Source organism: Desulfuromonas soudanensis, assembly GCF_001278055.1.
GTDB lineage: Bacteria > Desulfobacterota > Desulfuromonadia > Desulfuromonadales > WTL > Deferrimonas > Deferrimonas soudanensis.
In genome coordinates this window covers 453,764-511,434 of the sequence record NZ_CP010802.1, presented here as the reverse complement: position 1 = coordinate 511,434, position 57,671 = coordinate 453,764, and the positions used below count along the sequence as shown (strand labels likewise).

Sequence of the window (57,671 nt, the reverse complement as noted above, 5' to 3'; positions counted from 1 at the left end):
CGCCAAATGCAGCGGCATCTAGGAGGGGGAGGAGGAACTCTCCTTTACACCACCGACCCGATCTCCTGGGCGAATTTTTCCCTTAAGCCGGATCACCCCGCTCGTCGGCTTGCTTTCCGAAATTCATCTGACATACTTATCAGCATCTTCAGCGCGCTTGTGCAAGATTTACGGCTCCCACCTATATCGATAGGTCCCCTTCCGGGGACAATCCACCGAGACGTCCAAGGCCCGGCGGATTTTGGGGCATCGCCTTGAACTTGCACAGCAAAAAGGTTCTAAAAAGGAGCGACGAACATGGCAGAGGGTAAGGTCAAGTGGTTCAACGACGCGAAAGGTTTCGGTTTCATCGAGCAGGACAATGGACCGGATGTTTTTGTTCATTTTTCTGAAGTGCAGGGCGAGGGTTTCAAATCTCTGGTCGAAGGTGACCGCGTGACCTTTGAGGTCACCCAGGGTCAAAAAGGACCCCAGGCGTCCAACGTCCGGAAAATATAGTCAAAGCGCCAAACCTTCACGGCTAAAAAAAAGCTAAAGGCCCCTAAGTCTTGGAACTTAGGGGCCTTTGGCTTTTTTAAACGACCGGAGGGAGTTTGTCCTAAAGCAAGGCAGCGGAGACGCCGGCAGGGAGAATCGCCGGGAAAATCCGATTTGCCGTACTCATTCCATCCCCCCGGATTGGAGGCCGCAATAGCCATCCGATCCCCCAGACATCAGGGGAGAACTCCAATTCATTCGATGAAATCGGCGGGGCCGGCAGCGCCGGGCTCGGTCTGGGCCACAGCGGCATCGAAGGTCGGAGTCAGGCGCAGCGTGAATTGGGCATTGCCGTTGCCATCGCTGGTCGGCCAGTTGTTGGCGTTTCCGATGACGATGAACTCGTTGATGTTGACGTTGGCCAGATCGTCGATGTCGGCGGGAGCCCAGAGGGGATCGGCTTCCCAGGCGGCCAGAGTGGCGGCGTCGACGGGAATCGGCTGGCGGATGTCGGTACCCACCGAGGGGGGGATGGTCCAGGTGCCGTCGGCGTTGAGGGTGGGAACGAGCGACTCGCGATAGGTCACCCAGGTGCCGTTGCAGCCGGCATTGGGCGCACCGGCGAGAGCGGCTTCTTCACTGAAGGCTCCGTCGCAGCTGGCCATCAGAGCGTTGTCGGTGTAGATGATTCCATCCATATCGAAGTAGTAGCCGCCCTTCATGTGTCCGACAGGGAGCCACTCGCCGAAGAGGTCGCGGTGGACCTGGCTCAGGCCTGTGGTGACGATATGGGTTTCGCCGGCGGAAAGACCGAAGGTGGCGCGGACGTAGGGGTTGAAGTAACCGGCCGTGGGGTGATGCTTGTCAGGAGCGCCGAAGAGACCGTGAGCCATCAGCGAGTCGAGTTCTCCCTGGTTGGCCAGGGAGCTGAGGGTCGGGGTGACGTTGGAGAACTTTTTGCCGTTTTTAAGGCTGAAGGCCAGCCCCTGGCCGGGAAGGGCCTCGGTGAAATTCCCCCCGGCGTCGACGAAGCCGAGCTGGGTGGTGTAGCCGGTGATGCGCTGGCCGGTCTGGTTGCCGTATTTCTGCAGGATGCGATAAATGTCTTCCTGGCCATTGTCGGTGACGTTGAAGGTCAGGTTGACCGGACCGTCAAGGACGGTGCTGACCACCTTGAACCGCTTGCTGGACTGGAAGGGGTCGGAACACTGCTTGAGGTCGACTCCCCACCAGTCGCTCATGGTGGTGGCGTAGGGGGTCGAGTCGGGATTCCAGCCGGCAGACATGATGCAGTTTTCGCCGGTGATGTCGTCGTCGTTGACGATGCTCAGGCCCGGACCCTGGGTGTCGCGCTCCTTCCAGGTCATGGCCCCGTTGGTGAAGTACTGGGCACCGCCGGCGTACAGGGCATAGCCGCTCGGCATGAACCCGCCGGTGGCCACGGCCCCGGTGTTGGGATCGACGAGAGATCCTTCCGGAATGTAGTTGTACTGGTCGAAGACAAAGGCCGGGTTCGCCACGTTGGTCGGAATCCCCGGGGTGACCGCAGAAGTGTCCCAGCTAGTAACCACCGCCGCCTGGGAGAGTCCGGCGGATGCAGCGACGGCCACCAGGGCCCAGACAACAGCAGTCCATCTCATCCTTTTTCTCATTTGTGTGCCTCCTTGACATGTTTCTTGCTCAGTGAAGAACCGCAAATGCTGCGGCCGGGCTGCCTGTCAGCCCCTGACCGTCGCATCCGTTCTTCAGAATGCGACTTTTGTTTGGCAGGTACAGGCTTAGGACTAGAGCAATACGGATGCCAACGTGGCAATCTTCAGTCAAGGGTCCGGAATTGTTGACGATATCAGATTCAGGCGGGATTCTGGCACCGGGGGATTGCGCAACCGGGGTTGCGGATGAAAAGGGAAAACGGACGATTCTTGGGGCAGGGAGGGGGGAGGAGGCCTTTGCAACTTCGGTTGACAGGAGCAACCGGGGTTGCGCCCCTTCAGGGGGCTTGACCTTCCGAACTGTATTTTTTTATTCGTTTACTCAGACCCTGGCGGGTGATGCCGAGAAGATCGGCGGCCGCGGAGATATTTCCTTCAGCACGCCGCAGCGCTTCGGCGACGACTTGCCTCCCGACCTCTTCGAGGGTCGGCAGCCTGTCCGGAAAGGTGAGAAAATGGCTGGAGGGATTTCCCGAAGATTTTCCCTCCCCCTCCGGAGCAACGAGGCGCTTAAAAAGTTCAAGGGAGAGACTGCTGGACTTATGCTGACCGATGGCATTAAACACCATCGCCCTTAACTCCCGCACATTCCCGGGGAAATGGTAGCCGGCCAGGAGTCCTGGCAACTCCTTCGGTACGGCAGGTTGCGGTTTCCCGAAATTTTTGGCCCCTTCGGCAAGGAACGTTTCGAGCAACAGCGGCAGATCCTCCTTGCGCTCCCGCAGGGGGGGGATTTCAAGGTGATGGGCCTTGAGACGATAATAAAGATCCTTGCGAAAGGTCCCCTGCTGCTGATTGATTTCGAGATTTTGATTTGTGGCGAAGATGAATGAACACCTGGCCTTCCGCGGCGTGTCGCTGCCGAGTGCGAAATACTCCCCTTCCTGGAGGAGGCGCAACAGTTTGACCTGGGACGACGGGTTGAGATCGCCGATTTCATCGAGGAACAGGCTCCCCCCGGCCGCCTTTTCGATCATCCCGGGGCGGTCCTTCTCGGCGTTGGTAAAGGCGCCGCGCAGGTGGCCGAAGAGGGTGTCGCTGAAATGGGCGTCATCGAGTCCGGCCACGTTCACGGCAACCAGGGGGCCATCGGGGCAGTGGGTTTGATGGATGGCGTCGGCGAACAACTCCTTGCCGACGCCACTTTCGCCGGTGATCAGCACCGGCTCGCTGGTTCGGGCAATCGCTTCGACATATTGAAAGAGGGCGCGCATCTTGTGGCTGCGGGTCTGGAAACGATGAAATACTTCAGGTTTTTCCAGGGGGTCGAGAAACCGGCGTTTGAGACGCAGATTTTCATCCTGCAGTTCCCGCAGGGTAAACGCCCGTTGAATCGCGGTGAGCAGGCGTTCCTTTTCGACTGTTTTCACATAATAATCGAAAGCCCCCTGATGCATGCAGCGCACCGCCGTCTCGACCTGGTTCATGCCGCTGAGAATAATGACCGGAATGTGGGGGTAATCCTGATGGATCATCGGCAACAGGTCCTCACCCGAGAGGTGGGGCATGGTCAGGTCCAGCAATATCATGCTGACATCCTGACGGGCCAGCAGGGCCATGACGTCTCTGCTTTCGTGGCACTTGATCACATTGCTGATCCCGGCCATCTCCTTGAGTGTCAGGCTCAGGCTGCGCAGCCAGGGCTGCTCGTCGTCAATCAGCAGCAGGGGCAGAGCCGGATAGAGCGGTTCGCAAGTCATGCTCCCTCCTGTGGCCGTACCGGGAGGGCCAGAAGGACGGTCGTTCCCCCTCCCTGAGGTGAATGGAAGTCGAGGGTGCCTCCATGATCCTGGACGATCCGGGCCGTAACCGACAGGCCGAGCCCCGTCCCCCCCTGGTCCCGCTTGGTGGTGAAGAACGGCTCGGTAATGTGAGGGAGGATATCGGGTTTAATGCCGACCCCCTCATCGCGGATCCGCAGGCAGTTGACGTTTTTTTCGCTGTCGTAATAGGTGCGCAGATGCACCCCGGCCTCTTTGCCGGCCAAGGATTGACAGGCGTTGACGACCAGGTTGATCACAACCTGTTCGATGCGTTGAAAGCTCCCCCGCAGCACCGGCATCCCCTCGCCGTAATCGGCGCTAAAATTGTGGGTCGCATTCCTGATCGTGTTGCCGACCAGACGCAGGGAGGCCTGGACGACTTCATTGAGATCGACCCCGTCATCGAGTCCGGCGGTCTCGTGACGGGCGAAATCCTTGAGATCGTGGACAATGTTTTTGATGCGGCCGGCGCTTTCGAGCATCTCGCTGAAGAGGTGGGGGAGTTCATGGTGCATCTCCGAATAGCTCAGCGCGCCGAGGGGAAAATCTCCGTTGCGCCGGAAGTGCTCCTGGAGTATCGGCGCGGCAGCGGCACAGGACTTCTGAACCAGTTCGGCGTTGAGGATGATCAGAGCGGTGGGATTGTTGATTTCGTGGGCAATCCCCGCCGCCAGTTCCCCCAGCGAAGCCAGGCGACTGTTGAGTATCGCCTCCCCCCTCAGGCGGCTCTTTTCGGTGATGTCGCTGGCCAGCATAATGACGTTGATCACTTCGCCGGTCTCGTCGTGAACCGGGAAGGCCTTGACCTCGAGACTTCTGTTGTCCGGCGTGGTGATCGTCGCCTCTTCGGCCTGACCGCTTTGGAACGACTGTATCGCCGGACAGTTGTCGCATAGGGCGGCGCGATTATAGAGGAGCTTGCAGCAGTATTCTCCCGGGACGGAGCCGAGACGCTTGTTGAAATAGCTTGATCCGGCCCCCTTGTTGGACCAGAGAACCTTCATCTCCCGCGAGATCAGGGTCAGGCCGTCGGGGATGCCATCGAGAATGATCTGGAATTGTTGATTGAGATTTTTGTATTGCTCCTCGCTTTTCCGCAGGCGGCGCTCCGCCTTGCGTCTCTGCAGAATATTGTTGACCAAAAAGAGGATGACGGCCAGGGCGGCGGCAAAACCGCCGAGGATGGTGCCGATGATTTTTGCCGGCAGGGTTTCGAAACCGAGGGGCCCGTTGATGAGCCTCGACCCCTTCGGCAAGCGCGACTGGGGAATGTTAAACTTTTCCAGCTGCTGGTAATCGAAAACAGGGACCGCCTTCTCCGGAATCAGGACATATCCCGGCGGGGGGGGATTCCCGGCCAGGATTTGCAGGGCGAGACCGGCGGCAAGCTGACCCTGCTGCCGGGGGCTGCCGAGTTGCCCGCCGATGATCCCGTGGCCGAGGCAGATATCCCAGGGGCTGTAAATTGCCACCGGACTGTTCGCGGTCAGAACCCTGTTTTTGGCGGCAAAGGAGAGGAGCTTGCCGGATCCGTCAATCAGCGGACCGTTGATAAAGACGACCTGTCCGTCTTTGAGTTTCCTGAGTCTTACCGCAAGTTCTTCCGCCGGGATATTGCTCCAGGTGGTGAACTCCAGCATCCCGGCAAAAGGGAGAGCCGCCTCCTGAAGCATCTCGGCTTCGAGGCGCCCGGTCAGATCGCGATGGCTGCTTATCACCACAACTTCACGGGTCTGCGGCTGAAGGGTGACGATCGTTTCCAGCAGCGCCGGGTAGTCCGGTTGTTCGACAACGCCGGTGACGACGGCGCCATCACCAGGAACTTCGGGAAGCTTTTTCTCGATGCCGCAGAAGACGACCGGTGTTTTTGGGAAAAGGTCCGTCTTATGGTCGATGACAAAATTCAACGCCTCGTTGTCGGAAACGAGCACCAGGTCAAAATAACTGTTTTCCAGTTTGTAGTGCAGGATGGCGTCGAGGACGTGGGTAAAATATTCGGGATCCGGCTGACGTTTGGTGTCGAGATATTCCACATGGAAATTGATCGATTCCTCGGAATTGGCGAGCACCTCCTGCATCCCCTGCATGACCTCATCGGTCCAGGGGAAGCCGGGGTGATAGGAATGCAGGATCAGGATTTCCCTGCTTTTTGGCGTCACAGCGGCCGCCGACGGCCCGGGATGGAACAGGGATGCCAATAAAAGGAGGAGAACGAACCGGAGTGGCGCTACGAGAACGGGCATGGATCCCCCCCACAGCAAAAGACAAGCGACGACCGGATTGTACGATTGATTAACCCATAAATAAATAACTTTTTCTAACGCTCCCTTCTGCGGTGCATCTCATGAGAAGGAAAAGGAAAAAGAGAACGGGCCGGGACGGCCGATAAAGGGCCGGAAATCACCTCCTCATTGACCGGGCGGATGGGAATGCCTATGATTGAGGCAATTCAGCCTGAATCAATTTAATTCCAGGAGACTACCCATTCCATGAAAAATACCCTCGCGAAGCTCCGGGAATTGCCCCCGCTGCAGAAAGCCGCTCTCTGGCTCGGAATCGCCGTCCTTGTCTACACCCTCATCGGCTTTCTGGTTGCCCCCCTCATCCTGAAGGCGGTCCTGGAGAAGAAACTCCCCCAGGCCCTGAACCGGCCGGTGACCATCGAGACGGTCCGCCTGAACCCCTTTGCCCTCTCGCTCACCATCGAGGGGTTCGCCCTGGCCGAGAAGGACGGACCGGACCCCTTCGTGTTTTTCGACCGGCTCTACGTCAACCTTGAGAGCTTTTCCCTTTTCAAAAAAGGGTTGATCCTCCAGTCGATCTCGCTGAAGGGCCCGGCGATCCATGTCCGGCGCCTGGACGAGAAGACCTTCAGCTTCTCCGATCTTCTCGCCGGTCCGGCCGGCGAAGAGCCTGCGGAGGAGAAGTCGGGACCATTCCTCTTTTCCATCAACAATATCGAGATAGAAAACGGCAGCATCCGATATGAGGACCTCCCCAAGGGGGCGAGCCACACCATCGATGCCTTCACTCTGGCCATCCCTTCGATTTCCAACCTGCCGAGCAGGGTCCAGGCCTCTGTTCAACCGCATTTTTCGGCGGTCATCAACGGCACGCCGATTTCCCTGGCCGGTGGAAGCAAACCCTTTGCCGAAACGAGGGCCACCGAGGTCGACCTGAAGATGAGCGGAATCAACATCCCGGAGTACCTGGCCTACATCCCCAACCCGACGGGGTTGACCGTCAAATCGGCGCTGCTCGATATCGACACCCGCCTCTCCTACCTCCTGATGCCTGACGAGGCGGCCCGGCTGGCGCTGACAGGAACCCTCACCCTGCGCGCCGTGGAGGTGATCGACGGCAAGGGGGAGAGTTATCTGCGCTTCCCCTCCCTCACGGTGGTGCTGGCCGATTCCGACCTTTTGAAAAAGGAAATCCGCCTGGCCGAGCTCACCCTCGATTCCCCGCAGCTCGACCTGACCCGACTCCCGGACGGATCGATCCTCCCCCTGGCTCTCCTCTCTCCTTCCGACGGCGGTGCCCCAGAAGCTCCGGCCGACAGGGAGGAAGCGCCATCCCCCTCCGACGACCCCGTCAGTGTGACCATCGACCGCTTCCGCCTCGACAACGGCGCCGTCACCTGGACCGACCAGGCCCTGGAAAACCCTGCCAGGGTCCGCCTCGACGCCATCGCCCTCACCGCCGCCCCCCTCTCCACGGTCCCCGGAACCGAGAACGCCGTCACCGGGTCGCTGCGGCTGAATCAGACGGGAAGCCTCAAGACTGACGGCATCCTGGTTCTCGACCCCCTGGCCCTGAATACCTCGGTGACGGTCGAGGGCGTGCAGCTCAAGGATTTTCAGCCCTACCTGTCGGAGGAGGCGCGCATCGTCCTCGCCGGCGGCACCCTGGGCCTCCAGGGTGATCTCGCTGTCAAGGAAGATGCCGCCGGCCAGCCTGGCCTCCATTTTGCCGGTCAAAGCTCCGTCGCCGGATTGGCCACAACCGATACTTTATCCGGAGAGGATCTGGTGAAATGGAAGGATCTCCAGGTCAGGGAGATCGCCTTTTCTTCCAGCCCATTTGAACTCACCATCGCCGAAATCCGTCTGGAAAACCCTTACGTCAAGGTCCTGATCAACGACGACGGCACCGTCAACATCTCCCATATCGCCCGCACCGACGGCAGGAAGGACGCTCCGTCAACGGCTCCCCTCGGAAAGGAGACGCCTCCTGGGGCAGAGGCAAAGATCGCCATCCAAAAGGTGACCCTCCGCAACGGCAAGGTCCTGTTTCTCGATCGCAGCATCAAGCCGGCGTACGGTGCCAACCTCGACCAGTTGAACGGCGCGATTACCGGTCTCTCCTCCAGGGCTGGAACCCTGGCGACCGTCAAGGTCGACGCCCGGATCGACAAGCAGGCGCCGCTGGCAATCTCCGGAGAGGTCAACCCCTTGAGCGAGGTGCCGTTTGCCGACATCAAGATCGATTTCAAGGATTTCAACCTCAGCCCCCTTTCCCCATACACCGGCAAATATGTCGGCTACAAGACGGACAAGGGAAAGTTGAATCTCGATCTGCGCTACCAGCTCAAGGGGAACAGACTGGAGAGCAGCAATAATGTTTTCCTCGATCAATTCACCCTCGGCGAAGGGGTGGAGAGCCCCGACGCCACCTCCCTGCCCGTGAGCCTGGCCCTGGCGCTATTGAAAAACCGTCAGGGGGAGATCTCCCTCGATATCCCGGTCACCGGCGACCTCAACGACCCCGAGTTCAGCGTCGGCGGCGTGGTGATTCAGGTCCTGGTCAACCTCGTCACCAAGGCGGCGACCTCCCCCTTCGCCCTTCTCGGCAGCCTGATCCCGGAAGGAGAAGACCTGCAGCATATCCCCTTCGAACCGGGTCGGGCCCAATTGACGGCGGAGACGACGGGGAAACTCTCCGCGGTGGCCAACGTGCTCCATGAGCGCCCCGGATTGCGGATGGATATCTCCGGCGGCGCCGCAAGCGTTCTCGACCGCCGGGCCCTGGCCCGCATCCGGATGGATAAACTCGTCAAGCTGGAAAAACTCAAGGGAACCGGAGGGAAGAAGGGAGAGGATGTCGACCTCCAGGGGATCGAGGTCAACGTCGAAGAGTATCCCCGGTATCTGAAGCAGGCCTACAGCAAGGCGCTGAAGGCGGCTGAAGATGAGGGCAGGAAAGAGCCTCTGCCGGGGAGCCCGGAGAACGAAGGGGAGGCGGTGTCGCGGATGGAGGCGTTCCTTCTCCAAGGGATAAAAATCGAAGAAGAGGAGCTGAGGCTGCTGGCTCTCGACCGGGCGAACACGGTCCTCGGTTATCTCATCGAGCCGGGAAAAGTCGAACCGGGGCGGCTCTTCGTGATCGAGCCGCACCTGGCCCGTCCCGAGGAGGAAGGGGCGCAGGAGAGCCAGACCCAGGTCGAGCTGCTGCTCAAATAGTTTTTTTCACCGACAAAAAAAAGCCCCGGGAGCGACAACGCTCCCGGGGCTTTTTTTATGGGTCCGGTTCGCTCGGGACCGTCAATCTCCCGGCAACAGCAGATCCTGCCGGAACTGGTCGGGATGAATCTCTTTTTTCGGTGCCAATCCCTGGTGAGCAACGGCGAGGAGAGTCAGGTTGCTGCACCATCCCTGGTCTATCGCCATCGATGTCGGAGTCGGGAAATCGGCGAAGAAGGTGCCTAAGTCCACGCCGGGGAGGAGTGCGGCGGCAACAAATTCCGCCCGCGGCTTAACGACCGGGTCGCCGAGACGGTTTCTCACCCCCCACCGGACGCGATAGTCGTCGCATGTTGGCGTAATCGTCAACGGCAAATCGGTGAAGGCGATGTCCCGGTCGATGTCGAAATGATATTTCATCATCGCCTCTTCAAAGAGCATGGCAACGTCTTCGTATTTGGATGAGTAACTGTAGGTTTCGTTGGCGACATCGCTGGCAAAAGAATCTCCGACAACATCTGCGGAATAGTCGATCTGCTCCGGGGTCGCCGGTACGCCCCGGTAAAGAACCTGGGCGAGGCTGAGCCAGAGCTCCGAGGTCAGAGGGGAGGCAGCATGGAGGCGCTCGGCGATCGTCACGTCGGCCAGGGAAAGGATCGCCTGGTAGGGGGTCATCTGCAGGTCGAGTGCCGGCTGGGATCCCGGCGGCAGCAGGTCGTTGGCGTGCGCCAGTTCATGGTAGAGGAGGCGGGCGAGCGGAAAGGTGAGGTCGCTGAGCTGCCGGGTTTCCGTGCCGGTGAGCGAGTACGAGGCATAGGCGTAGTCGTTGCCCTTGACGTACCGCCAGAGGTCGATGAATTGCAGGTCGGCGCCGAAATTACTGCGATAGTCGGCGGCCCTGGAGATGGTCGCCTTCTCTTCGTTAGTCAGCCAGAGGCTGGCCGGGTCGAGATAGATGGCGGCCGTCCCGGCGGAGTAGAAGGACGGACGGATGTCACTGTCGATGACGATTGCAGTCACCCCCTTGAACAGGGTCAGCATATCGGGGGGAAGGTTATTCAGGACCTCTTCAAAGCGGACGGCCATCCATGGATGGGATACAAGGACCCGGCTCATCACGTCGGGAATCGTCGGGGTGGGGGACTCGTCGCCGATCAGCGGCAGGGTGCCCAGGGTGCATAAACCCGCCATATCAGCGGTCGAGCAGGCCTTGAGAACCTCGGCATAAGAGCCGTCGGAGACATAAACCGAAATATCCGAAAGATCCGGGTCTGACCCGCCTGGCCCGAGGTCGTAGGCAGTCGTGTCGCCGCCACTGCAGGCACAGAGAAAGAACAGAGCAGCAAAACTACAGATTCGAGACATACAAGCTCCTTTCATCCCACAGGGAATCGCTAATCTATGGCATCTTTTCCCGGATGTCCAATGATTGTTCGGCCAGTAGAATCCGGCAAAAAAACAAGAGAATCCTGCTCCCTGTCAATCCTGTTTCCCGGGCAATCCGTTTGCGCGTCCCTTTCGGCCTCACGGCCCCGGACGGAGAGAGAAGGGGTGTAACTTTGGTTGTCCGGGCCGTGCCGGCGACACGGTTCTCCCTTCCCCGTCTCCAGCGAACATTTCAGGAAGACCTTCCCCTTTGGCGGTTTTGGGGTTACACCCCCAGCGACCTTTGCTTTCCTGCCTGTCAGTAAAAAATACCACTTAAATCGGCTACTTACCGAAATCATCCGCCCTTGGCACCCCCCTTGCTCAATAGAGAGGGCAAGAGACCGCTCACCTTGAAGGGGCGGATCGTGCGCGGCCGGTTGCGAGGACGGGAAGAAAGGAGGGGACGATGAGAGTCAGGGGACAGGGGAGAGCCCGGGAGGGGAGGATCATTTCTCTCGACGATTACCGGAAGGAGGAACAGCTCCCCCTTTTCGAGGGGCTTCGTCTCCGGTTGCGGCGCGGCCGCCCCGAACTGGACGAGGGCGCCATCGAGCGGCTCTGCAGCCGCATGGTCGCCGATCTCCTCTTGCAGTTCGTCGACCGGGAGGGGCTCATCGACTATGTCGAGGCACGTCTGATCGAAGGGGCGGGGGCGGCGCCGCCGGCACTCTTTGCCCCGTCCGCAGACCGGCACTGAAGGGAGGAGATGGATCATGGAAATCCGCTACTTTGTTTTTTCCGATCAGAACCGCCCCGAACCTCTCCCAACGGAGCTCTTCTGGAAGATCTACGACCGCCGCGTCCCTCTCCCGGGGGAGGCCCGGCGCCGGGTGCGCTTCGCCAGCGTCGAGGTACGCAGGGATGAAGAGGTGGTGGGCGGCGCTCCCCTGACCGCCGTGCGTTTCCGTTTTGACCGCCGGGGATTCATCCGCAGCGGCGAAACAAAAAAATACACCTTATGCTCGGCCCTGACCACCGCCCTGACCGACCTGGCCCGGGTGACTTCCGACCAGGACCTCCTCGACACCCACCGCCTCTTCCGGAAGAAGACCCGCAACCCCTTCGAGTGGGCGCCGACCCCGGAAGAGATTGCGGCCATGAATCTCTTGGTTGCGGCCGGGGAGAGGTGATGAGAACCCAAAAGGCATCTATCCGCCGATGACGCAGATGGGCGCAGATGAAGGCCTTAAACAAAAAGCATCAAAGGGTTGATCCTGTTTTATCTGCGTTCATCTGCGTAATCTGCGGACAAAAAGGTTTTCCCCCCTTTTTCAATTTGCCTCCGGCTACCCGGCAGGGAGGAAGTCGATCGGGTAGAGGATGGTCGTTTTCGGCACCCCGTCCTTCGGGCCGAAGTTGAACTTCTCGACGCGGTCGACAATCTGGGCCACCAGCTCGGGGGAAGCGAGGTCGGTGGACTCCACTTTGCACAGGGAGACCTCCCCTCCCGGTTCGATGGTGATCTTGAGCAGGATCTTTCCGCGCAAGGTCGGGTCCTTGCGCAACTCCTTGTTGTAGATCCGATAGAGCGTCGCCTTGTAGCGGTCGAAAACGATCTGGATTTCCTCGTCGGTGCGCGACGCGCCCGGTCCGTCGCTCACCCGGCGCCCTCCCTCTTCGGCGAGCCCGGCCACGGAGCTTTCAACCCGGGCAAAGCCGACGCCGCCGATCCGGTCGCCCGTCCCCCCGCCGCCGACGTTGCGGCTGACGGTGGCATTGCCTATCCCGCCGCTGGACCCCTTCCCCTGCATGGCCACCAGCGAACGCTGGGGACGGGCCTGTCCCGCCGCTCTCGGCGCATCCTTGCTCAGACGGGCCTGGCTTCCGAGCTTGGCGACGGGGGTTTCGTCCATCAGCTCGGAAAAGGTGTTTTTGAAGGCGAGGACACCCGTGCTTTCGGCCTTTTTCCGTGCAGCCTTGGTCTCGGCGACGGCGGAAGGGACCTTGGGCGCTTCCTTTTCCGGGGTTTTTTTCGTTTTGTCCGGTTTCTTCTCTTCCGGTTCCGGTTTGACCTCTTCGACGATCTTCTCGGGTACCGGTTCCGGCTTGGGCGGTTCCTTTTTCACCAGCATGGCCAGGCGCTCGGGAATTTCCACCACCGAAGAATAACGGTCGACCACCGGCACCGTCACCCAGTGGATAAGAGACCCAAAGGCGAAACAGAGGAGGAGCGCCAGGAGCATGGAGCGGCGGAAGTGCTTTTCGCTCTCGCTGTCCGAGTTCCAGGGCATGATGATCGGGCGCGAAGGGACCGGGGAAATCTCCCGCTCGATGACGAGTTCTTCCTTGCGCCTCTCTTCGCGGGCGTAGGCATCGTGGACTTCTTCGTGAAGGTCCTCCAGCTCGAAGCGGCGGGTCTCGATCCGCGCCTTGAGGGATTTCTGTATCTCCTCAAATCCCCGGATTTCCTCGGCGAACTTGGAAATACGCTCCCGAAGCCGCCCCAGATGTCCGGATCTGTCCCCGATCTGCGGCAGTTCGTTCCAAAAGAGCTCTTCGGCCTCCAGCTCGGTCAGCTTGTCGAGGGCAGTACAAACATCCTGCAAAGCCTCGAACCGCTGCTTGTCGAGAGAAAACGTCTCGAGCTCTGCCTCTGCATGAGCCAGATCGCCTTCGAGGGTCGCAATGATCCCCCGCACCTGCTCGATCCGCGCGTTCAGAGGCTCCAATTCCTGTAACAATGGGGAAGTATCCACGGAGTCCACTCTAACCCTGAGAGGCTTTCTGGATGACTGCCAGGGATATTTTCCCGTATCCGGAAAGCGTGCAGCTTGACATTATTTTCTTGAGGACACTGAACGGTATCGTTCGGTCGGCCAGGATGGTGACTTCCTGGCTGTCGACGGCCGTCCGGGTGTTGATCCCGATGATGTTGCGCTGCAGGTCGTCGAGACGCTTCATGATGGCCGGGATCTGATCGTTCCCCTGTTTCAGCAGTTCGGACGTCCCGATGATGGCATCCCCCTGAATCAGCACCGCCTCCGGAGTCACCATGATCACCACGGTTTCCCGCGGTTTGGCCTCGACGATCGAATCGGGGAGCTTGATCTCCTTGGGTGTCGTCACCACTTCGCTGGCCGAAGAGTTGGAGAGGAGAAAGAAGACCAGAATGGTAAAGACATCCATGAGCGAGGTCAGGTTGAGAAACGTCCCCTTCTTTTTGTTTCGCGACATCCGTCGCATGCGCCTCGACTCTCTCATGGGGCATCTCCAATGGATATGTTGGGGAAGAGGACCATTTTCTTGACCTCTTCACTTCCTTCCACCCGGATTTCGGCACTGCGCACCGTGTCCATGATCTGGACCAGGTAGTTATATTCGATGTCCGGTTCCATCAGAACCGTCGCATCCTCCTTCTCCGGGTAATCGGCCTTGAGGCGAATGAGCATTTCCGAGAGCTTCTTCAGGTCGTACTCATCGTCCTTTTTGGCAATCGCCGCCTCGACCGTGGCCCCGTTGGCAATTTCCAGCCCGGCTCGGCGGACGATCACTTCGATACTGAAATTCTGCTGCCCCACGGCCGCGCCGCCGGCGGTGGTCGGTACGCTCAGCTCGAGGATCGTCACCCGAGAGAAGACGGCACTGATGAGGAGAAACGGGATCAGGACCACCATCAGGTTCAAAAAAGAGGTGATGTCCAGGTCCGGTGCGTCCTTGCTCCGCCGTCGTGAATGAGATCGTCTGGCCATGATCACCCCGCCGGGAACTGACGCTTGGAAGAATTGGAGATGGAGTTGAGCGCCTTGACCGAGGCCATCTCCAGGCTGTCGACGATCTGGCCTGTGGTCGAGGTCAGCTTGGCGTGCAGGAGAAGGAGCGGGATTGCCGCCATCAGGCCGAAGGCGGTGGTGTTCATGGCCACCGAGATGCTGGCGGAGAGGAGGTCGGCCTTCTCGGCGGGGTTGGCGTTGGCCACCGCGGTGAAGGCCTCGATCAGCCCCATGATGGTGCCGAGGAGCCCGAGGAGGGTGGCGATGTTGGAGAGGAGCGCGATGTAGGGGGTGCGTTTTTCCAGCTGGGGGATGATCTCCATCATGCACTCTTCCATGGCGATCTCGATGTCTTCACGACGGCGGACCGCCCCCTGGCGCGCCAGCCCCATGCTCAGCATCTGGGCGATAGTCGATTTGTCGTCGTTGGTCATCTCCCGCGCCTGGTCGAAATCCCCCTCGGCGAGGAGCGGCTGCACCTGCCCCCACATCTTGCGGTTTCTTTGCCGGATCAGGTTCAACTGGACCCAGCGCTCGACGGCGATGGCCATGCCGACGGCAAAGACGATGAGGATGGGGTACATGAAGAGCCCGCCCTTTTGAAAAAACGCCACCATTGAATAGATGATTTCCATTACTTGATCCTCCCGGATTTATTGGTTTTGCTGACTTCGTAGAAATCGAGCTGCCGTTTGAAGACGTCCCGGTCCACCGGTTCGTCCCCCTCATTTGCCGTCCTGTTCAAACTGGTCTCCACTCCGATTTCGGAGCTCTTCCAGGGAACGATATACAGGGATTTCGGGGCTTCGTCGTTGCCGACGATGGACATCCCCGAGAGTTCCTTCGGTGCCGTTTCCTTCTCCCTCTCCACCGCCAGCACCAGGTTGGCCGTCAGCAGGACGAAACAGAGAATGAGACCTGATCTTCGAACCATATTTCCTCCTTGCCGGTGCTCCGGCCGCCTCCGATCCGCCGCATCGGGCTGAACCGGGGTCCAGGCCTTCATTGCTGGACCCCGAGCCGCAGGCGGAGATCGGCGACCCATATGGACACCTGCTCCTCTTCGGGCTTGGCCTGGCTGTAAATCTCGTACTGCTCGAGGGCGCAGGACGGATCATCGAGGTAGAGATCGCAGAGAATTCCGAGATTTTTCCTCGCCGGAAGATACTCGGGAAAAACCTTGAGGGCCGTCTCGTAGATCTCCCGCGCCTCGGCAAAGCGGCCCCCCTTGCGGAGGAGCAGACCGTAGACGTTGCTTGCCGCCGGGTGCCCGGGAACCAGACTCAAGGCGGTTTTGAGATGCCCCTCGGCCTTTTCCGGCTTGCCGGTCTCCCCGTAGGCCAGAGCGGCGTTGATATAGGGGGCGCTCACCCCTGGTGCGGCTGCGATCACCTTTTCCAGGAGTTCGATGGCCGGGTCATACTTCTCTTCCTTCAGCAGGACGACGGCGGCGGCAAAATCGCTCCGTGCTTCTCCATCCATGCTCGACATTTCACGGATAACAAACCCCTGCCGGCCATCGTCAAAGTGCGTCACGGACGTTTCCTCCGTGACGGCGGCTTTCTCCTCGACGGCATCCTTTATCGGCTTCGGGGCGGTCGCGCACCCGGCAAGAACCGTCAGCATCAGGACAAGGGCCAGGAATCCATTGGGCCTCCCCGACTGGTGTTGAATTAGGACCTGCATCGATCGGCTCCCATCGTTTCTTCTGTTCTCAATCATTGGCATATCGAATCATTCTCCGCGGCCGACCTGCCTCCTTCACTCTCCCATGGACGTTGTGCCGACAGGCTCTCCGGTCGGCTCATCCGGCCCGACCTCCACCGGCACCGCTTCCTCCACCGGCACCGCTTCCTCCACAGGCACCGCTTCCTCCACCGGCAAGGCTTCCTCGACCGACGCTTCCTCGACCGACGCTTCCTCGACCGACGCTTCCTCGACCGACGCTTCCTCGACCGGCACCGTTTCTGCGACCGGCACAGATTCCTCGACCTGTACCGGCTCCTCCGTTTCCGTTTCCACGACGGGCGGCTGCGGCCGGTCGACGGCAAAGGTGTAGGAATCGAGGGAGGCGATGATGGGGCTCTCCTCCTCCGGCCGGGCATAGCGGGCGGGGAGGACCTCCGCCAGCTTCTGCAGGCTCCGGTCGATCCACGGGTTGTAAATCCCCAGGGAAATCAGCTCGAGATTGCTCTTGTGGACGGTGATCGCCTTCTCCTCGAAGGGGTAGGCCTGCTCCTCAATGGCCAGCTCGTACTGCTCCATTTCCAGCGGGGTGAGCCCTTCGGGGCGCTCGGAACCGAGCAGGGCCGCGCTGAGGTGGGCGTAGATCTCGGCCAGATAGTAGGTGGCGGCGGCCGTGACCTCGCCGACTTCATAATCGAGAAGCCGGCTGAAATCCTTCACCGCCGCCTTCATGAGCGTCTGCTTTTTGGCCAGATTGACCTTGAAGGGCTTGACCAGCGGGACGGCGACGAATTGGTCATAGCTCAACTCGGCCAGGACCAGCGCGGCGCCGGCGGCCAGAAACCGGGTCCGCGGGGTGCGCTCGTCGCCGGCGGCCGCCTCGATGGCGACGAGAGCCCTCAGTTCGTCAAGATAGGCGTCCTTCTCCTTTTGCTCCTTGAGGATTGCGGCGATCTTGCCGCGGGTTTCCAGGTTGAGTTCCACCGGCCGGGGAAAATAGCCGACGTACCGCCGGTAGACCGTCAGGGCCCGGGGGGTGTCGCCGGATTCGACATGGAGTTGCGCCGCCGCCAGGAGGGCCTCCTGCCGTACCTCGTCGTCCGTCGACTCCCTCTCGATGCGTTCATATTCGTTGGCGGACAGGGAAAGGAGGCCGTCCTGCCGGTAGACATAGGCGAGCTTCTTGGTCACCTCGGGCTGCAGCTCGTGACCGGGGAAATTGGCGCGGAAACCGAGGAGAACGGTGGCCGTCATTTTCCAATCCTGGAGGAGGGTCAGGACCGCTGCGGCGTCGTACTCGGCGGTCGGCCGGAATTTGGAATCCGGAGCCATCGCCCCCACCCGCAGGAAGTGGCTGGCCGCCCCCCGGTAATCCTCGAGGGCCCGGGCCTTTTCCCCCTGCTTGTAGATCGACGCCGCCAGGTTGTCGAGGAGCTCACCGCGCGCCTTGTCCCCTTCGGGAAGGAGCGCCAGAACCTCCCCGTAGGCGGATTCAGCCTCGGCGTAGAGGAGGAGCTTGAAGGACGAATGGGCGACGATCAGCCAGGCCCCGCGCCGGATGTCGACCTCGGTGGCGGGGAAGGCCTGAACGAGCCAGAGCGCCGCCGCCAGACTCTCCTCGTAATCCCCGAGGTCGTAGAGATCATCGGCGGCCGCCCCGAGAACGATGGCCGCCTTCTCATGGGTCGGGAAGGTTTCGGCAAACTTCAGGGACGAACGGACCGCCTGGCGCTTGACCGGTTCCCGCTCGGCCGGCGGCAGGGCGCCAAGATCCTCCCGGAAGGCGAAAACCGCCGCGTAGCCGGCCGTGGCCGATTTCTCGTGACGGGGATAGTCGTAGGCCGTCTTTTCATACTCCACGGCCGCCTCGGCAAAGGAGCGGTTCTCCAGGAGAAGATCGGCCAGCAGGTAGTTGATGGCCGGAGACTCGCTCGCCGCCGGGAAGGAGACGAGGAATTCCCGGTACCAGTGCAGCGCTTCGGCGAAGTTGTCCGGTTTCTCCTTGGCCTTGCGCGGATCCCGATAGAGGGCGTGGTAATGATTGGCCAGATCCGTCAGGTTGGTTTTCAGATGACCGAGGACGTCCGGGCGCAGGCTCGGGTCGAAATGGCCCCAGTATTCGGCCTTGAGACCGTAGGTGGTGGCGAAAGCCTTTTTCGAATCGATGACGAGGCTGGGAAAACCCCCGGCGATATTGATTTCGATGATCCGCATGTGGAAGAGGGGCGATCTGGCGTGAAAAGGATTGCGGCTCACGAAGGCGCTGTAGGTGGCGGTGGCGTCGCTGTAGCGGCGTTTGTCATAATAATATTCGCCGAGATTTGCATAGACGCCGTCCTCGTAACTGCGCTTGCCGTAGGCGGCGAAGTAATCGGCCACGGCGCCGGCGCCGCCGATATTGGAAAAACCGAGGCTGATGACGCGGAAGGTATCCTCCATGCGCTTGGCCTCGATTTCGTCTTCCTTCTGGGCAAAGTCGTAGCCCACCGACACCTTGTAGTCGAGGAGGGCGATGAACCGGTGCAGGGCCTCTTCGTAGAGTTCCTGCTTGTAGAAGGTCCAGCCGAGCTTGAAGAGCGCCAGCTGGAAATAGGAGGAGGCGACGCCGATTTCGACGATGCTCGTGTAGGCGTCCTCGGCGTCGAGATAGCGCCGGTGGGTGAAGAAATACTCGGCGCGGCGGAACTGCACCTCATCGAGATACCGGGACTCGGGAAAGTCGCGCACCAGCCGGTCCATGACCTCCATCGCTTCCTCGATCCGCCCGAGCTCCTCGTAGGCGCGGGACATCTGGTACAGCACCTGGTCGTTGCGCTGGTAGAGGGGGTAGTCGTTGAGGAGTTTCCGGTAGAGCTCGATGGCCTCGAGGGCCCCGGCCCTTTCCAGATCGACCAGGACCGGCGCCGCCTCGTCTTTCGGCACGGTCGTTTCGGCCAGGGGGGTACCGAGGGTCGCCCGGGTTTCGAAGGCGGCCTCGGACTCCCCGGCGACGGCGGGCGGCGGCGCTGTCTCCCGGGCGGCCGCGGCCACGGGCGGCGGCGTTTCCTTCGGAGCCGGCAATCGCGCCGGAGGCCGCTCGTTCGACTTGCCGCTCTCGGTGATGAGCCCGTATTCTTTTTCGACCTTCAGATCGGCCAGGCGACGAATCGCTTCCGGCGACAGGGCGGAGGTCGGGGTTTCCTCGAGAAAGCGCCGATAACTCTCCATCGCCTTCTCGAGCCCCCCCTCGAGCTTCACGTCCTTGAGTTCGATCTGCCGGTTGCGCAACTGGGCGATCGTCCCCTGATCGTCGAGGGGAGCGCAGCCGGCAAGGAGGAGAAGAAGAAGCGCTGGCAGGAGAAGACGGCGGCTCATTGCGCTCCCTCCTGCTGGTCCTGGGCCCGGGCGGCCCGGTCGTAACTGTCGGCCAGGGCGAAACGGGCCTTGACCTGGAATTCTTCGAGGCGCTCGCGACGCCGGGTGAGTTCGCTGACGGCCATGACCTCGAGCATGTGCCCCTGGCGGGCCATCAGTTCCCCCACCTTTTCTCCGGCCGCATCGATCCGGTGCCTCTGCCGGCGGATGCCGTCGTCGTAGCCTTGAAAGCTCTGGGTGGCGGCCTGGCGGGTGCGCACGAAGGCGGTGTACCTCTTGGTCAGGAGGTCGATGGCCTGATTCAGGTCGCGAAGGTTTTTGTGGGCCTCGGTGAGACGCTGGTCGTATTCCGTCTGAATCCGCCACTCCAGCACCCCCCGGAGGCGCTTGAAACGGTCGGCGGTCCCGTCGGAGGGCCTGGCGCCGCCTGCCGCCACTGTCTGCTCCAGGCGCGCCAGGCGTTCCTTGAAGATCCTCTCCGGAGCGCTCGCCAGGTAATCGGGTCGCGGCGCCACCAGCATCGCCTGCAGGCGCTCTTCGATGCGGTCGCGCTGCTCCAGGCGCAGGCGCATCTGGGAGTCGAGACGGCGGAATTCCCCGTCGATTTCGGGGAGGAGCGGCTGGTAATAGGCACGGCGGCGGACAATGAGCTCTTCGAAAGCGTTCAGGTCCTTTTTCCAGATTTCAAGCTTCTGCCGCAACTCTTCGAGGTCGAGGTAGTTTTTCAGCGATTCCTGAAAATCGTGGGAGGCCAGGAGGTTGAGGAGGTAGTAGGTCTCGGGCGATTCCGGCAGGGCGCGCAGCCGGACCACCCAGTTGGCATCCTGTTTGAGCTCTTCCCGTGTCAGGGCCCGGAGGAAGTCCCCCTCGCGGATACTTTTGATCGAGGCGCCGAGCTTGTCGACCTCGGTGCCGAAGGCGCCCAGGGCGCTGCCGTACATGAGGGCCGCCCTGCTGTAGAGCCCGAGCTTGCCGTAGGCGTAGGGGACGGCCAGCATGGCTTCCTGCACGGCAAAATCCGTGACTTCCCCCTCGACGAGGAGGCTCCAGGGGACCAGGGCTCTTTCGAAGTCATCCCGGAAGGCATCGGCCCACCCCGAACCGAGCAGCGCCCGGTTGGAGAAGGGTCCGCTCAGGCGCACCCGATCGAGAATCGCCTTGGCGCCTGCGAAATTCTTCTCCTCCAGCAGTTTGTCGCCGAGAAGAAGGTTCGCCCTGTCCCGGATCGCCGCCGTGACGGCGTTGTCGCCGTCGATCTGCCCGGTTCGGTCGAGGGAGAGGCGCCCCTCCTTTTCCTTCCCGTCCCGGATCAGGGCGATCCCGAGGTTGTAGGTGGAAAAGCCGGCCAGACTCCTGGCTCCCTGGAGCTCCTTTAAGAGGATCGCCGCCTCGGCGAAGCGGCCGTTGGCCATGAGAATTTGCCCGTGCAGAAAGGGGAGGTCGTCTGCAAGGCTTGCGGGAACGGTCCCGGAGATGCGCTCCAGGGCATGGAGGGCGTTGACCGGCTGGTCCTTCTGGAAGTAGATCCGGGCCAGGCGATAGAGGGCCTCATTGCGCACCTCGTCGGCCACATTCCCCTCGATGACCGCCTTGATGGCGCGCCCGGCGCGGTGGTGCATCCGGTAGGCCAGTTCGAAATCCCCCACCGAGAACTCGGCCTCCCCGAGGTGGCTGAAGAGGGAATCGCGTTCCGGCTCGTCGAGGCCGTGAAACTGCCCCAGCTCCGTATCGAGCCGGGCGACCGCATCGAACCACTCTCCCTGAAAGGCGTGATACAGCGCCTCGCCGAAAAAGAGGTCCCTGAGCTCCTTCGGCGCGGCGGTGCCGGCCGCCAGCGAAGAGGTGGCGAAAAGGAGCGTTGTCAGAATGATGAGGAGCCTGGTCATGGTGTTCCTGTAAGAAGCCGGTTCAATTGCCGTCCGAAAGCCAGAAGCTGTTAACGCGTTGAGCGCCGGGAGAATCAGGAGAGCGTAGCGGTGAACGACTGTGGATTCATTTCTGCGTTCATAATTTTCCTCCTCTGCGACCTCTGCGTTAAGGCTTGTTCTGTGTCAAAGCGCTACCGGTCTTTGAAGGTGATCGCCTGCTGCGCCAGGTTGATCTCGACAATCCCGGGGCCGACCCCCTTTTCGACGGTAAAGGTCCCTGTCTGCCGAAAGTCGTCCCCACCGGCGGATTTGCCGAGAAGGGTCACCTGCAGGGCGTGGGCGCCGGTGCGGATGTTGCCGGCATAGATGCGCTGCACCCCCCCCTTGCGCAGGGCTTCGAGCTCCTTGAAGGTGTAGAGATGAGACGCGACCGCTTCACCGTCCAGCTCGATGGCGACGGAATCGAGACGGAAGGTTTCGCCGGCGGCCAGGGAGACGAAGAGTGCCACCTGGGTGTTGGACGGATAGAGGAGCTTTTCTTCGAGGAGATTGAGCTCCGCGGCGATGCCGAGAACGTCGCTCTTGATCTCCTGCACCTGTTCGTCCAGCCCCTTGATCTGCTCCCTGGAGACCTCTTCGGCAAAAGCGGGATGGAGGAGCAGAAACACCGTCGAAATTCCCAGAATTGCCGCCCTAAGATATCGGGTCATGATTCCCACCTGTAGTTGTTGTGCGCGTTAACATTCTGTTTTCTATTTTCTATTTTCTGTGTTCTGTGTTCTGTTTTCCGTGTTCTGTTTTCTGCCCTACATCTTCCCGATGAAGTTGAAAAACAGCCCCTGATGGGTGTAATCCAGATCGGTGAGGTCATCCGAGAAGGAGCTGAAGTTGTAGCCCGCCCCGACCTTGATGTGGTTGCCGAGGTGACGGTAGAGAGCGACCAGCGCCCCGCTGCGGCTCTCCCCGGCGTCGGGGAGGTCGAGCAGGCGCCCCTCGACCAGGGCGTCCCAGCGGTGGAGGAAGTGCCAGTCGGCCCGCAGCACGTAGAGGTGGGCCCGGCTGGCAAAGAACTCCCGATCGACCCGGTCCTGACTCACCTCGCCGAGGCGGTAGGCGTATTTGCCCCCCACCGTCCAGCGGCTGGTCAGGTCATACATGACGTCGAGTGAGGCGATATGACTGCGCTGGATCAGACCGCCCCCCGTGCCGGTGGCGCTCACCTGGTCGGCGGTCGGGACGTTGTAGAAAAAGGTGTATTTGGCCAGGGCATTGAGGCGGTCGTTTTTGACGGGACGATAGGCGTAGCCGAGGACCGCTTCCGTATAGTTGCCGTCGAAGAACGCCCCCTGGGAACTCTCCGAGTGGGCATAATTGAATTTGCCGAGGAGACGCCAGTCCGGGGACAGTTGATACTTGAGGCTGTTTTTCAGCAGCCAGGTGGTGCGCCGGGTCGAACTGGCATCCGGCTGCTCGGCGTCGTCCATCCGGTATTCCACGGCGCTGGCGATCTTCAGGGTATCGAACCCGTAACCGGCCCGAACCCCGGCCGCCGTCCTCTGGAGCTCGGCCCCCGTCTGATGATCGACGAGGGTGCCGAAATCGACGGAGGCCCCGAGGTTCAAGCGATCCGTGGGGGCAAGGTCCACCCCGGTGGAGTGCATCAGTCCCGACGGGACATCCCCGTGGGTGTAGCGCTCTTCGAGGTAGACGCTGGCCGAGTCCGAATAGCGGGTGCGGAAACCGGAGGCCAGGTTCCCTTTTCTGGCCCGCAACCCGTTGTCGGTACGCTCGTTTTCCAGGGCATAGTTGAGGTAGAGGGTGGTGCGGTCCGAGTAGAGGAACTCCGTCCCGAGCCGTCCCCCGGCACCCAGTTCCCCGCCGGAAACCTCACCGGTCGCCTTGAAGCGGTCGGTGACGCGGAGGCTGCCGCCGGTGCCGAACCGGCGATTGTCCTCCCGATTCCCCGAACTCCGCAACGTCTCCTGGGCAAAGCCGTAGGCACTCCAGCGCTTGTTGGTGTCATAGAGGAGTCGGACCACGCCATCGGTCCGCGACCCCAGGTCCTGGGTCAGGGGAACCACGGCGGAGTTGTCTATGCGTCTGTCGTGGCGACCCCCCGAACCGAGGGTCCAGTGTTCGCCCAACTTATAATCGAGGTCGATTTCACCGGCTTCCGTCTCCAGCCCGTCAGTCTGAAAACTCCTGTCGGCCTTGACCCGCATTTTCAACCGCTCGGTGAAGGGGAGCTCCGCCGTGCCGCCGTATTGGGTCGTGTCCCGGTCGGTGATCAGACCCGGCGCCGCATATCCCGCCTCGAGATCCTGGAGATAGAAGGTCATCTTCCCCCGGGCGTTTTTGAAGAGATCCTGGAAGCCGAGGCTGGCATCGGTGCGGTAGGCCCAGGCCTCGACACCGGGTCCGTCGAGGGGATCGGGAGCGGTGAATTGAAACCCGCCGTCGACGGACGTCGTTTCGAGGAGTCCCGGTCCTTCGCTGCGTCCCCCTTCGAGCCTGATCCACGACTGGGCGGATTTGCGCAGCGTCACATCCAGGGCATCGAGGCTCTTCTGGTCCCCCGCCTCCTCGTCCCGGTTGACGGTCGCGCCGACCTTGAGATAATCGCCGAACCAGTAATGCATCCGGCCGCCGGTGGTCAGCGTCCCCGGGTCCTCGAACCCGGGAGTGAACTCGTAACGGGCGACCAGAAAGACGGGATTGCCGCTCAGGGAGTCGCTCCTGACCAGGAGATTGTCGTCCGCCGTCGCCGAGAGGGGCTCCGAGAGGAGGAGGCGCCCCTGCAGGACGTCGATGTCGTAATCGAGGACCGGCGTGAGGTTTTTCACTCCGAGGACCAGCCCCGAATCCTTGTCGCGGATCTCGATGCGCACCCGTTCGCTCCCCTCGAGAATATCCTGGCGGCGCAGGAAGTAGAGGGAGCCTCCGGTTCCCCGGAACTCGTCCCGCCCCGCCACCGTTCCGGGTTCGGCGGCAAAACCGTCGGCCAAAAAGCGCTCCTCGCCGAAACTGGTGGCCTCGCCGGTCTGATAATGGAGGTTGGCCCCGTAGAGACCACGGTCCACGTGGGCCAGATCGTTGTCCGTATAGGCGATCTTGAAATTCCCCCAGAGTCCGTAGGTCTCCTCCTTTTTCACCCGGAGATAAAACTTGCCGAGGGTCGGAGCGCCTTCCTCGACGGTGCCGTCGTCGCCGTAGGTCGGATAGTGCACGTCGGGGTCGATGCGCCGGAAGAGCGCCTCGGGGGACTTGTCTAGGAAATTGCTGAAGATCTCGTCCACCGGCCCTTCACGGGTATCGGCGCTGGCCGTCAGGTTCCAGCCGTTGCTGAATTTGCCGTCGGTGTAGAAGGCCAGGCGCCCCTGGAGATTCAGGTCCTCGCTGTACCGGGGCTCGTCCGGGGCGAGGAGCTCGGCCGGACCCTCGGTCCTGTTGGCGGAGAGCGTCAGGTCGGCGATCCCGACGGTAAACCAGTCGCTTCTCTCCAGCGCCAGGTCCCGCAGGAAGAGTTCGCCGTTTCCCCCTTCGTCGAGGACGGCCACCTCGACGGTGTGCATCCCTTCCGGAAGGATCTCCTCGGCGATAAAACGCCCCCTGCCGTCCACCGGCACGGGATATCCGGCCAGCCAGACGCCGTGTTCGGGGGGGATGGCGTTCCCTGAGGCCTGCACCGTGCCGCCGGACAAAGGGATGTTGCCGCTGGCGAGGCGGCTTTCGCCGTAGCCGGCCAGCAGCTCCTGGCGGACATTGGCTTCGGCCAGGGCCGGATCGATCCGGTCGACGACCCACAGGGGCTGGGGGGCCGTTTCGTCGAAATGCCCCATGCGGTCGTAAACGCGGACCAGGTATTTCAAGGAACGTCCCGCCGCCGGGATCGAGGGGAAGTCGGGCGCCCACTCCCCCCTCCCCTCATAATTCAGGGGGAGGACGGCCAGGGGGTCGTCACGGTCGGACTGCTCTTCCGTGAAAATCCGGACCTCCGCCCTGACGATGAAGATGTGGTAGTTGGTGTAGAGGCGGAAGAGGATCAGGTTTTCGCCGAAGGGCGTCTCCTCCAGGTCCCGATTGGCGATGGTGCGCGGCCAGGCGGTGACGTTGAGTCGCCTCTGGAGCTTGAGATTGTCGTATTTGAATTCGATCTGCGCCTCATCGAGAGCCACGTCGGTGCAGCGCTGGACGTCGGGGATGCTTTTCCCCGGATCATCGGCCGGCTTTCCGTCGACAGTGATACGCATGAGATTGAGGCCGAAGGGGTCGGCCGGGATCACCTCGCGACTCAGCCGGGTGATGTCCACCCCCTCGTAGTCGTCGAGAACGACCAGTTCATCATAGACGACCTGGACCTCGACCCGGGAGGTGTCCGATTCGACGAAGCCGGTGTTGACCACGTCATCGGACTGGACGTAGCCGTGCCCCTCGAACTCCGCCTGATTTCCCGAGAGCCCCATCCGCTCGGCGACGGCCGCCATGGCCCGGCGGGCCCGGGCCGTGGAGAGGCCGATATCGTCCCCGTAGACTGCGGCGGTGCGCCGGTCGAGGCGGTCGTTGCTGGTGTAGCCGACAAAGCGCAGGCGGACAGAGGCTCTGTCGCCGATCTCGTCCATGATTTTACGCAGCCGCCCGGTGTAGCCTTCGGGAATCACCGGATCGCCGTTTTCAAAGAGGATCGGGTCGATCCCCCCCGAGGGGGAGTCGTAGACGCGGGTGAGCGTCTCCGCCCCGGCGGCCTCCGGGCAGAGCTGCGGCTCATCGGGGAGATCCTGCAGCGGGTCGTCGTGCCAGAACTCCACCTCGACGCGACGGTTGAGCGCCCGCCCCTGCGACGTCTCGTTGGAGGCGGCCGGCCGTATCGCCCCCCTCCCCTCGCTCTCCACGGCGACCGGGAGGGGCCCGAGGCTGTCGCGGACGGCGAGGGAGACGCGCCGGGCCACCGCTTTGGAGAGCCCAAGAGGGTTGCCGTAGATGCGCTCGCTGCGTCCGGCCAGGGGGGAGTTGTCCGTATAGGCGATGAACCGAACGGCGAGGTTTTCCTTGCCGCGAAGGTTTCTCAGCGCCTGATTTACCTGCTGCAGGAAGTCTTCGGGAACGCTCACCATCCCTTCGTCGTAATAAAGGGGGGCGATCAGGTTCCTGACCCGGGCGCGGTGGGATTGCCCTTCCTTGTAGCGCAATTTGCAGACGGTCTCGGTGCGGCAGACCTTGACGCGGCTGACCTCCCTGGGGATGATCACTTCCTTCTCCACCAGCTTCTGGCCGATCTCGTCATACCAGACCTGCACCTCCACCCGCCGGTTGAGGGCGCGCCCTTCTTCGGTGGCATTGCTGGCGACCGGCTCTCTCTCGCCGAGTCCTTCATAGGAGATCGCTTCCGGGGGGAGGTTGAGGGCGAGTTGGCAGAATTCGGCGCAGGTCCCGGCCCGCTCCCGGGAGAGCCCGGTGTTGTCGCCGTACTGCGCCTGCAGGGGGGCGCTGAGCGGCTGGGAGTCGGCGTGGCCGACGAAGTGGAGACGCACGTTGGCGCGATCGCGCATCCCTTCGAGAACGTCGCGGAGGCGGTCGAGATAGTCCTCGGGAATTGCCGCCTCCCCCTGACGGAATCGGATCGGCGGAACGACGCCGGAGAGCTTGATGGTTTTGACATCCTCTTCGACGACCTGCCGCATCTCGCTGCGATCCCCCTGATCCTCCTCGAAAATGGAGGCGTCGAGAAGCCAGGGGGAGAAGGACTGGTCTGAGGGGAGGTGCATCTCGGTCGTCTCTCCGCTGACAGCCGTCTCCCTGGTCTCGGCAGCCTCGGCGCGCGCAAGGACCCCGGCTCCGGCGGAGACGATGAGGAGGAAAAGGGCTATGAGGAAGAAGCGCTTGCGCATAGGTTCCAAGAGTTTGAAAAGGTTTGGTGAGTCTTTTGGCCGCCGTCGATGCGACGGATCGGTCGGATTCATGGCGGACGCTCTATTGCGCCCGCTCGATTGATCCCGGTCTAAAGCGGTCCGCCTCGGCGCCAGAAGACCTCGATTTCCATGTCGAGCCGATATCCGCCTTCCGAAGCTTTCCAGCGGCGGGCGATTTCCTTCTTCAGGGCCTTGAGGCGCTTTTTGACCAGCCCTTCGGGTTCGACATCGGCCAGATACGAGAGGCGCAGCACGGAGGGTCCCTTCTGCAGTTCCTCAATCAGGTGGTCGACCTTCGGCTCCCACTGGAGGCGCAGCGTCGTCTGTTCCGGTTCGAAGACACCGTCGGCGATATCCATGGTCACCACGCGGTGAATCGTGGCGCCGAAAGGGAAGCGCAGCGCCTTGCCGCGGGTGGCCCGCTGAACCCGGGGATTTTCGGTGGTCAGGCGATAACCGGTGGGAAGGGTGCGGTCGTCGAGCTTGAGAATGAAGTTGCTGCCGCGGTCTTCGTCGGGAACGACGGCGCAGGTGATATGGAAACGGCCGTGCTCGTCCGTGGTGGCGATCAATCCCCGCGCCGTGACCACGCGAACTCCGGCGAGCCCCTCTTCGCCTGCGTCCTGCTCCCCGTTGAGGTTGCGGTCGTCGAAGACCTTGCCGATCACGTCGGTACAGTCGAAGGTGGCATCGGGAGTCACCCGCACCGTGGCGGTCGCTTCGCCGGAGGCGATTCCGCCGCCGGCGGTGCTGATCACCTGCGCCCGGTTGACGTATTCCCCTTCGGATACGCCGGCGCCGACCACCAGCAGGAGCTGGATCGTTCGGGCCGAGCCGACCTGCAGTTCGAGGCCGTCCCAGAGCAGTTCCCGGCCGCTGATGCGCGGCTCCAGGGGAGCCCCGTCGAGGCGGGCGGAGCCGGGGACGTATTTGAATCCCGCCGGGAAGCGATCGACGATGCCGATATCGTAAAGGGGGACGCCGAAAACGTTGTTCACCCGGATGGTGTAGGGGACCAGTCCCCCCCTGCTGACGTTGATCAGGGCCGCAGTCTTGGTGATGGCCACCGCCGCATCCATTTCCGGATCGAGGGGGATGGGGTTGTTGAAGATCTGGCTCTGGCCGGGGACGGCGCCGTCGCTCAGCGTCAGGTGCAGGTAATAAGCGGTCCCGACCGTGCGCGGGGGGACGGAGAGGGGCGGCACCGAAGGCGTGGCCGTCGCTTCGCAGACGCCGGCGGGACTCGGCAGCGCGTCGCCGGCGCTCCCGGGGCAGGCGGGGACGGAGAAAGGCGCCGTCGAGTCGTCGCTGGTCGGGGGGATGATCTTCGAGGGGGCCGCCAGGTAACCGGTGGCCGGCGGCGTCACCTGGATGAGATAGGCGCCCCCCGCCGGGCAGGAGCCGTCGCTGAAGTTGAGGTCGAACTTGTAGAAGCCGTCCTGCGCCGTCAGCTGATTCTGCTGCGCCGGGTCATCGAAGCACAGGCCCGGCAAGGGGGCCCCGGTCGCCGCGTTAAGGAGCGCCAGGGAGGCGCCGGCGACGGAGGTCCGCTGGACCGAGTCATAGACCGCGCCGTTGGGGGAAATCGGCAGATTCAATCCCTGCAGGTTCCCTCCCGAGGGGACAAGGATGCCGCTGATGCGCTGCGGACCGTTGGTGAAGGGGGAGGCGGCGGTGCCGAGAGAGGCCGTGGCGGGGCCGGCACCGGGGGCCAGGAAGCGCACTTCATAGGGCTGCGTCGTCCCCTCGTTGGGGACCAGGCCGCTGAAACGATAGGCGCCGCTTTCGTCCGAGAGGACCGTGGCGAGACGAAGATTGTTGCGATAAATCTCCACCGCCCACCCGGCAAGAAGCGGCTCGTCGCCGTCGTCGAGCCCGTTGAGGTTGGCGTCGTGCCAGAGGCGGCCGTTGAGGCTTGCACTCCCCGGCGTGCCGCCGAGGTCGAGGGATACGGAGGCGGAGGCGCTCTGGGCGGGGGTGTTCCAGCGGACCAGGGCGGTGTTGCCGAGAGTCGTCCCCATCGCCAGGGCGGGGTCGATCCGCACCCGGAAACGGACCAGGGCGCCGGCGCCCGGCGCCAGGTCGCCGTAGAACGCGGCATAGTCGGCGGTGAGGACCGAACCGGCAAAGCTCACCCCGGCCGCCGCGCCGTTGAGGGTCCCCGAACCGGCGACATAGCTCACCTGGCTCCCGAGGGGAGCCAGATCGTCGGTCACGACAACGGCCGTGGCCGGGAGGGAGCCGATGTTGCTCACCCGGATGACGTACTCGAGCTCGCCGCCGGCTTCGGCGATCCCGCCTCCGACGACCAGAACTTCCTTGGTCACCGAAAGGAGCTGCACGTCGCCGACCACGACGACGGTCGGCTGGTCGCCGTTGGCCGGCAGGCCGTCGGCGTCCGTCGGCTCGGCCGGCAGTTCATTGGAGGTGACGCTCGCCTGGTTGCTGATCAATGTCCCCGTCGGCACACCGGCATTGACCTGCAGGTCGAAGGTGATTTCGGCGCTGCCGCCGGCGGAGACGATGCCGGCGCCGGGATTGTCCGAGGAGGTCACCGCCAGGCCGGCGATGAGGGGGGAGACGCCGCCGTCGGCCCCGAGGGGGGCGCCGTTCACGCGCAGGGAGTCGGCGACATAGACGGTATGGGCCGGGACGGTGTCGGTAAGGATCACGCCGGTGGCGGGAATGGCGCCAAAGTTGCTGATGACGATGGTGTATCGCAGCACATCCCCGGGATCGACGATGCCGGCCGAGCCGAAGTCCTGCTGCAGAGCCACGGTCTTTTGGGCGCCAAGGAGGGGGAGATTGCCGACGACGTTGCGGGTCGGGTCGAGAAGGACCGCCGTCGCCGGGTCGTCGGAGGGGACCTGGGGGAGCGGGCCGCTGCCGACGCCAGCGGCGGACAGGAAGCCCTGGTTCTCGATGATCAGGCCGTTCATGGCCGAGAGGTCGACAACCACGGCGAAGGTCACCGTGGCGACATTGGCCGCACCGGCGGCCGTATCGGCCCGCAGGGTTCCGGCCGTTGCGTTCTCCGGCGCGTTGAGCGGCAGCCCCGATTGCAGAGGGCTGACGCCGGGACTCGGATCGGCGACGACGGTGCCGTTTAAGGTGGTGCTCCCCGCCGCATAGACGGTATTGGCGGGGATGAAGTCGCGCAGGGTGGCGTTGACCGCATCCTCGGTGCCGACATTTTTGACGGTGAGGGTGTAGCGAAGCGTCTCGCCGGCCTGCAGCGCCGGCCCCCCGGTCATCACCGTGGAACTCTTCCAGACCTCGAAGGCCGGCGACGAGGTGATCAGCGTCTCCGTGGGGTCCTCGTCGCCGAGGATGGCGGGATCATCCAGGCCGTTGACGTTCGGATCGTCGCTGGAAAGGGTGTTGGGACTTGCGGTGACGAGCTCGGCCTGGTTGAGGACCGTCGTGGCGCTGGCCAGAACCGGCGCCAGGCGGATATCGAATTCCACGACCAGGGTATCGTTCGCAGCGCCCTGGGGACCGATGGCGAGGTTGCGGACATCCACCTGGCCGGTCCCTTTGGAGCCCCCGGCGGCGCTGGTGGCCGTAATGTCGGCTCCAGCCGGGACGCTGACCAGGGTCAGGGTGCCGGGGGAGAAGGCCGCGACGGCGTTCAAGGCATCGAGCTCGTCGACGATGGAGAGGGACGAAAGCCCCACCGGGCCGGCATTGGTGAGCTCGAGGGTGTAGCGCAGGGTGTCGCCGGGGGTGGCGTTGCGCCCCGGAACTTCCCCGGTGGTCAGATTCGCCACACTCTTTGTGAAGACCAGAATCGGCGATTCGGTCACGACCGCCTGGGCATCCTCGTGGTCGAGAGTCCCCGGAGTGCCGTTGGTGAGGGTGCGATCATAGGTGCGCGGAACGACGCCGACCGCTGCGGCCGGGTCGGCACTCTGCCACCGGGTCACCCCGGCGACATTGGTCAGAGTGCTTCCGTTGACGGTCTGGGGGTCGAGGGCGGCGTCGTAGCCGATGATCAGACGCTGATCGGAGGCCAGGGGACCGGCGGCTGGAAGGAGGGTCAGGCTCCACTGGCAGGCCGGTTCGGCGGTGAAGCTGACAAGGAAGTCGGTCCCCGGCACCAGCGCCGCGGAGACGGCCGTCACCCCGTCGGCCTGGAAGAACTGGGCGCTGACATTGACCGGAGCGCCGCCGCACATCCCCCCCGAAGGACCCTGGGGGAGGAGATCGGTGACGGTCGGAGTCCAGGCGGAACCGGACCCCGGATTGTGCACGTTCAGAGTAAAGGTCGCCGGGGTGCCGAGCTGCACCGTCGCCGGGCCGCTCTTCTCCAGGGTGAGTCCGTCCGGCCCGACGATGGTCATGTTGCCGGTGGTGTCGGCGGCGCCGGGAGCCCGGGTCGCCGGGTCGTTAGCGAGGCTGTTGTAGGTGTAGGAGGCGCTGTTGGAAAAGAGGAGGCCGCTGACGTTGACCGGCGTGTCGGAAAGGACCACGGTGATCTCGAGGACGATCTGCTCGCCGGCGGGAATATCGATGCCGCCTGCCGGGTCTTCGATCACCAGGGCCGTGGCGTCGCCGGTATTGACCGGCGTCCACGGCAGGGAGCCGGAGACTCGGGCGACGGAAACAAAACTCAGGTCGGCGGCCGAGGCGCTCAGGTCATCGAGGATGCGCACGTCGTGCAGCGCGACGGGGAGGGGCGCGGCGGGGACGGTGATGCGGTAGGAAAAGGGCTCGCCGACGGCCGCTTCGGGGAGCGCCGGGTTCTCCTTGTCCAGCGCCCCGGGGGTCGCCGTCGTCAGGGTGGTGGTGGCGACGTTGGTCGGGCCGTAGATCTCGCGCACGCCAGTGACGCCGCCAAGGGTCGGTGCCGCCTCGTCGTCGAAGGAATGGTAGAGGGGGACCCGGGCCTGGTTGGTGAGGGTGAGCCCGGCGCCGAGGGCGCTTTCGGCCTGGACCTCATAGACGATGCGCAGGGTGTCGCCGGCGGGGATGGCATAGGGACTTCCCGCGCCGGTGTCGAAGTTCCACAGCGCGACGCCGGTCACGGCGTCGTAGGCCGGGGCGAGATTCGGCAGGACGGTCCCGGACGTGAGCTGCATGCCGACGACGGTGATCCCCGAAGCACCGCCGCGCAAGCCGGCGGGGAAGATGTCCTCGAGGACGACGTCATAGGCGGGGGCGCTGCCGCTGTTGGTGATGTCGACGGTGTAGGTGACGACCTCGTCGGCCGCCAGCACCGTGTCGCCACCGGCGGCGACAGCCGATTTGGCGACGGCGAGGATCGGCTGCAGGAGGGCGATCGTTTCGTCATCGGTGACCGGCGCCGCCGCTCCGCTGGCGGTGTCGTAATCGAGGCGCACCGCATTGACCAGGGACATCGCTGCGAGGTGCGGATGCACGGCATTGAGGACCCGGGCGCGGTAGACGATGACGAAGACGTCGTTGACGGTGCTGCCGTCGGCGGCGTTGACGACATCCCCCAGCGTCCAGGTGACGGTGGTCGGTCCGGCAGCGGGGTCGCCGGTAACGACGATGGCGGAGTTATCCAGATCGGCATGAACGAAGGGGGCCGCGGCGGCATAGGGGGGTGCGGCATCGCCGTTGACGCTGACGATCCCGGCAAAGGCCAGTCCCCGCGGGAGGGTGTCGGTGAGGACCAGGCCGGCGTGGGCCCCTTCCTGCAGGCCGAGGCGCAGTTCGTATTCGACCATATCGCCGATGCGCACCTCCGCGTCGGCGGCGGCGAAGGTATCGAGGATACGGGTCTTGGTCAGGGTGGTGCTGTCCGGTACGGTCAGAACGGTTGTAGCCGGAGCGGTGAGATAATCGTTCCAGGCCGGCGTCTCCGTGCCGTTGCGCTCGTAGGCGCTCTCGCCGTCGAGGCCGGTCCAGCGGCCGACGGCGCTGTTGCTCAGGAGTTGGTTGGCCAGCACGCCGTCGAGAACCCGCACCTCGTAGGAGAGGGTGACGACCGTCCCTTCAGGAAGATCGATATCGGCGGTGCCGCTCTCCAGGCTCCAGAGGAGGTGCTGGGGCGCGGTCGTCCCGTCCCCGGTTTGCTGCGGAGCGCCGATACTGTTCCCCGCCCCGGTCACCGCGGCGTTGCCGCTGTAGGCCAGGCCCAGACTCAGGTTGTCATCGACGCTCAGGTCGAAGGCGTCGGCGAAGTCGTCCCCGAAAATCCCCCCGGCGGCGGTGAAGGAGAGGGTGTAGCGGAGGATATGGCCGGCCTGCGGGGGGGCCCCCGGAGCGGTGACATTGTCCACGGTCTTGGCCAGAGAGAGGAGCGGCTCGACGATGCGGATCGGCGCCGTGGTGTCGCTGCCGCCGCCGAGCGTCGCCCCGCCGGGGGTCTCGGCGTAGGTATAGGTCGCCGAGTTTGTGAAGGCGACGCCTGAGGTCGCGCCGGCGAGGTTGCGCAGGCGCGTCCGCACCTCGATCACCGCCTGTTTTCCCGCCGGGATCAAATCGAGGGAGAGGCTCAGCTGGTTCGCAACGGTGCTGTTGTCGGCGAGGACGAAACCGTTGCCGCTGACTTCGCTGGCGCCGAGGAATTCCAGGTTGTCGTTGAGGATATCGGTGACGGCGACGTCGTACAGGGCCCCGTTGACGACGGTGGCGGGGACGGCGATGCGGTAGACGATCTCCTGGCCTATGGCCGCCTCGCCGGAGGCGGGAGAGACGATGGTTTTTTGCGGCGGTACGGTGGTCGCCACATTCTGCAGACTGAAGGTCGCCGGCCCGACCGGTGCGTAAAGCTGCCCCGACTGCGCCGGCAGCGACCAGTACTCGTCGAGGGTGGCGCTGTTGGCCCAGATCTGGTTGGGGCCGAAGTCGGTGTGAAAGGCGATGTCGTAATCGATGGTGACGCACTCCCCGGGGTACACCGGGGTGTTGAGGCGAAAGGCCAGGGTGCCGCCGCGGGCCGCAGCGGGCGAGTAGAGGTAGTCGCTCCCCGCCCCTTCCACCGCCGCCGACCCGTTGATGACGACATCCGGCCGCCCCGCACCGTTCACCGGCCCGGCGATGCTGGTCTCGTCGAATTGGCCGGCCAGCGTGTCGGTGATCAGCACACTGTAGGCCGGGGCCTCGCCGGAGGCGTTGCAGGCCTGAAGACGGAAATTCATGACGTCGGAGGCGACATCGACGAAGGTGCCGCTGGGGCGACCGCTGCGGTCGATCTTGGTGATCGCGGCGATGACCGGCTGGCGCAGCGTCGCAGCGGCGCCGTCGGCCAGGGGGGTGGAGCCGGCATAACTGAGGGCGGCGCCGTTGGTCAGCGTTGCGGAGGGGACCTGGGGGATTCCGGCATCGGACAGGATGCGCGCCCGATAGATGATTTCAAGAGTCTCGGTGGTCGGGTCGCCGAAGGGGTCGTTGACGATGTCGCCGAGATTCCAGGTCAGGGTTCCGGTCGCACCGGGGGCCGGAAGGCTGGCTGCGGCAATCGGCGCATAGACGAAGTTCGAGCCGGCGCCGGAAGCCGGCGGGGCGTAGTCGGCCGCGGCATCGCCGTTGATGCTGAGGGTCTCGACAAAGGCCATGCCGGCAGGGAGGAGATCCTGCACTGCCACCGACCGGCTCAGCCCGCCGCGCAGGGTCAGCGCCAGGCGGTAGGTCAGGGTATCCCCCACCCGGGCGACGGCATCGACGGCGGTGCTCAAAGGCGGGGTGTCATAGGAGTCGGCGAGGAGCGACTTGGCAAAACTGCTGTCGTCGGCCGTGGGCGTGGCAGTAACCGCCGGGCCGGCGCAGTAATCGTTGGGCGCGCTCCATGCAGGGCATCCGGCGCCGGTGCGCTCCAGGGGATCGGCGCCGTCGAGGGAAGTCCAGTCGGCATGGACGCTGTTGCTGAAGGCGCTCGAGAGCTCCCGCACCACCGCCTGGTAGGTCAGGACAAGAGAGGCTCCGGCGGGGATGTCGAGGCTGTCGTCGCCGTTGTCCCGTCCCCAGACCAGGGGGCCGGCCGGGGCATTGAGCGGAGCGGCGACGAACCCCGAAACCGCAACGCCGCCGATTGCCGCCGTCGCCGTGAAGGCGGGGTAGAGCTCCTGGCCGGCCGAGAGGGTATCGACGAGATTGACGTCGAAGGCCGTGGCGTTGCCGGAGTTGGCCAGGGTGATTTCATACTCGAGGAGATCGCCGCCGCCGGCGGGGTCGCCGGGGAGTTTGCCCGCCGTCACGTTGCGCACCGTCTTGGTCGCCGTCAGCACCGGTTCGACCACGGTTACGGCCGCAGTCCCCTCCGTCAGCGCCTCGGAGGCACCTGTTTCGCCGTTGCTGTAGTTGAGAGTAACGGAGTTCTGCAAAGGGTCGCCGCTGTCGGTGACCAGATCGTTGTTGACCCGGGCGAAATAAACAATTCGGATGAGGGGATTGACGGCGCTCAGGCTCGAATCATCCTCGGCGTCCGTGACGACCGTGCCGATATCCCAGACGGCGCTGCCGGTCGTTTCGTCAGCCGGGAAGGCGATGAAGGCCGCCTCGGCGGGGGGGAGGCCGTTGATGGTGGCGATCCCCTCGAAGACGTAGCTGACATCGAAGGCCGCGTTGTTTTCCAGGAGGTAACTCAGGCCGGCTGCGTCGAGGCTGTCGGTGATGCGGACGCCGGTGCTCACCCCTTCGGGGAGGGCGATGTCGATCTGGAAGCTCCTGTGGGCGCCGATGGCCGGGATCGCCGCCGGCGTCAGGTCGGTCTTGGCCAGCGAGAGGGCGGAGACCGTCATCTGGGCGACGGCCGTCGTTTCGTAGTCGTTGATGGCATCGCCGCCGTTTGGGAGGGCGCCGGTCCGCATGCCGGTGGCGCTGCCGTCGGCGCCGATGAGTCCGGCGCTGTTGAGGGCGGTCGTCTGGCCGGGGAGGGAAGTCCAGCTCCCCTGGAGGGTGTTGTCGAGGACTTCGTGCGGCTCGACGACGGCGTCGACCTGTACGGAAAAGGTGAAGCTGAGGGTCTGTCCGGGGGCGACAGGGCGCGTCGGATTCCAGACGAATACCGGGCTGTTGGGGCCGAAGGTGGAGATGTCGACGGCATCGGGGGGATCGGTTCCGCTTACGCTCCCCTGGAGGAAGGTCAGATTACGATTGGTGAGGTCATCGAGGATCCGCAGGTTGTGGGCATCGGCCGTCCCCCTGTTGGTTGCCGTGACTGTGACCGTCACCCGGTCGCCGGCATCGGCGGCGGGAACGGCAAAGGTCTTGGTCAGCTCAATGAGCGGCTCGCGAATCTGGACATCGACCTGGCCGAAGGTGAGGACGACCGAATTGTCGGCTTCGTCGATATAGCGCGCCGTCGTCAGGGTCGCCGGATCGCCGTTGGAGAGGAGATCCCCGTCGTTGGTCGTCGCTGTATTTTCGACCCGGGCGATAAACTTCACGGCAAAATCGTAAGGAACGCCGGGCGTTCCGTTGGTCACCCGCTGATCGCCGAAATTCCATTCGACGAGGCCGTCGGCGCAGGTCGGGGTAAAGGTCCCCCCCGGGACAAAACCGGCCGCGGCGTAGGGCGCCGCGCCGAGATCGACCACCGGCGCTTCGGCGCAGGTCAGCCCCGCCGGAAGCTCGTCGCGGATCACGAAACTGCGCAACAGGGCGACCGGCAGCAGGGTATTGAGCTGGTACTCGATTTCCTCGCCGAGCGTCACACCCTGGGTGGCGGGTCCCACCGCGGGGGGCGTCTGGGAGAGGGCGATGATTCTCTTCGGCTGGGCGGCAACAGGAATGATCCGCACCGCGGCCGAGGCCGAGGGCGAAGTGTAGACACGGGCGCCGCCCAGGTCGCTGTTCGGCCGCTGCGGTGTGCTCTGATTGCCAAAATCGCCGCTCAGGCTGTCGTAGGTCGCCTCCACCGTATTGGTGAAGGTCTGCAGGGGGGCCGCGTCATCGTCGTAATCGACACGGTAATAGAGCGCCACGGACGCCCCCGGATCGATGCGCCGCAGGGCGCTGCTGTCGGTGTAGGAGAAGGTGAGGATCGCCGGCAGGCTGTTTTTGACGACGTTGTCGCTGATCGCTCCTTCACCGGCCTCATCGATCAAGCCGTCGCCGTCGTTGTCCAGGCCATCGGCGGCCAGGGGGAGGACGTAGGCGAGGTCCGTGGGGTCGAGCCGGTCGGTGACGATGAGGTCGTAGGCGGGAGCGCGCTGCACCCCGGAGCTGCTCGCTTCGTTGGTGGCGGTGATGCGGTAGATGTAGGAGCTGTAGGCATCGCCGTCGGTGGCCAGGGTGGTCCAGGGGGTACAAGCCGCACCCGTACCCGATGCAGACATGGTCTCGTTGCAGACTTCCTTGACCATGAGGATATTCGGCTCGGTGACCCTGAGGTCGACGCGGCGGATCGGCTCATTGGGATAACCGATGGTGCCGGAACCCAATGTATAGGTTTCGATAGCACCGGAGTTTTCGTTCTGGAAGACCGCATCAAAGGTCGAATTCATCACATTGAAGCTGTCGGCGGCATGAACGTTGGGAGCCGCACGGCTATCCACCGGTTTGTTGAGGAGGCGGGTGGTCACGTCGACCCGGAACCATTCATCCGCCACTTCAATGCGGTCGGCGTCGGCGACATTGAACCGCCAGTCGAACCAGCCCTCATCGACGGCATTCAATGGGTTCGGACTGCGAACGATACCCGTAATCAGAGGTGTGGAGTCGACATCGGGATCGGAACTGGCGATGTAAGCCTGGCCATCGGGCACTTGATCCACCACATCGATGTTCTTCACGGCAATATAGGCGTAGCCGGGGGTTTTGAATCCGAACCAGCCTCCCGTTTCAATATGGAAGGCGCACTCCTCGCCGATCTGCACTTCCTCGTAGCCGTTGGTATCCAAGGTAGGCGGATTGTTTTCGTTACAGGTGCCAAGCTGACTTTTCTTCAGGTTGAAACCGATCACCCGCGCCCAGGCGGCGTCGAGGGAGTAGTTGTTTGCACGATCAAGCTCACCGTCGGCACGGGCGATCGGCGCCGGAAACCAGAGGGGGGTGGCTCCACCGCTCAGGGTGATTTCCCCCACGACATCGGCTCGAAAGGTGAGGTCGTCCAGGATGAGCCGGGAGGGATTGGTTGTCTTGAGTACGTTGAAATTGTAGGTAACGGTCTGCCCCGGGCTGATGGTGGCGGGCGAGGTGCACTCATAAACGGTCGCCGTCGAGGGAATGGCGATGGGATCAAGGGCATCCTTGATCCAGACGTTCAGCGGAGCAGGCTGCCATTGGTCGGGCACGGCAGGCGCAGTCCCTGGCGGATGAACCAAACTGCACCCCGCCGGCGCGCTGACCACATCCATCGTTGTGCCAAAGGTGGCGAAGACATGGTAGTCACGGGCATCGTGGCCACCGTTATTGGTCACCAGGACTGGCAGAGTCAGTGTCTGGGTCGGATCGTTGGTCAGGATGAATACGCCGCCGCCGATGGCGATATCAAGATCCTCCGGGTTGGCGGCAATGACGGTGCCAGTCGGGTTGCCGGTGCCATTTCCGGTCAGGATGAGAGTCTGGGTCCCCTGGGTCGGGCAGAAGGTGTCGAATTTGACCTCAAGGGTATTGGTCAGCGGCGTCTGGTAGGTCGGATCCGTGCCGGATACCGGATACTCCTCAGGGGTGACATCAAGGTTGGCATTGCGGTCATAGTCATTGGATTTGATCAAGACCACACCGAAGGTGATCGTCAGCACATCCCCCTGACGCATCATGTCCCGATAGGTCGTACCGCCGTCGGTATAAGACGTACTGCTCGAGAGCTTGAATTCCGGCGCCTTGTTGTTGAGGTATGATATCGGATCGCTGGTGTTAATCGGGAAGGTGCCCGGCGCAGGATTGGTCCAGGCAAGGGTATCGACCCGTCCATTATAGGCGCCGTAGGGGGAGGTGACGTTAATGGTTGGGACATAGGTCGGGTCTACCACATACTCGACCGGCAGCGTATCCTTGAGGTGGTAGGCCAGGGTATCGGTGAATTTCACACTGCCGCCGGTATTGTTGGTGGTGGTGATCGTCATCGTGCCCCTGGTACCCACCGGTTGACCCGTGTTGGTGCCGGTGAGTCGCCGATTCACGGTCAGGGCGGCGTTGACAACGCCGTAACGGCCGATCAGGTTGGTGGTGGCGAAACCGCCCGTTGCACCGCTCGAAGTCTGGCTGATTCCTCCATCGGGAGGAGAGTCGACCTCGCAGCCCCATTCAATATTCGACAGGGTATTCGTTCTCGTGACCGAGCAGGAGGCGTCCGCCGTCAGTTTCCCCACCAGATAGATGGAGGTCGTACCATTATTGGCCGGCGCATCGATGAAAGTGGACGGCTCATCGTTGGCAGGGTTGCCGAAAGGATCATCAACGGCAAAATCCTGGATCGAGTTGTTCACTGGCCGGATCACACCGTCTTTGTCCCGATAGGTGGCATAACACGCGCCGGGGCCTGCGCCGTTCGCATTGGCCACAGCCGTTGCCGCGGCGGCAGTGGTGCAGACGTAATTGATTTGCATATTGCCCGGCACCATGGTGTCGTCGAAGATCAGGTCCTCCAGGGGAGCACGGCCTCCGTTAACGAACCGGAGGCGCCATATCATGTCGTCATTGTTGTTCCCGTAGACTGTGGTCGTCGCTTGTCCTTCGGTCTGCGTGGCGTCGACGTTCCAGCCGCGCTTGCTGACACTTGGAGCCGGCTCGCGAAGGGGCAAAACCTGGTTCCCGCTGCCATCCGTATCCTGACAGAAGAGAAGGGAGGTATTTTCATCAATGGCATCGTAGGAGAGTGAGGCCGAGAACTGGTAGTTCGCCGTCGAAGAGATCAACCCTTCGTCCGACCGGTAGACTTCGAAATCGACATACATCCAGTTCGACGACGCGAAGTTGCGTCGAGAATCAAGGGGGCCGCCGAGCGTCCAGGTGATTGTCGATCCACTGATATTTTCGTTGACGATTATAGGGGGAGTGCCATCGCTGACAGCCACAACAGACGCACTCCCTGCCACATAGGTCATGCCGGCGGGAAGGGTTTCGGTGATGACCAGGTTGGTGAGATCGTTGTCACGGTCATAATTGTCGACCACCAGCCGAACGGTACTCGGCCTGGTAGCCGTACTGCAGAGCTCGGCCCAACTCAGACTTATGTCGGTGCTATGCGTTATGGAGGCTGTACCGGCAGGGCAGGCAGCCCAGGCGCTGTGCCCAACCAACAGCAAGGCCATGGCACAAAATGTTGCATTGATAAGTAGGGTCTGAAGTTTTGTCACGGTTTCCGTCAGCAGCATGAGTCAGCTGCGAAGTTGGTTTTCGGTCGATAAAAAAGGAGCCCCCATCTTCAGACCGAAGATGAGGGCTCCTTGAGATTGTGCCGTCAAGATGCGTCCTCATCTCTTCGGCAGCTCGGCTGTCCATTGATCCGGACCCGTGGCTTTGCGTCCCCGAATTTCTTCGGGTTTGCCTTTATCGGAGACTAGCTTTATTCATTTATGGAAAAGGGTCTTTCTGTCCGGCCTGAATTGCCGGGGCCGACCCTGAAGAGTCACTAGCAGGACCCATGCCAGAGAGGATGTCGGCGGCCCGTCAAAGTCGTGGCGCACCCGGCGTCTTCGGAAATTATCCAGTGAGTCCCGGGATTTCATCTCCTTTTATCCGACGGTCAAGGATTAAAATTTAATCGGGGCGGCGGTGGGGGAGGAGAAGGGAAGAGTTCCTCTCAGGCTTTTGACAGGGGAGGGACGACAATTTGTGCGACCGCAGGGGGGCCGGGCGCTCCTGCCGTTGCCCGACCCGGGCGAAAGGGGAAGACGGAGGCGGAAACCCGTCCGGTAGGTGACATCCAGGCAGCTCGGCTTCGGCCGAGGAGAAAAAACCCTCGGGACGTTTCCTCCACAAAGGTTAAGGTCCCTCTTTGACGGGAATTGCTCCTTGGTAGTACAATGTAATCGAAGAGGTGGAAACATCTCTTCCCTTGGCCCTGGGGATGTTCCCTCCTGATCTCCAGGGCATTTTTTGTCCTCAAGAATCGATTCGCGGCAGAAGGCGCTATCGGCCGGAAAACGCCGGCACCGCGGGGTCATGAACGGGATCCGGCGGCTGAATCCCCTTGCGTTCCAGGGGGAGTCCGTGTTAATCCTACCCGCCGCACAGGGACTGATTGTCTGCCTTCTACCGAGGATTTATGGTCACCTTTATTGCCGTTCTTCTCGGCGCCTACCTCATCGGCGCCATCCCCACAGGAGTTCTGCTGGCCCGCTTCGCCGGCCTCGGCGACATTCGCCAGTCGGGGAGCGGCAACATCGGCGCCACCAACGTTTACCGGGTCGGCGGGCGCCGCCTCGGCATCCTCACCCTCCTCGGCGACGCCCTCAAGGGATTCCTGCCGATGCTGGCCGGGACGACCCTCCTCCACTACTCCGACCCGCAGCTGGGTTTTTTGGCCCTGGCGCTCTTTCTCGGCCACTGTTTCCCTATCTATCTCGGCTTCAAGGGGGGTAAGGGGGTCGCCACCGCCCTCGGCATCTACCTGGTTCTCGCTCCGCTTGCGGTCCTGTTGGCCCTGGCGCTCTTTGCCGCCCTCCTGTGGAAATGGCACTACGTCTCTCTCGGGTCGGTGAGCGCCGCCGGCGTCATACCCTTTCTCGTCCTGATCCTCTCCCGCTCCCTCCCCCTCTTTCTCGCCACCCTGGCGATCAGCGCCCTGGTGATCCTGCGCCACGGCAGCAACATCAAACGACTCCTTGACGGCACCGAGAGCAGGTTCAAGGCCTGAGCGCCCCTCCGTCCTTGACAGATTCGCGCCATCTCCTCTAAAATGACGAATCTTTTAATTTTTCGTCCATTTGGACAACCGCCCATGACCCTGCGCAAAACCTTCCACCTCGCCTTCTGGGGATCGCTGCTAGCCTTCGCCCTTTACCTGGGGATCGGCTTCGGCACCTTTTTGCTTCACGGCGTCGCCCCGTCCCAACCTCAGACCCTGACCATCCCCCCCGGGACCCCTTTTTCCGCCGTCGCCCGTCAGCTGGAGTCGCGGGGGATCGTCGAGAGCGGCACCAAGCTCAAGCTCCTGGCCCGCATCCGCGGCAACGGCGGCCGGGTCCAGGCCGGCGAGTACCTCTTTGTCGACAAAGCCAGCCCCGACCAGATCCTGGCCCGGCTGGTCGCCGGCGATGTGGTCCGCAGACGCTTCACCATCCCCGAAGGGCTGACGATCAAAGAGATCGCCGCCCGCCTCGAGGCCGAAGGGGTCACCGCCGCCCCCCCCTTCATCGCCCTCGCCACCGACCCGGCCCTGGCCGGGAGTCTGGGGATCGACGGGGAGAGCCTCGAAGGCTATCTCTTCCCTGAAACCTACACCTTTTCCGCCGGCGTCTCCCCCCGGGACCTCCTCGGCGCCATGGTCGAGCAGTTCCGTGCCCGCCAGACCCCCGAGCTGCTCGCCGCTGCCCAAGAGAGGGGGCTGACCCTCCATCAGCTGGTGACCCTGGCCTCGATCATCCAGAAAGAGGCCGGCAACAACGAAGAAATGCCCCTGATCTCGGCAGTCTTTCACAATCGCCTGAAGAGAGGGATCCCTCTGCAGGCCGACCCGACGGTGATCTACGGCATCGAGAACTTCGACGGCAACCTGACCCGGCTCCACCTCACTACGCCGAGCGCCTACAACACCTACCGCATGGCCGGCCTCCCCCGGGGTCCCATCGCCAACCCCGGCGAAGAGGCCCTGCAGGCCGCGGCCTTTCCGGCATCCGTGACCTACCTGTATTTCGTCTCCCGGGGGGACGGAACGCATAAATTTTCCGACACGCTTAAGGAACACAATCAGGCGGTACGACGCTTCCAGCTGCACCGCTGACCGTGCACCAACCCCGACCCGGTGATGCCATGCCCCCGAAAATTCTCATCGCAGAGGACAACGACACCATCGCCGGCGCCCTGGAGGGGCTGCTGCAGCGCAAGGGGATGACCACCGAGCGGGCCGCCGACGGCGTCCTGGCCCTGAGCCGCATCATCGCCGCTCCGCCGGACGCCCTGATCCTCGACCTTCAACTGCCGCGCCTCCACGGCATCGAACTCCTCAAGAAGCTCCGTCAGAGCCCGCGCACCCGGAATCTGCCGGTGGTCATCGTCACCGGCGTCTACAAGGGCGAACAATACATCCAGGCCGCCCGGGCTCTCGGCGTCAGCAGCTACTTGGAAAAACCGTTCCGCGCCGCCGATCTTCTGGCGGCCCTCCACCAGGCCCTCGGGACGACGGCACCCCCAGCCCCCGCCCCCTCGACGTCCCGGGAGGCGACCATGGACCGTCACCTGCTGCGCGCCTTCACCAGCCGTTTCACCGGCACCTACCTCCTCAAATGCGCCGACGGCGAGCGAAATCTGGTCTTCCTCCATGGCCTCCCGGTTTCCCTCCGCCCCGGGTTCAGCAGCAAAAGCTTCGGCGACTATCTCCATCGCCGCGGGCTCCTGTCGGCGGAGGAGTACGGCTACTACATCAGTCCCGGCGACCACAACCACGAAGTGCTGGTGTCCATGGGGTGCCTTGAGTACCCCGACCTCCTGCAGGAAAAATTCGCCTACCTCAGCAGCGAACTGGTGGACGCCTTCGCCGCTCCGCCGATGACGGTCGAAGAGATGCCGGCAAAGGCGGCCGCCGGCCATCAGGCGCTCACCGTCAACGTCCCCAACATCTTCTACCAGGGATTCCGCCGCCATCTCCCGCCGGCGCGGCAGCAGGCGCTCGGCGAAAGGCTCTCCGGCCGCTATCTTGCCCCGGCCAAAAATTATTTCCGCTACATCAACTTCCTGACGCTCAGCGATGAGGAAAAGAGGCTCCTTTTCTCCCTCGACGGCTCGCGCACCCTCGGCCAGTGCCTCGGGGAAGAGACGCTTCTCCCCCCCCTGATCGTCACCCTCGCCACCCTGGAAATGGTCGCCTGGAGCGAGCACCCCCTCTCCCCTGCCCTCCCCGACTTTCCCCTGCGCACCCTCTTCAACGCCTGCCAGGAGGACGTCGAGGTCGAACTCTCTTTCGAGCAGCCCCTCGAGAGCTTTTCCGACCTCGTGGACAAGAACGAGGAGCCGGCCCCGGTCATCACCCGGCGGCCGATCCCCCCGCCTCCGGCGGCGGCCGGAGGGGACAATCCGGCGGGCAAGGTTCGGGAGACCCTCGCCCGCCTCCGGGGAAAGGATTATTACGAAACCTTCGGCATGACCCAGGGAAGATTCTCCTTCGATCTCCTCAAGACCCGCTACTTTGCCCTGACCCGGGAATTCGGCCCCGAGACGCTGATGCAGCTCTCCGGCGAGGACGCCGCCCTCGTCGAGGAGATCCTCTCCAGCGTCACCACCGCCTACAACACCCTCTCCGACGTCGTTAAAAAGGAGCGCTACGACGAACTTCTCGGCTCCGAGAAGGTCGGTCTCGGCCAGGCGGGGGACGACCTCTTTCAGGCCCAGATCCAGGCCCAGTCGGGGAAGGTTTTTCTCGAGATGGAGGAGTGGGACAACGCCGAAAAATCCCTCCAGGACGCCTGCAACATCGACCCGAAAAACGGCGACTATCTCGCCCACCTCGCCTGGTCCATCTACCGCAACCCCAAAAACCTCAGCAGCCGCGCCATGCAGGACAAGGTTCGCCAGATGCTCAACCGCGCCCTCACCCTCGACCGGGGAGCCAATGCCTACGCCTTCAAGGGGTACATGCTCTTCGAAGCGGGGCAGGATTCCCTGGCGGAGGCCGAATTCACCAAGGCCCTCAAGCTCGACGCCCGGCAGGCGATGGCCCGCAAGGGGCTGCGCGAACTCCAGGAAAAACGCGAGCAGGAGAAAAAGGGGATGTTCCGCCGCATGTTCCGCTGACCGACAATTTCTGTTATCCTTGAGCACAGAGCGGCAGGCGCTCTGACGGAGGGAACATGGGACGGTATCGGGCGGCAATAGCGGGGTTTATTCTGGCACTGGCCACGGTGGTCGCCACGGCGACGGCCTCCGACCGCTCCATGAATGCAGCCCTCGGCCTCGCCCTTCAGGAACGTTTCCCCCTCCCCTTTACCGTCGCCGCCAACCCGTCCCTCCCCGATGCCGCACTGCAACAGTTCTACTTCGACAGGGACGACGACCCGGCGTGGTTCACCCCCGCGGGGCTCGTCCCCGAGGCCGCCATCCTCACGGAGCGACTCTCCGCCGCCGCCGAAGAGGGTCTCTGCCCCGACGCCTATTTCCTCGCCGAAATCGAAGAACTGCGGGAGTACGCCGCCGAAACCCAAAGCCACCGGCTGATCGAGGACCAAAGACGCCTTGCCCGACTCGATCTTCGGCTGAGCGAGGCCTTTTTAACCTACGCCGCCCATCTGATCCACGGCCGCGTCGACCCGGCGACGGTTCACAGGGACTGGCACGCCAATCTGCGCCAGGTCGACCTTGCCGGGCTTCTCGAATTCGCCCTGGCCGAGGGGAGGATGAAAACCATCCTCGACGACCTCGTCCCTCCCCACCCCGGCTATCGCGACCTGCGGCGCGCCCTCGCCGACTATCGGCGCATTTCGGCTCTCGGCGGCTGGGAGACCCTCCCCGGCAGCGTCACCCTCCGCCCGGGGGATTTCGATCCCCGGGTGCCGGCACTGCGGCGGCGCCTGGCCCACAGCGGCGATCTGGGGGAGGGAGCCGGAGCTGAGACTCTTTACGATGCGGAGACGGCGGCCAATCTGCGGAATTTTCAACGACGGCACGGGCTGTCGGCCGACGGGGTTCTCGGCCCGTCGACCCTCGAAGAGCTCAACCGACCGGTCGAAGAGCGGATCCGCCAGCTCGAAGTCAACCTCGAACGCTGGCGCTGGCTCCCCAAGACCCTCGGCGAGCGCTACATTCAGGTCAACATCGCCGATCTGGCCCTGAGTGCCGTGGACAAGGGTCAAACGGTCCTCACCCTGCCGGTGGTCGTCGGCAACGCCTATCGCAAGACCCCGGTCTTCTCCGCCAGCCTGCAATATCTGGTCTTCGCCCCCTACTGGTTCGTTCCGCCGACCATTTTCAAGGTCGACAAACTCCCCCGCCTGCGCGCCGACCCCGACTATCTGGAAAAACACCATTTCGAAGTCGTTGCCGCCGACCGCAGGCAGGCGCTCCTCCCTCTCGAAGGGATCAACTGGAAAGAGGTCCGCGCCGAATCGTTCCCGGGATTACTGCGCCAGTCCCCGGGTCCCTGGAACCCCCTGGGACGGGTCAAGTTCATTTTTCCCAATCCCTTTGCCATCTATCTCCACGACACTCCGGACCGCCACCTCTTTGCCTCCGAAAGGCGCGCCTTCAGCTCGGGATGCATCCGCGTCGAGCGTCCTCTCGAACTCGCCCGGCTCCTGCTGCAGGATCAGCGGCAGGGGGACCCTCGCCGCCTCCTCGCCGCCATGGAGGCCGAGGAGCCGCAAAGGATCGACCTTCTCCGCCCCTGGCCGATCCACATCCTCTACTTCACCGCCTGGTCTGACGAAGAAGGAGAGGTCAATTTTCGCCGCGACCTCTACTGGCGGGACCTGGCCCTCGAAGAGGCCTTGACAACAGCGACCGCCCCCCGGATGGCGCCGGCGCCCCCCCTGGCCGGTCTCCCGGAAAGCCCCCCCCAACCGCCGACCTTTTTTCAGGTCGAACACTGAAGGTTCCCCTTGAAGAAAAGGATGAACCGGAAGTCCGTACCCGGAAGGAGAGATTAACCGGATGTTTTTCCGCCAGAGCGAAAACTGCTGGCAGGTCGCTGAAGCCGACCGGATCTCTTTCCTCGTCGACGGCGACGCCTATTACGGCGCCCTGGCCGATGTCTGCGAGGCGGCCCGGCAGACGATTTATATCGTTGGCTGGGACATCGACAGCCGCATCTGCCTGCGCCGCGGACCGAAGGCCAAGAAGGAGAATCTCGGTCGTTTCCTCGACCGGCTGGCCCGGGAAAAACCGGGGCTGCAGATCTACATCCTCGAATGGGACTTCGCCATGCTCTATGCCCTGGAGCGCGAGTTATGGCCCCTGTTGAACCTCGGATGGCAGCACCACGAACAGGTTCACTTCGAACTCGATGACCGGCATCCGGTCGGCGCCTCCCATCATCAGAAGATTGTCGTCGTGGACGACCGTGTGGCCTTCGTCGGCGGCCTCGATCTGGCGAGCCGCCGCTGGGACACCTCCGAGCATCGCCCCGATCTCCCCGAACGGAACGATGCCGGCGACACCTACAGGCCCTTTCACGATATTCAGATGATGGTGGACGGTGCGGTCGCCACAAAACTTGGCGAACTCGTCCGCCGTCGTTGGGACCTGGCCACGGGCGACCTCCTGCCGGCGCCATCGCCGGAGGGGACGGATCCCTGGCCGGCAGGCATCCGACCCGACCTGGAAAAGACCGCCGTGGCGATCCTCCGAACCGAGCCCGGATACGACGGCGAACCGGTCGTCCGGGAGATCGAAAGATTCTATACCGACGCGATCGCCCGCGCCGAAACGTTTATCTACATCGAAAACCAGTATCTGACCTCCCACCTCATCGGCGAAGCCCTGGAGGAGAGCCTGAAGAAGGAGGACGGCCCCGAGGTCCTCATCGTCCTCCCGAGAAACTGTTCCGGCTGGCTGGAGGAGAACACCATGGGATCCCTTCGGCAGCGCCTTCTGAACCGTCTCCGTCAGGCCGATCGTCATGGCCGGCTCAAGGTCTGTTTCCCTCACCGTGCCGACCTTTCCCCGGAGTTCATCAACGTCCACAGCAAGACCCTTGTGGTCGATGAGGCCCTGCTGACCATCGGCTCCGCCAATCTCAGCAACCGGTCCCTGGGTTTTGATACGGAGTGCAATCTGGCCCTCTTTTCCTCCGACCGGGGCCCTGTCTCGAAGGGGATCGCCCAATTTCGCAACCGACTCCTCGCCGAACATCTCGGCACGGACCCCGAACGCGTCGCGGAAACCCTTTCCCGAACCGGGTCCCTTCTGGCCACCCTCGAGGCGCTAAACAAGGGCGATCATTTTTTGCAGGAGCTGCCGGAAGCTGAACCTCCCGCGGATCTTACGGCCAGCGAGATTGCCGATCCCGAGCGCCCCGTCGGGCTGGATCGCCTCATCGAACACCTGGGGATCGCCACCGACCCGGGGGAGGGGGAAAAGGACCTCCGCAGCAAAGCCTGGCGTTTTGCCGCCGTTGTCGCCCTGGCGATGCTGCTGGCCGTCCTCTGGCGCTGGTCGCCGCTCAAGGAATGGCTGACCCTTGAGGCCCTGCTCGATCTCGCCGGCCGGATTCGCCGGAGTCCCCTCTCCGTCCCGATTCTCCTGGCCGTCTATGTCCTCGGTAGCTGTCTGATGGTTCCCGTAACCCTGATGATCCTGGCGACGGCCCTCACCTTCGGCCCCTTCCAGGGCTTTACCCTGGCCTTGGCAGGGAGCCTCCTCGGCGGCCTGGCCAGTTATCTCCTCGGCCGCCTCCTCGGTCGGGATGTTGTGCGCAAGCTGGCGGGGAAGAAGTTGAACCGTTTGAGCCGCAAGCTCGCCCGACGGGGGTGGCTGGCCGTCGCCCTGGTCCGGGTCGTACCGATTGCCCCCTTTACCGTCGTCAACATGATCGCCGGCTCGACCCATATTTCCGCCCGCTCCTTCCTCCTCGGCACGGCGATCGGCATGGGGCCAGGCATCCTGGCGATCATCCTCTTCGGAAAAGGGCTGGAGCAGGCCCTCCGGGATCCCGACTGGGAGACCCTGACCCTGGCGGCCATCGCCCTCGTCGCCGCCCTGCTCATTCTGTTTTTCGCCAAACTCTTCCTGGTGCGCAAGGATGAGAGTCGCGATGAATAGACCGGAATTGAAACTGGCAACATGGAACATCCACCGGGCCGTCGGACGGGACGGCCGGCGGGACCTGGCTCGAACGGCGCAGGTCATCGGCGAGTTGGCGGCGGACATCGTCGGCCTGCAAGAAGTGGACAATCGGATCCACAGCCGCGGAAGCGACCTCGAGGCCCTGCAGGAGCTGACCGGCATGGCGATCGTCGCCGGACCGACCCTGCAGCGGCCGGAGGGGGATTACGGCAACGCCCTGCTGACCCGTCTGCCGGTCCTGGAGATAAATCGCCACGATATCAGCGTCCGGAAGCGGGAGCCGCGCGGCCTCCTCATCGTCGACCTGAACTGGCAGGGGGAACGAATTCGCGTCGCGGTCACCCATCTCGGCCTCGGCCTCCGGGAACGCCGGGTTCAGATTCGCCGCCTGATCGACTGCCTGTCGCAAGGGGACAAACAGGCGCTGATCCTCATGGGGGATTTCAACGAATGGCTCTTCCTGGGCAGCCCGATGCGTTGGCTCCACGGCCGCTTCGGCTCTTCCGTTTCACCGGCGACCTTCCCCTCCCGCTTCCCCTTTCTGCGCCTCGACCACATCCTTTCCGACCCCCCCGAACGCCTGACCGCAAAAAAATCCCACAATTTCCCGCTGGCCGTGACCGCCTCCGACCATCTCCCCCTGACTGCATGCTACCGAAGGTCCTGATCGAGGGCCGCACCGACGCATCCCGACACCCGGGAGGTGCCAAATGGCCGGATCCGGTCAGGCTGCCCGGGTGAAAAAAAAGAAGCCTCCGAATCGTCGAGATCCGGAGGCTTCAGAGATTGGGGAGGGGATTTATTCAGCGGCGGGACGGCCGGCGGCTACCAGACACGGACCCGGCCGGTGTCAACGTGAACGAAGCCGGAGTCGGGATAATAGCCGACACCGCCGCGCCCCAGGGAGACGGCGGTACGCCGCAGCTGGGCCAGGTCGCACCCGGGGAGACGGATATCGATGGCCTTCCCCTCCATGTGCAGGCTGTGGCGGGCGACGCCGTCACTTCGCCGGGCCAGTTCGGCATTGGTGGCCGGAGAACGATACCCGGAAATCACCTGAATGGCCCCTTCGCCGGATTCCTTGCGGCATATGACGTTGAGGATATCGAGTAGCCCGGGATCGATGGGGAGGACCTCGTCGGTACGGTAATCGCGCAGCAGGTGATCGATCTCCCGCAATGCGTCGTCGAGATAGCGCCCGTTTTCCCAAAAAACGGCGTTGTTGAGCCGTTCACCGGTGTGGACGTTGAACAGGGAGATGACGCGGGGAGCCGCGGTTTTCCCGCCGGGGAGAGCGAAGGCCGGCACGGGGAGGGCCAGGGCGGCGCCGGCGAAGAGGCCGGCCTTGAGAAAAGAGCGGCGGCTGACAGAATTCCGCTCAGAAAAAAGATGATGCATGAACAAACCTCCGGGCGTTGAGAGTGTCAAAAAAGTCAACGTCCGCTATTCTTTGCAAAAAAAATACCAACGGCGCACCACAATATGGCAGAAACTGTCGTTTCAGACCACCCGGACCGGGGCGAAGCCCCCCCCGGCGGTGCGCAGGTTGGTGACCTGCCCCTGGTAAAGGCGCGCCGCCACCCCGAGCACCCGGCGACGGTAGACGTAGAGCCTGAAGTCGGTTTTCATCGCCTCCCCGCCGTCCGAGGCCGGCGTCATGGAGGGGGGGACCAGGCGCTGCACCAGGGTCTCCCGGGGATCGAGCTGGTCGAAACGGTTGCGGGAAACCTTGCGGCCGAGAAGCACGCCGCGGCTGCCGAAGCGGGAGACCGGCTTGAAGACCCAGCCGTTGCGCTCGGCCCACACCCGCTGGGGATCGAGGTCGGCAAGGAGCCGGCTCTCGGGGACGGTGGCGGCAAGGAGGGCGCGCTCCCTCTCGTCGAGGCCGAGGTCCTCCATGAGGACCGGATCGGACCAAAGAGTCAGGCGGCGCTTGTCGGCCAGGAGGGCGTAGCTGTAGGGGTTGGGGGAGAGGCAGACGGTTCCCGCGCGGTAGGCGGCGGCCAGCCCGGCCATCTCCGGGCGCTCGAGATAAAAGTCGCAGTGGCGGTTGTAGACGAAATCGATCCTTTTGCCGCCGAGGGTGACGCCGCCGGCATCGGCCTGCAGCTCATGGGGATCGGCGATGCTTGAGGGGACACCCCACTCCTCGAAAAGGCGGGTGAAGGCAAGCATCTCCCCATAGAGATACTGGTCCTGAGGCTCCTCGTCGATAATGGCGATGTGTTCCGGCCGCTCCTTTGCCCCGCGACTGTAGCGCTGCATCTCCTCGGCAAAGGAGTCGAGAAATTGACGTCGCAGGCGGCCGACGAGGGGACCACGCGCCAGCTCCCCCTCCGGAAATTGGGCCAGATAGGCGAGAAGGGCGCCACCGGCGTTGGTGTTGACCTCGATCAGGTGCACCCCGTCCGGTCCGAGATGAAAATCATACCCCATCATCACCGAATCATGGCCGGGGCAAAAGCGGGCGATTTCCGGGACCAGGGGGAGGACGGCCTGACGGTAGGCCGTCATCTGGCTGAGACCAAAGAGGGTGCGCACCAGACGGATCATCTGCGCCAGGGCGGCTCGGGGGAGGGTGGCGGTGGAGGCACTGATCGCTTCGCGATAGATGGACAAGGAGACTCCTCGGAGGACGGTCCGGTATAAGGGATCATGCAATCCCCCTATGATGCCACATCCCCCGGGGGATGAAAACCTCGAAAGCGCCTAGCGGCGCTCGCCATCCTCCACCCGGACCAGCAGTCCCCCTTCGAAGGTCAGGAGTTTGAAAAACCTCCCCGGCCCGAGATCATAGGTCCACCGCTCCACCTTCTCCTCCCGGACCTTCGCACCGCCTGCGGACTCCTGGCGGGTGATGCCAACCAGGTCGCGGCGCAGGGGCTCGCCGTATTGCTGCAGAATCTCCGCCTGGGTGGCGCCGGGCTCCGGAAAGAAGGTCGGTGTCCGGAGAGCACCGGGACCCTCGATCCGATCCCCGTCCTCGATCCGCTCCAGGCGGTCGCCGCGAAAGAAAAGGGTCTTCAGCAGCGATCCCGATCCCTGACGATAGCTCCAGTGCTCGATCGTTTCGGTGATTTCCCCGACGACCCCCTCCCCGGCCGACCTTTCGGTCACGGCGGCAACGACCTCCGAGAAGGTCGGTTCCCCACACTTGGCGGCCACCTCCCCCTTGCTGTCGCCGATCGACACCACCTTGTTGCCGCAGCGCATGGCCAGGGCCAGGCTCCCCGTCCCCAACAGCAGGGCGGCGACCACCATCCCGCCAACGATCCGTTTTCCCTTCATGATCGCTCTCCTTGTCTCATCGGCCATCACCTGCAACCGACCAGGAAATAAGATATTAAAATTTTCACTGACATTATCCTATCATTCGCCCCCTGTCAGTCCTTTTTTGACGGGAAAACCCCTGTGCCGGACAAAAAAACTCCTGCCCTGGGGCAGGAGTTCAGTAGTCGTGCCGAGCGGGTCTTCCCCGGGCAGGGACGATTTCCTCTTCAGGACCTCCCGAATCAGTACGTCTCGAATTTCGAATCGAAGCGATCGTCGTTCCTGAATTCATCGGACTTTGGCTCGCCCCTATTGCCACCGGGGAGAAGAGCCCTCTTCTCTCGACCCTCCCCCGGCCTGGAACCCATTGTGACCGCCTTCGCCCCGAATTCCGCGCTCAACCCGTCATCGAGCTTGAAATCAGCCATCAGCTGCTGCAGCTGGTCCGCCTGCCCGGAGAGTTCCTCGGCGGTCGAGGCGATCTCTTCCGAGGCCGAGGCATTCTGCTGGATGATCTGGTCGAGGCGCTGGATCGCCTGACTGATCTGCGTGGCGCCGAGGTCCTGCTCTCGGCTGGCGGCGGAGATTTCCTGCACCAGTTCGGCCGTGCGCCGGATATCGGGGACGATCACCTGCAGCATAGAGCCGGCCTTCTCGGCGACGGCGACACTCGACGCTGACAATTTGCTGATTTCGGCGGCGGCGAGTTGGCTCCGTTCGGCGAGTTTGCGCACCTCGGAGGCGACAACGGCAAACCCTTTGCCGTGCTCTCCGGCCCGGGCCGCCTCGATGGCCGCATTGAGGGCCAGAAGGTTGGTCTGCCGGGCAATCTCCTCGATGATGCCGATCTTTTGGGCGATATCCTTCATGGCCAAAACCGTCCCCTGCACCGCCTCGCCACCGTCCTCGGCGTCGCGGGCAGCCTTGACGGCAATTTTTTCCGTCTCCAGGGCATTGTCGGCATTCTGGCGGATATTGGCCGCCATCTCCTCGATGGAGGAAGAGGCTTCCTCGGCCGCCGACGCCTGGTCCGCCGCCCCCATGGACATCTGCTGCGAACTGGCGCTGAGCGCCTGGCTGCCGACCATGACATTGTTGCCGGCCTGACGGATGCCGTCGATGAGGATCATCAGGTCCCCGCGAACCTTTTTCAGGGCTCCCCGTATGCCGTCCCTTTCGTCCCTGGGCTGAATGGCAAAGGTCAGGTCTCCGTCGGCAAGCCGCGTCAGGGCGGCGACGACCTCCCCCTGCAAATTGTCGGCAAACCGGTCCATCGCCCGTGACATCTGCCCGATTTCGTCTTTGCTCTTCATATTGAGCCGGTGGTCGAGATGTCCCAGCTCCAGTTCCCGGATCATGGTCACGGCCCGATTCATCGGCCGGTTGATCGACCTGTGGATAGCAAATCCCAGAACCAGGCAGACGGCCAAAAGGACGATCCCCAGAGCCACAACGATGCCGGTCGTCAGCTCGATCTGACCCCGCCTTCCGACCGTCTCGGCTTCTTCCCCGGCGGCAAACAGGGTGTCCTGGCTGTCGTTGATCAGGTCGATGACCAGGGAGCCGTTGGCCTCGTTGATATTGGTGAAAATGGCATCCACCCGGTTCAGAGCCTCCATTCCGGCCAGACTGACCTGCATCTCCAGTTTCAGATAGGCGAAATCGGAACGAAATTCCTTCATGTAATGTTTGCGATCCGCGCTCTCTGCAAATTCGCCGAAGGAAAAGATGTCCCCCTCGGCCGGATTCTCGCTGACGGTGTAACGCATCCAGGTCACGACCGGGTTTTCGGCCAGAACCTTCTCGATCGCCAGGGCCGGCGTATCAAAATCGAAACTTTCGATATTCGGCAGGATCTGATTGCCGATGGCCCGCAAAAGGGTATTGAACGACACATCATAGAGGTCGAGGATAATTTGCCGCGAAGCAAGGCTTGCGGTTTGCAGCTCCTCCTCGACATGGGCGAAGTTGCTGTTGAGCATCTCGATGGTAGAGAAATTGGCCTTCTCGAGAGAGCCGGTCACTCCGCTGACGATCCGGGTGTTGCTTTTCTCGATGCCGACCACCGAGTAGAGGGCAATGGCAACAAAGGCGACGAGGAGGGTCCCGGTAATCATCAACAACAGCTTTTTCAGTATTCCCATGGCGACCTCCTTATCGTTTTGCCCAGATTCGATGGAACAATTTCCCCCCTTCTCCCGGGATCCGGGAAAAGGGGGGAAATTTTTTACCAGCTGTAGGTCTTCGGATCAATCTTCCCTTTTTTCATGAGCTCGATGGAAAAGATGAGCTGACCCTCTTCGAAGAGGCGCATGTTCGCTCCCGACCCGAAGGCGGAACTCGACATGATGGCCGCTTCCCTGATCTTTTTCCGGATCCCCTCGGGAACCGCCTTGGAGGCGGTGAGAACATTGTCGGGATTCTTGGCCAGCGAGATGCCGGGGATTTCGTAAGAAACCAATCCCGGGTAATCGTTCTTGTTCGCCTCCCACCACCAGTTTTTGACCACCGCGGCGCTGGCGCGTCCGGCCTTGACGGCACCGACGGCCGCGCCGTGATTGGCCACGCCGAGTGCCGCCCGGCCGCCGGTGGCGGCCATGGCACTCGACTCGCCGGAAGAAGCCCCCAGGGCAAAAGCGATTTTCTCCGGGGAATTTTCGAGAATCTCCCCGGGATCGGCGTCCTGGGGAAGAATGAGAATGCCGGAATAGAACTCCTTGCCGTTGACGTTCTGCGCCAGGGGGGTGCCGATCCCCCGGGCGGCAATGATCGCCTGGACGAAGGAGCCGACGTAGACCAGGCTCTGATCCTTGGAATCGAAGGCCGCTAGGATTTCCGGATAACTCTTGGCGATGCGCGGGCGGATCGAAACTCCGGATTTTTCCGAGAGCGCCTTGGTGATTTCCTGGGCCTGAGGGGCCTTGGTTTTCCAGTCCGGCGGGAACCAGCAGGTAATGGCGTCGGCCGCCAACAACGGCTGTACCGCAGCAAATAAAAACAGGGTCGCCAACAGGGTGATGATCGTTTTTTTCATCGTCTCTCCTCCGTTTGAGTGATGTGACCTTGCCAACCGATGTTGCGGCGAAGCTGGCACAATTGAAGCCCCAGGGTCTGTCGAATACAAAAAGAGCCCGCCCCAAAGCCAGAGGCGGACTCTTAATAAATGGAATCATTAAGACCTCTCTTCGACGGCTCGGCTGCCCTCGTGGGGCCCGTGGCTTTGCGTCCCTGGATCGCTCCAGGTTTGCCTGTTCGTGAATGATCGGATTTTACGATAGGCCGAATGCCATCGGCCAGTCAAGAAGAAATTGTCTCTTTCGTCGGGAGGACGAATCATTCCAAGTATCTGAATGTCCGCATTTATTTGCAGGCACGCGGAACTGTTTCAGGGGAGAGGGCGGTTAACCCGGCGGTCAAAAAAGCGCGAATGTTTTCCTTGTCGCAGGCAAAAAAACACCCCGGCACGGCGGCCGGGGCAAAGGAGAAATTGGGCGAAAAAGGCCTCAGTCGAGGGTTTCCGCCAGAAGGGAGATGGTGTGGGCGGCGCGCACCGGGGCGCCGCTCTTCTCGAGGCCGCCGCGGATCTGCATCATGCAGCCGGGGCAGTCCATGGCGACGCAGGCAGCGCCGCTCCCCTCGATGTCCTTGAGCTTGTCTGCAAGGATGCTGCGGGCGATCTCCGGGTGGCTGGTGAAGGAGTAGGAGCCGCCGAAGCCGCAGCAGCGGTCGGCGTGGGCCATCTCCACCAGCTCGCTCCCCGAGCCGGCGAGGAGGGCCCTCGGCTGCTCCCAGACCCCGGCGCCGCGTTTGAGATGGCAGGAGTCGTGATAGGTGACCTTCAGTGGCTCCCCCTTGCCGGCAAAGGCAGCGGCGCCGTCGAGAACGTCGACAATGAATTTGCTGGCGTCCATGGTGATGGCCGAGAGGCGCTCGGCTTTTTCCGCCCACACCGGGTTGTCCCGAAGGTGGTCGACGAAGTCGCGCTGCAGAGCCATGGAACAGGTCGGGCAGGTGGTGAGAACAAAATCGGGGTTTTCCTCGAGCATCGCCGAAACGTTCTGTTCGGCGAGCTCCACGGCGGTTTCCTTGTCCCCCGAATAGATCGCCGGGATGCCGCAGCAGTTCTGCTTCTGCGGGTAATAGACCTCGACGCCGAGGTGGTTCATGACCCGGACCAGGTCGACGCCGAGTTCCGGATAGAGGAAGTCGTTGGCGCAGCCACCGAAGAGAGCGACCCGGTAGCGCGGCTTTTCAACCTTCTGGGGGATGGCATCGAAGGCGTCGCGCAGCGGCCTGGCGGCGATGGCCGGCAGGGTGCGCCACTCGGTGAGGGAGGAGAAGAACATCGGCAGATGGCGGATGGTGCGCTCGCCTCGGGTCACCGGCTTCTGCAGGAGGCTGGCGGCGCGGATGAGCGAGTGGAAGAGCTTCCGGTTGCGCATCACCTTCTTGAAGACCAACGTCTTGCCGACGCCGATCCCCTCTTCGTCGCCGACGGTCTCCCGCAGGTGGAGGATGATACTTTCGAGATCGATCTTGCTCGGGCAGACGGCGACGCAGGAGCGGCAGCCGATGCAGGCGCGGACGATCTCGGCGGCGGCGTCGAGGCCGTGGAAAAAGGCGGTGAGGATGATGCCGATGGCGCCGATGTAGATGTGGCCGAAGACGTGGCCGCCGACGGTCTGGTAGACCGGGCAGACGTTGGCGCAGGCGCCGCAGCGGATGCAGCGCAGGGCGTCCTGGCAGTGGGGGGATTCGGCGAGGGCGCTGCGGCCGTTGTCGAGGAGGACGATGTGCAGCTCCTTCTCCTCTTCGCCGCAGGGGACGGCGCCGCGGATCCAGGTGACGTAGGAGGTGAGGAGCTGGCCGGTGGCGTTCTTGGGGAGGACGCGGATCACCTTGGCTGCGTCCTCGAGGGTCGGAACGAGCTTTTCGATTCCGACCAGAACGACGTGGATCTTCGGCAGGGTCGAGACGAGGCGGGCGTTCCCCTCGTTTGTCACCAGGGCGATGCCGCCGGTCTCGGCGACGGCGATGTTGGCCCCGGAGATCCCCATGTCGGCGTCGAGATACCCCTGGCGCAGCTGGGCGCGGGCGACCTTGACCAGGTGCCCGATCTCGGGGGCCTCCGTTTGGCCGGTGACTTTGGAGAAGAGCTCGGCGACCTCCTCCTTGAACATGTGGATGGCCGGCATGACCATGTGGCTGGGGCGCTGGCCGGCAAGCTGAATGATCCACTCGCCGAG

Annotated in this window: 31 protein-coding genes and 2 riboswitches (1 of these 33 cut by a window edge); of the genes, 10 read left to right on the top strand and 21 right to left on the bottom strand. The window is 63.0% G+C overall.

What is annotated here, in order from left to right:
- Positions 1–297: 297 nt before the first annotated feature.
- Complete coding sequence (locus tag DSOUD_RS02215; RefSeq protein ID WP_053549466.1) at positions 298–498, top strand: cold-shock protein; 201 nt, start codon at positions 298–300, stop codon at positions 496–498.
- A gap of 233 nt (positions 499–731) precedes the next feature.
- On the opposite strand, the gene DSOUD_RS02210 is transcribed toward DSOUD_RS02215, so the two are convergent.
- From DSOUD_RS02210 to DSOUD_RS02200, 3 genes are all read right to left on the bottom strand, one after another.
- Positions 732–2,129, bottom strand: coding sequence for a choice-of-anchor F family protein (locus tag DSOUD_RS02210; protein ID WP_053549465.1), 1,398 nt, complete (start codon positions 2,127–2,129; stop codon positions 732–734).
- A 338-nt stretch (positions 2,130–2,467) separates the two neighbouring features.
- Entirely contained in the window at positions 2,468–3,889 is a 1,422-nt protein-coding gene (locus tag DSOUD_RS02205; protein ID WP_053549464.1) for a sigma-54-dependent transcriptional regulator, read from the bottom strand.
- Entirely contained in the window at positions 3,886–6,195 is a 2,310-nt protein-coding gene (locus DSOUD_RS02200; protein WP_082351017.1) for an ATP-binding protein, read from the bottom strand. Before DSOUD_RS02200 ends, DSOUD_RS02205 begins: the two co-directional genes overlap by 4 nt.
- A 246-nt stretch (positions 6,196–6,441) precedes the next feature.
- On the opposite strand from DSOUD_RS02200, the gene DSOUD_RS02195 reads away from it, so the two are divergent.
- Positions 6,442–9,414: a DUF748 domain-containing protein gene (locus tag DSOUD_RS02195; RefSeq protein WP_053549462.1), complete on the top strand. Its 2,973-nt coding sequence runs from the start codon at positions 6,442–6,444 to the stop codon at positions 9,412–9,414.
- Positions 9,415–9,495: 81 nt separating this feature from the next.
- Here the strand turns inward: DSOUD_RS02195 and DSOUD_RS02190 are convergent, their stop codons facing one another.
- Positions 9,496–10,779, bottom strand: coding sequence for a hypothetical protein (locus DSOUD_RS02190; protein WP_053549461.1), 1,284 nt, complete (start codon positions 10,777–10,779; stop codon positions 9,496–9,498).
- 469 nt (positions 10,780–11,248) lie between these two features.
- Between DSOUD_RS02190 and DSOUD_RS02185 the strand changes: the two genes are divergently transcribed.
- Entirely contained in the window at positions 11,249–11,539 is a 291-nt protein-coding gene (locus tag DSOUD_RS02185; protein WP_053549460.1) for a hypothetical protein, read from the top strand.
- Positions 11,540–11,555: 16 nt separating this feature from the next.
- The gene (locus tag DSOUD_RS02180) at positions 11,556–11,972 is read left to right on the top strand and encodes a hypothetical protein (protein ID WP_053549459.1); all 417 of its coding nucleotides are present in this window, start codon (positions 11,556–11,558) and stop codon (positions 11,970–11,972) included.
- A 156-nt stretch (positions 11,973–12,128) separates the two neighbouring features.
- On the opposite strand, the gene DSOUD_RS02175 is transcribed toward DSOUD_RS02180, so the two are convergent.
- The 11 genes from DSOUD_RS02175 to DSOUD_RS02125 all read right to left on the bottom strand — a co-directional run bounded on the left by DSOUD_RS02175 (position 12,129) and on the right by DSOUD_RS02125 (position 40,394).
- Positions 12,129–13,523 carry an AgmX/PglI C-terminal domain-containing protein gene (locus DSOUD_RS02175; protein WP_232426486.1) on the bottom strand — a complete coding sequence of 465 codons (1,395 nt, stop codon included), beginning with the start codon at positions 13,521–13,523 and terminating at the stop codon, positions 12,129–12,131.
- Between the two features lie 25 nt (positions 13,524–13,548).
- The gene (locus DSOUD_RS02170; RefSeq protein WP_053549458.1) at positions 13,549–14,043 is read right to left on the bottom strand and encodes an ExbD/TolR family protein; all 495 of its coding nucleotides are present in this window, start codon (positions 14,041–14,043) and stop codon (positions 13,549–13,551) included.
- Positions 14,040–14,531: an ExbD/TolR family protein gene (locus DSOUD_RS02165; protein ID WP_053549457.1), complete on the bottom strand. Its 492-nt coding sequence runs from the start codon at positions 14,529–14,531 to the stop codon at positions 14,040–14,042. Before DSOUD_RS02165 ends, DSOUD_RS02170 begins: the two co-directional genes overlap by 4 nt.
- A gap of 2 nt (positions 14,532–14,533) precedes the next feature.
- Positions 14,534–15,187: a MotA/TolQ/ExbB proton channel family protein gene (locus DSOUD_RS02160; protein ID WP_053549456.1), complete on the bottom strand. Its 654-nt coding sequence runs from the start codon at positions 15,185–15,187 to the stop codon at positions 14,534–14,536.
- Entirely contained in the window at positions 15,187–15,486 is a 300-nt protein-coding gene (locus DSOUD_RS02155) for a hypothetical protein (protein WP_053549455.1), read from the bottom strand. Before DSOUD_RS02155 ends, DSOUD_RS02160 begins: the two co-directional genes overlap by 1 nt.
- A 68-nt stretch (positions 15,487–15,554) precedes the next feature.
- Positions 15,555–16,238, bottom strand: coding sequence for a tetratricopeptide repeat protein (locus DSOUD_RS02150; protein ID WP_053549454.1), 684 nt, complete (start codon positions 16,236–16,238; stop codon positions 15,555–15,557).
- 75 nt (positions 16,239–16,313) lie between these two features.
- Entirely contained in the window at positions 16,314–19,592 is a 3,279-nt protein-coding gene (locus tag DSOUD_RS02145) for a tetratricopeptide repeat protein (protein ID WP_053549453.1), read from the bottom strand.
- Complete coding sequence (locus tag DSOUD_RS02140) at positions 19,589–21,478, bottom strand: tetratricopeptide repeat protein (RefSeq protein WP_053549452.1); 1,890 nt, start codon at positions 21,476–21,478, stop codon at positions 19,589–19,591. The genes DSOUD_RS02145 and DSOUD_RS02140 overlap by 4 nt, the downstream gene beginning before the upstream one ends.
- A 173-nt stretch (positions 21,479–21,651) precedes the next feature.
- Positions 21,652–22,170: a hypothetical protein gene (locus DSOUD_RS02135; RefSeq protein ID WP_053549451.1), complete on the bottom strand. Its 519-nt coding sequence runs from the start codon at positions 22,168–22,170 to the stop codon at positions 21,652–21,654.
- Positions 22,171–22,266: 96 nt separating this feature from the next.
- Positions 22,267–27,345 (bottom strand): OmpA family protein, encoded by a 5,079-nt coding sequence (locus DSOUD_RS02130; RefSeq protein ID WP_053549450.1) that lies wholly within the window; start codon positions 27,343–27,345, stop codon positions 22,267–22,269.
- Positions 27,346–27,455: 110 nt separating this feature from the next.
- A complete protein-coding gene (locus DSOUD_RS02125; protein WP_053549449.1) occupies positions 27,456–40,394 on the bottom strand; it encodes an SdrD B-like domain-containing protein in 12,939 nt (4,312 codons plus the stop codon).
- 307 nt (positions 40,395–40,701) lie between these two features.
- Positions 40,702–40,779: riboswitch (cyclic di-GMP riboswitch) on the bottom strand.
- 709 nt (positions 40,780–41,488) lie between these two features.
- On the opposite strand from DSOUD_RS02125, the gene plsY reads away from it, so the two are divergent.
- The 6 genes from plsY (at position 41,489) to DSOUD_RS02095 (ending at position 49,822) form a co-directional block, all read left to right on the top strand.
- Positions 41,489–42,079 (top strand): glycerol-3-phosphate 1-O-acyltransferase PlsY, encoded by a 591-nt coding sequence (plsY, locus tag DSOUD_RS02120; protein WP_053549448.1) that lies wholly within the window; start codon positions 41,489–41,491, stop codon positions 42,077–42,079.
- Positions 42,080–42,163: 84 nt separating this feature from the next.
- Entirely contained in the window at positions 42,164–43,165 is a 1,002-nt protein-coding gene (gene mltG, locus DSOUD_RS02115; protein ID WP_053549447.1) for an endolytic transglycosylase MltG, read from the top strand.
- Positions 43,166–43,194: 29 nt separating this feature from the next.
- On the top strand, positions 43,195–45,171 hold the full coding sequence (locus DSOUD_RS02110; protein WP_053549446.1) for a response regulator: 1,977 nt from the start codon (positions 43,195–43,197) through the stop codon (positions 45,169–45,171).
- 56 nt (positions 45,172–45,227) lie between these two features.
- Entirely contained in the window at positions 45,228–46,961 is a 1,734-nt protein-coding gene (locus DSOUD_RS02105; RefSeq protein ID WP_053549445.1) for a L,D-transpeptidase family protein, read from the top strand.
- A 61-nt stretch (positions 46,962–47,022) separates the two neighbouring features.
- Positions 47,023–49,131 carry a VTT domain-containing protein gene (locus DSOUD_RS02100; RefSeq protein ID WP_053549444.1) on the top strand — a complete coding sequence of 703 codons (2,109 nt, stop codon included), beginning with the start codon at positions 47,023–47,025 and terminating at the stop codon, positions 49,129–49,131.
- On the top strand, positions 49,124–49,822 hold the full coding sequence (locus DSOUD_RS02095; RefSeq protein WP_157671698.1) for an endonuclease/exonuclease/phosphatase family protein: 699 nt from the start codon (positions 49,124–49,126) through the stop codon (positions 49,820–49,822). Before DSOUD_RS02100 ends, DSOUD_RS02095 begins: the two co-directional genes overlap by 8 nt.
- 158 nt (positions 49,823–49,980) lie before the next feature.
- On the opposite strand, the gene mepK is transcribed toward DSOUD_RS02095, so the two are convergent.
- From mepK to ldhH, 6 genes are all read right to left on the bottom strand, one after another.
- Positions 49,981–50,553 (bottom strand): peptidoglycan L,D-endopeptidase MepK, encoded by a 573-nt coding sequence (mepK, locus tag DSOUD_RS02090; RefSeq protein WP_053549442.1) that lies wholly within the window; start codon positions 50,551–50,553, stop codon positions 49,981–49,983.
- 102 nt (positions 50,554–50,655) lie between these two features.
- The gene (locus DSOUD_RS02085) at positions 50,656–51,774 is read right to left on the bottom strand and encodes an ATP-grasp domain-containing protein (RefSeq protein WP_053549441.1); all 1,119 of its coding nucleotides are present in this window, start codon (positions 51,772–51,774) and stop codon (positions 50,656–50,658) included.
- A gap of 90 nt (positions 51,775–51,864) precedes the next feature.
- Positions 51,865–52,443 carry a DUF2845 domain-containing protein gene (locus tag DSOUD_RS02080; RefSeq protein ID WP_053549440.1) on the bottom strand — a complete coding sequence of 193 codons (579 nt, stop codon included), beginning with the start codon at positions 52,441–52,443 and terminating at the stop codon, positions 51,865–51,867.
- 224 nt (positions 52,444–52,667) lie between these two features.
- Entirely contained in the window at positions 52,668–54,569 is a 1,902-nt protein-coding gene (locus tag DSOUD_RS17665) for a methyl-accepting chemotaxis protein (protein ID WP_232426485.1), read from the bottom strand.
- 83 nt (positions 54,570–54,652) lie between these two features.
- Positions 54,653–55,459, bottom strand: coding sequence for a PhnD/SsuA/transferrin family substrate-binding protein (locus DSOUD_RS02070; protein ID WP_053549439.1), 807 nt, complete (start codon positions 55,457–55,459; stop codon positions 54,653–54,655).
- 150 nt (positions 55,460–55,609) lie between these two features.
- A riboswitch (cyclic di-GMP riboswitch) is annotated at positions 55,610–55,684 on the bottom strand.
- Between the two features lie 244 nt (positions 55,685–55,928).
- On the bottom strand, positions 55,929–57,671 hold the 3' portion of the coding sequence (gene ldhH / locus DSOUD_RS02065) for an L-lactate dehydrogenase (quinone) large subunit LdhH (RefSeq protein ID WP_082351011.1). 405 nt of this gene lie beyond the right edge of the window; only the last 1,743 of its 2,148 coding nucleotides appear in the window; the start codon falls outside the window, past its right edge — the gene reads right to left on this strand; the stop codon is at positions 55,929–55,931.

Coding starts and splice junctions, on each gene's coding strand:
- DSOUD_RS02215 (WP_053549466.1), top strand. CDS start 298: ATGGCAGAGGGTAAGGTCAAGTGGTTCAACGACGCGAAAGGTTTCGGT.
- DSOUD_RS02210 (WP_053549465.1), bottom strand. CDS start 2,129: ATGAGAAAAAGGATGAGATGGACTGCTGTTGTCTGGGCCCTGGTGGCC.
- DSOUD_RS02205 (WP_053549464.1), bottom strand. CDS start 3,889: ATGACTTGCGAACCGCTCTATCCGGCTCTGCCCCTGCTGCTGATTGAC.
- DSOUD_RS02200 (WP_082351017.1), bottom strand. CDS start 6,195: ATGCCCGTTCTCGTAGCGCCACTCCGGTTCGTTCTCCTCCTTTTATTG.
- DSOUD_RS02195 (WP_053549462.1), top strand. CDS start 6,442: ATGAAAAATACCCTCGCGAAGCTCCGGGAATTGCCCCCGCTGCAGAAA.
- DSOUD_RS02190 (WP_053549461.1), bottom strand. CDS start 10,779: ATGTCTCGAATCTGTAGTTTTGCTGCTCTGTTCTTTCTCTGTGCCTGC.
- DSOUD_RS02185 (WP_053549460.1), top strand. CDS start 11,249: ATGAGAGTCAGGGGACAGGGGAGAGCCCGGGAGGGGAGGATCATTTCT.
- DSOUD_RS02180 (WP_053549459.1), top strand. CDS start 11,556: ATGGAAATCCGCTACTTTGTTTTTTCCGATCAGAACCGCCCCGAACCT.
- DSOUD_RS02170 (WP_053549458.1), bottom strand. CDS start 14,043: ATGAGAGAGTCGAGGCGCATGCGACGGATGTCGCGAAACAAAAAGAAG.
- DSOUD_RS02165 (WP_053549457.1), bottom strand. CDS start 14,531: ATGGCCAGACGATCTCATTCACGACGGCGGAGCAAGGACGCACCGGAC.
- DSOUD_RS02160 (WP_053549456.1), bottom strand. CDS start 15,187: ATGGAAATCATCTATTCAATGGTGGCGTTTTTTCAAAAGGGCGGGCTC.
- DSOUD_RS02155 (WP_053549455.1), bottom strand. CDS start 15,486: ATGGTTCGAAGATCAGGTCTCATTCTCTGTTTCGTCCTGCTGACGGCC.
- DSOUD_RS02150 (WP_053549454.1), bottom strand. CDS start 16,238: ATGCAGGTCCTAATTCAACACCAGTCGGGGAGGCCCAATGGATTCCTG.
- DSOUD_RS02145 (WP_053549453.1), bottom strand. CDS start 19,592: ATGAGCCGCCGTCTTCTCCTGCCAGCGCTTCTTCTTCTCCTCCTTGCC.
- DSOUD_RS02140 (WP_053549452.1), bottom strand. CDS start 21,478: ATGACCAGGCTCCTCATCATTCTGACAACGCTCCTTTTCGCCACCTCT.
- DSOUD_RS02135 (WP_053549451.1), bottom strand. CDS start 22,170: ATGACCCGATATCTTAGGGCGGCAATTCTGGGAATTTCGACGGTGTTT.
- DSOUD_RS02130 (WP_053549450.1), bottom strand. CDS start 27,345: ATGCGCAAGCGCTTCTTCCTCATAGCCCTTTTCCTCCTCATCGTCTCC.
- plsY (WP_053549448.1), top strand. CDS start 41,489: ATGGTCACCTTTATTGCCGTTCTTCTCGGCGCCTACCTCATCGGCGCC.
- mltG (WP_053549447.1), top strand. CDS start 42,164: ATGACCCTGCGCAAAACCTTCCACCTCGCCTTCTGGGGATCGCTGCTA.
- DSOUD_RS02110 (WP_053549446.1), top strand. CDS start 43,195: ATGCCCCCGAAAATTCTCATCGCAGAGGACAACGACACCATCGCCGGC.
- DSOUD_RS02105 (WP_053549445.1), top strand. CDS start 45,228: ATGGGACGGTATCGGGCGGCAATAGCGGGGTTTATTCTGGCACTGGCC.
- DSOUD_RS02100 (WP_053549444.1), top strand. CDS start 47,023: ATGTTTTTCCGCCAGAGCGAAAACTGCTGGCAGGTCGCTGAAGCCGAC.
- DSOUD_RS02095 (WP_157671698.1), top strand. CDS start 49,124: ATGAATAGACCGGAATTGAAACTGGCAACATGGAACATCCACCGGGCC.
- mepK (WP_053549442.1), bottom strand. CDS start 50,553: ATGCATCATCTTTTTTCTGAGCGGAATTCTGTCAGCCGCCGCTCTTTT.
- DSOUD_RS02080 (WP_053549440.1), bottom strand. CDS start 52,443: ATGAAGGGAAAACGGATCGTTGGCGGGATGGTGGTCGCCGCCCTGCTG.
- DSOUD_RS17665 (WP_232426485.1), bottom strand. CDS start 54,569: ATGGGAATACTGAAAAAGCTGTTGTTGATGATTACCGGGACCCTCCTC.
- DSOUD_RS02070 (WP_053549439.1), bottom strand. CDS start 55,459: ATGAAAAAAACGATCATCACCCTGTTGGCGACCCTGTTTTTATTTGCT.